Below are 44,197 nucleotides of genomic sequence, written 5' to 3' on the forward strand. Positions count from 1 at the left end.
TAGAATCACTATGGAAATATAAATCACTTCAGCATCCTCCTCTTATAAGATTCATTTCGTGGAAGTAACATTAATTCTAGATTATTTTGGATTAATAGATCTGGAGTTAGGTAATTTCAATTCCTTATCGTTTCGGCCATTTAGCTCAATATAAACAGGCTGCTCCCACGGTGGCCTGCCTGTTATCGTTTATTTAGCTCTCATTGCCCGTTCGCTGAACGAATAAGGCTGCCCATCGATGGCAGCCTTATGTCTTACATTCTACGCTTTTTTACAACTATGACAGCAGTAACGTTAATTAATAATATAACACCTAAACATATAGCATAAATAATGATTTGTATAACTTGACCCAATCCATCTGTTTCAGTTACCCACCACCAAACTGTACCTAAAAGCAAACAAACAATATTAATAACTGTTGCGATTGAGATTATTGTGGCAAGTTTATGATTCTTATTTAACTTGACACTATAGACCAGTGACAACAATAAAGAAATCACTACAGGAAAGACAAGCTTAACCATTTGTTTATAACTCCCTTTAAAGTAACCAACACAAATTTACTTTCAATCAAATTATAGGATGTTATAGCTTAATTAAATAGTGCTATCTTTATCTAGTACCTGATTTAATACCGATACTGCTCGTTAGCCGATCTAAAGTGATCGACTGCTTTTAATTTACTATGTTGAACTCTCGTTATCCGTTAGCTTAATGCGACCTTGAGTCTTCACAAGCATTATTAACAAGAAATAAAGGACACGCAGCAAGGCATACTCCTGTTTCCATAAATGTTGTAGAATAAAGAGTTAGCTAACATTGAATAATCGTAATTCTGTTCCCGTCTGGGTCACTTACTTGAAAACGGTCTCCACATGAATTTTCCTGAATATCTCCTATTACTAGCACACCTTCTTCTTTTAAAACCGCGAAAAACTCCTTTGCGTTTTCTGTTAACAATTCGAACATCGGTGCAGGATTGCCATTCCTGATAAAATGAATTTTGTATTCTTCCTTTTCTTGCTGCAGGAGAAGGACGGGTCCATTTCCAAGCTTTATAAAAGCGTTACCTCCACCATCATCTGTCTTTAAAATCCCCCGCACTAATGTACAACCTAGATGATTAATGTAGAAATCCACTGATTTCTGAATGTTTTTAACGGGGATATTGATGCAGGCTACTCCCGTTATACGCTTAATTATCTTTTGCTCAAAATCCTTATCAACTTTCTGTGTTGCCAGTGTCTCTTGAACCATCTCAAACAACTCCTTTTTTAATAGTTCCTTTGAGCGTCTTATGCGGCTTTCCACAGCACTCAAAGAAATACCTAAGAATTGGCTAATCTCCCTAGAATTAAATCCACTGATGAAATACATAACTGTTACCTGTCTATATTTCTCATCTAATGACTTTAACGCATCCCAAACCTTTTCCTTTGTTTCATTAATTTCAATTACTTCTTCTACTGAAACTGGGGTCGGAATATTGTAGGCTTCCGAAAGAGTGTTTAAAGGTGCACGCCTTTTCCTAAGCCAATCAATACTCAAACGTCTGGTGATAGTAAATAACCAACTTCCGAACTTATCGGAATCCTTAAGCATTCCTCGACTACTCCACGCACTAACAAAAGCCTCTTGAGCTATGTCTTGGGCATAATGGAAATCACCTATTACGCTAAATGCTGTTGCATAGGCTGCATTTGAGTATTTAGAAACTAATGCCGAGTACGCTTCTAAATCGCCCTGGTTCGCAGATTTAACCACCTCTTTATCTTCCATAACTCACCTCAACATCCCATACACTATATAGACGGAAAATCTTACTAAAACCAGTCAAACCATGAGTATTTTTTTAAATTCAATATGTAGAGAACTTATCCTTTATTTTTTGTCTCTTCAAACTAAACTGCCCGTTCGTATTATGAGATATTTGGATTCATTTTTCCCAATTCAACTTGAAGTAACCTGCCCGAAAGTGAAAAAAGGCTGCATTGTCAGCAGCCTCAAGCGAGCTATCGTTCCCTTTGACGAGAAACAAACTTCATCGGATACTAATTGTCGGGGTACATTGGCAGATGATACTATTCTAAGTCATTTCGGGGATGCGGATTAATCGGCGGATATAAGAATTGATTATCGAATTGATTATCTTTCTTCGGATCATGATCATCAGGATTTTCGCTTTCATCTGGCATCTTAGCAGCAGTCATAGCCGACATAGCTTCAAAGCTCACGAAGTCTTCGACTTCATCAAACTGGTTGTTTTCAGTCATTGTAAGCCTCCTTAAGGGGGATTTAATTACTAGGCAATTATTCGCCAAATATTTACTTTTTATTCAGGAATTCAAGGAAGCAAAGCCCCCCCGTCTGCACAATAATTTAGTTTATTATTATCACTTGATTCCTTTTTCACTAAACTGCTAACGAAACGAGGCTGCCGTTTGTGCCGGCAGCCTCGTTTCGTTCTGTTTGAGCTATCGTTCTGCGTTAGCTTAACAACGCATGAGCCAATTTAGGTACACAAAACGGAGGTAATTCACCTAAATCAGAAAGGTCATCGCATAGATCAGACCGAAAACGCCCAACGTCTGCAAGCCGGACATCATATTCGTTTTGATCGTATCCTTGATATTATGGAATGTAATGCGCATCATGATTTGCATTTGGACGCCCCGGATGAATGACAACCTTTATTTTTGTTTTGATCTCCATTATCGAGTACGTAGGAGTCATCGTCTCCATGCTGGCGCTCTTTCGTTTACCCGATATCGCACTACGGTCCACAAATCCTCTATACATCAGTCATCTGCTCATTTCTCTCTTACGCGCTTTTGATCATTGATTACATTATTTTTATTTTCGGATTATTTTCTAGCGAAAAATTTGAGTATATTTGAGTTATTAAAACAGCTGAGTATACTGTTAAATCTAATGCTCGAAATAAATTCATGAATAGACGGCAATGCTATACACGACTTCGACTACCAAAAATGTTATTGAAGGTGAATAAAATGAATCCATTCGATAATCACAAAGGTTACAATCGGATCTACAAAGAAGGCGAATTGACGTTGGGCCTGTTTGTCCCAATTGAGAATTTCCGTACCCAGACACCAACGATGGAAAATCAAGTGGAATTGGCGCAAAAGGCGGAAAACTACGGATTCTCCGCACTGTGGTTTCGCGATGTGCTGTTAGAGGATCCCAGATTCGGCGACCCTGCAGTTGGACAAATTTTCGACATGATGGTTTACTTGACATATATCGCTACTCAAACGAAAAAGATTGGATTAGGCACTGCCGCGGCCGTATTGCCGTTGAGACATCCTTTGCGTGTAGCGAAAGAAATCGCTTCTATCGATCGATTGTTTACCGATCGCCTTATTTTTGGCGTATCTTCTGGAGACCGTGGCTCAGATTTTATGGGCTTAAATATTTCTGATGTCGGACGAGGAGAAGCATTTGTCGAGGCGTTTCATTTTATAAAAAGGGTTTTATACGAGGAATATCCGCCGGATCTTTTATTCGGTTCGAATCTTGTACCTAAACCGACAAAACGAATTCCAACATTAATTACGGGCCAATCCCAGCAGAGTTTGGAATGGAACGCAGAACACGGCGATGGTTGGATCTATTATCCGCGAAGCCCTTTCGAACAAAAGAATTCGATTAATGTTTGGAGAGAGTTGGTGGAGATTCATCAGCCCGGCGTTTTTAAACCGTTTACTCAGCCAATGTATTTAGACTTGGCCGAAGACCCGAATGAACCTCCGAGACCCATAACAAAAGGCTATAGAATCGGAAGCAAACACCTCGTCGAATTGTTAAATCTTTATAAGACTGTGGGAGTCAACCATTTAATGTTTTTCTTATACTACGGTCAAAGACCTGCCAACGAAGTCGTTCAGGAATTGGGCGAAGAGGTGTTGCCTGACTTCCCTCCGCATGAATAGCTTTCTATTGAGGGCGTTGTCTAAATCCCCGCCCTGCGGTTTTCAGGAACGCGCGCTGTGGTAATTTTAGGGTTAACAGAATCAACTTCGCACCTCTTCCGGCTGCATCATTCGATCCTCATCACCGATTTTCCTGCATTCGATGCCAGCTCCGTGTTAACGGTTATAACGATATGATGATTCTGGTCAACAAAATGGATAGATCAATCCAATTTAATCAAGGCCGATTAATTTATTTTACCTAGAATCTTGTAAACAAAAAACTCTTGTCCGCGATATGGGCGGCAAGAGTTTTTGCTTCCGGCAGTTGCGGGTTACCAGGCGTAAACGCCCTTCTCATCCAAGAATTCGCCGTTATGACGTTTGCCATCTGTCGCATAACCCACTATAATCGCAGCGGCGGCTTCTTTCGATTTACCGCCTGCAGCATTGCCGTTAAGATCAGTTGAGGTGAATCCAGGCGTTACCGCAAATACTTGAGCGCTGCTGTTTTTGACTTCATAAGCCATTGAAAGTGTCATGGCATTGTTGGCCGTTTTAGATGAGTTATAATCGAATGCGTTTAAAGTATATTCAGCATTTTGCATATGGTCCAGAGAAGCCATGTCGGTCGATACATTGACGATTGTGCCTTCGTTATCTTTGATTAACGGGAACAAACGCTGGTTCAAACGGAAGGTTCCGAAAAAGTTAACTTCGAAGGCATTCCGCAGATCTTCCTCTTTGGTATCCGTAAAAGAACGGGAGAAAGCGCCAGGCATACCAGCGTTATTGATCAGAAGCTTCAAGTCCGGATAATTCTTGTTGATCGTATCGGATGCCTGTTCGATGGTTTTCAAGTCACCCATGTCGATTTGTACAAATTCTACGTCTAACCCCTTGGAAGTTAACTCGGAAACGGCTGCTTCACCCCGTTCGGCACTGCGTGCACCAAGGATGACTTTCCATCCAGCTTTACCTAACTGCTTAACGATTTCAATTCCGATTCCTTTATTTGCTCCGGTTACAAAGGCGGTCTTTTTCATGCGAATCCTTCTTTCCCTAATTTGATTTTTCTTTAACGATTTATAAGTTACTATGCTACACTAAGTGTAGGTCAACAATTAATTTTTTATAAAAGAGGGTTAGTATGTTAACGATTGGAGAAGTGGCGAAGGAAGTCGGGATCAATATTGGAGCGATCCGCTTTTACGAAAGAAAGGGACTGTTGAAACCTGCTGCCCGAAGCGAGCAGAATAACCGTCTTTATACGGATGATGATCTGAGCTGGCTGGTTTTTATCAAATGTCTTCGCGAAACCGGGATGAGTGTGGAGGACATCAAAAAGTATTATGATAAGGTGAACGAAGGAACCTCAACCCTGCCGGAGAGAATCAAACTGATTGAAGATCAAAAGAAAAAGCTGCTGAAAGATATTGAGGAGAAGGAAGCGCAGCTCGTTCATTTGGAAGAAAAACTAAAGCGCTATTATCGCGGGGAAAATTATTAATATAAGCTGGGTCATATAGACTGAATTTTGTATCTCAAGTAAGAACAAGTACCCTAATGATGTTATCCGCATAGGAATGCCGAAACGTTATCCTCCGAAACCCATCCGTTCGCCGCCGTCAGCATTGCATCGACTTCGTCCGTATACGCAGTGGTCAAGAACCAATGATAGGCGATTGAAAAGATGCTATCACTCAGTCGATTCACCGCGGCGTTCACGACTCGAATGGGATTTTCATGGATGCCTTCTTCATCCAAATCCATTGGTAAGTTATTGTTGTTTTAGTATGAAAAATATGCCAGTGATTGTAATCGAAATCAATATCTGATTATGGTTCATTGACGTATCTGCCCGTCCCTCGCATTGACGGCTGCCCCGCGGCAGCCGTTTTGTTATCTCCCTTAATCTGAATTACTTCACCATATATTGCCCTCCGAAAGTCTCCATTTTCTCCTTACGCCCATCTACCTTAGTGCAAGATAATGCATTCACATCATTTTTGGGGGAAACAAGAAAAATAAGACTGACTATAAGTAAAGACATCCAAATTTTAAACTTCAATCAACTCAACCCCTAAATGTGTGAAGTACTTTAAGTTTAAGTCGAAACCTCCTATCATTCTAAATTTACTTGATTGTATATTAATTCCAGAAGTATAAAGAGAAGAATTCGCTGTCACAGCAAATCCTTCTCTTTATTTATTTCGGACCCGATCCCGGTCTTATAGAATCCCAGACTTCAAGGCTGTCGAACAATGGAAGCAGCCTTGAACGTTGGTCGTGAAGAGCTATGCCATCTATATGCCTGCGGTCCATCATGATGCTGTCCGTTTTAAAAGCAAGGTATGGAACCGGACCCACGGAACACATTATGTGAAAGCCCTCCTCCACAAGGAATTGGTATTTGCTATCTTCAGACAGTACACTGCTACCGAATGGATAAATGTATATAGAGGTGCCGCCTATCAGCGGCTCCACTTCTTGCTTCCAGCGCAGCGTATCCTGCTTGAATCGATTCAAGGTTATTTTGGCTGTATTCAAATGCCCGTAACCATGCGAGGCGAACGACCATCCAGTCTCCTTCAAGCGCTTAATAACAGGAAGCACACCTTCCTTAGCGTTCATATAATTAGGTGAGTCTAGTTGATCTGTGCGGTACCCCAGAATGCCTTCATACCCAGTTAGGGCAATAATGCCCTTAGCTCCCTGCCAAGAAAAATCGGGATGATCATGAACAAAATCATCCAATATAGGGACAATTTCATTATTTCGAGCCGTAGTTGGTTTCCCTTGAGGTGTCATGAAATAAGCCGCAACATCTCCAAGTTCATCCAAGACTAGCCGAGAGGCATTGCCATTCTCGCGCATATAGGTGTAATAGTTGAGGTCGTCAATAGAGAGAACGAGGGGTTTTTTATCAACGGGCAGCCATAACTCTTTGGGCATGACAACGCCCTCTTTTTCCGTATATAACGAACCAATGTCAATGAGTACATACTGATTGCGGTATAACGAATCTAGGATTTTGTTGAATTCCTTCACCGTGACGAACCAGTCATTATAGCCTTGCGCCATAGAATCTCCGTCAAAGGCCAGCTCTGGAAATACGATCAAAGGGTGAAAAAAGATGTGTTCGATCTGTCCTTTGAAAAGGACTAATGGTTTCTCGACAGGTACCGGTTGAGGAGTAGTAGGTGAAGCCGCTGCTATTTCTAGTGTTGGCGTAGGAGAAGAAACAGGAAAAAGATCTATGGAGGCAGACGCTTGCGGTGATTCAGTAGAACTTAGATCTTGCAGCGGAGTGAGTACATAACGACTTCCAATCTCAAAAGATATAAATAAAACTATAAGAATCCCCACAAGCAACCCGCTTAACGTCAATACGTATTTCGTTTTCAAAAGAATCCCTCCTTATGCATCCACCTTCAAGAAGACGTAGCAAAGCAAGGTAATGTTCAACAATAGCACTCCTTATTGTGGAGTAAATCTGCCCGTTAACGTAATGGAGGCTGCCGTTTCATCAAGCCGGCAGCCTCCAAAAGTTGTTTAGCTATAATTCCTCGTTAGTTGAACAAATCCATATCATAGTTTGATGATTTCGATGCATTTAAAATACTGACTTTCATTTACTTTGACTGCAATAGCATCTTTATACTATCTTGATTGGCGCAAAAACTCGCGCGGAGTAACCCCTAAGATACGCTTGAAATGGCGGTGCAAATGGCTCTGATCGCTGAATCCGAGCGTTACGGCAACGTCGTGTATGGCATTTCCTCCGAGCAGTAGTTGTTGCGCTTTGCGAATTCGCTCCTGCAAGACATATTGATGCGGAGGGAACCCCATTGCTTCCCTAAAGAGCCGAACCAAATGCGAAGAACTGACATGAGCCGCTGCTGCAAGATCACTCAAGGAAATCTCCTGCTCAAGATGCGCATGAATATAATCCAAGGCGCCCTCCAACTGCTTTCGGACCAGTCGTTGAGGCGCGCTTGTCTTCCGTTCGGCAACTGTTCCGTAACAATGCAGCAAATGAACCGACAACATTCGAATAAGCGACTCGGTATAAAGTTTGCCTCCCGGTTCGCCCTCTTTCAAATCCGCCATCAGCCACTGCGCCAAGTGTACAACTCGGTCGTCGCGTAACCGAATATGCCTACCGAAATCGATAGCACTTCCGTTCGGGAGCTCCATCTCGATGGCAACATGGTCGATTAAGGCCGGAGGCAAATCCAGCCGAATAAACGAGAGGTCCTTTTCCCACCTGCAGAACGACATATCGCCGGCCGAGAACAAGTTGATGTCGCCCCGATTAGCAACACCTTCTCCAGAATACCCATCCGCTCGCTCGAACACGCGTACCGGCTGTGGAGTCAGATGGATCACAAGCAGATGGTCAGACAAAACCGGCTCGAAAGCTTCTTGCGGAGGAACACAGTCCACACCTGATAACTTCACATCGGACCACCCTGAAGTGTCACCTGTCACTACTGAAACGTTTGGCAAACAGTCTCACCTTCCACTATCCATATTTTTCAGAGACACCCGATAACTTCTAACGTTCTAACTCTATTTTATCCAGAATATGGATTAAGATCAATGCGATATGAGGTGAATAAGCATTTTGTACAAAAACGTGATAATTATGTTCAAGAAAGAATGGCCAGATGCACGATATACTTTAACCAAGATAAGAGAAACCAATATGCTTAGGAGGCAGAGTAAAAAATGAAATATGCGAAATTGGGCAATTCCGGTTTGATCGTATCCAGGTTAGCGTTCGGAGCAATGACTTTCGGCTCGGGGAACATTCCAAGCGTGTATAAAGTAGGTCAGGATCTAGGGCAAAATCTGGTGGACCATGCACTCGATGCCGGCATTAACTTCTTTGACACAGCGGATGCTTACGCAGGCGGACAAAGCGAAGAAATACTCGGGCAATTGCTGGGTGCGCGTAGGAAAGAAACGATTATCGCCACGAAAGCCGGCTTACGGGTGGGTCCTGCCCTTGTCCAAGCCGGGCTTTCCCGCAAACATTTGTTCACCGCGTGCGAAGCGAGCTTAGCGCGATTGAATACGGATTATATTGATCTGTATATCGTCCATAAGACCGACCCGTTCACACCGCTTGAAGAAACATTGGAAGCGCTGAACGATCTTGTCCGGCAAGGCAAAGTCCGGTATATCGGCTATTCCAACTGGCCGTCTTGGCTTGCTGCCCAAGCACTTCAAATGCAGCGCGAACGCGGATGGGCTCCCTTCATCAACGGACAAATGTACTACTCTTTGATCGGCCGGGATGTTGAGCACGACACGGTGCCGTTCATGACGAACAGCGGCGTCGGTTTGACGGTATGGAGCCCACTGGCCAGCGGTTTCTTAAGCGGCAAATATACGCGCGACAACTTGAACGATCCGAACAACCGGCTAAGCGGATTCGATTTTCTTCCGCATGACAAGGAAAAAGGCTTTATGATTCTGGATACTGTAAGGGAAATTGCGCGACACCACGGCGCAACTCCTGCACAAGTGTCGATCGCTTGGCTGCTGGCGCAGCCCCATGTAAGCAGCGTACTGCTGGGTTCGAGTAAAATAGCTCAACTTGACGAAAATTTGAGTGCCGGTGACCTGGAGTTAACATCAGAAGAAATCGCGACCTTGGATCAATTGACGCGCCCTGAGCCGCTGTATCCGAACTGGTTTACGGCCAATCTGCTTGACTCTCAAGTTACCGAGGCATTGAAGAAAAATCTATCTTGAAACAGTTGATGTTGAAATTTCCAGACTACCAGCAATTAAAACGCTATTGGAATTGAAATAGCCTAAAGAAATAGCTTTTCTTTTCTAGCAGTTTTTTGCCATACTGCCTTTTAGCATAACAAGGCTGCCGAACGTTTCCTCGGCAGCCTTGTCGTTTTCTTATTCAGCTCTCGTTCCTCGTTAATAATTTACTTTCAACTAAGTCGTAAAAATCTTGGTTTCATATGGATTTTAATAAAACTTACTTATTTGTAGTAACTTGTTGAACCTTTTTAGATATTAGCTCAGCTAGTTCATCTTTTGGAGGAGCTGTAATGCCTGGCTCCTTATTTTCTACTGCTTTTAGTTGTATTTCAACTTGAGCTTGTATAATTACATCGTTCACTTCTTTTTCTGATACATTCTTCGAAGCTGCAACTTCAATAACTGTCTTGCCTGTATCTAATTCTTTTTGTAGTTCCGCTGCATCCATTTGCAACAATTCAAATAGTTTAGCGTTATTTAACATACCAGCACCAAATCCTTTGAGGATACCCTCTTCGGCTTTCACATAGACCTTTTTTTCTTGGTGAGAAATTTCATTGACTTGTTCACTTTTTTGTACGCTTTGAATCGGTTTTACATTTTCTTTTTCAGCCGCTAGAGAGGTATGAGCTTGTTCGTTAACTAAATCCCATATATTTCTTTCATTAATCGCGGATTCCGTCCATTTAATCATTGCCTCTTTTTTACTAGGATCGGGTTCAATTCCTTGTGATGCATTAAACTCTTCCTGTGATTTTGCTGCAATTTCAGTAAAGAAATCAATTATCTTCTGTTTTGGAACATTTTTAGATTCTGCAATTTCAACGATGGATTTACCCGAAGCTAATTGTTCTTTCACAGTGGCGGCATCCATTTTAAGTAAACTAAATAATTTATCGTAATCTAAGTATTCTGCGCCCGGCCCTTTATATTCAAAATCTTGCGGTTGTCCTTTGGGTGCATCGAATACTTTTCCGCCTGCACTTATTACTTGCTTATCTTTTAATGATAACTTAGAACTAGCAAAGGCGCTTCCTGCTCCTACAACTAATACTGCTGCTGTCAAACCCATAATTAATAATTTCTTTTTCATATAATCACCTATTCCTTTGTTTTTTCTTACACTGAGCTATGCTACCTGTTCCTAAAAGTACAGCGGTAGCAATTCCATAAGTAGCTAGCTTTGTTTTCAAATTCTCATTTTTTTCACCAATCCTTTGACTTATAATGACTTGCAAGGTAAATGTAACACCGCCGTATAAAGATAAAATGTAGATAAAATGAAGATGATATAAAGATGATAAAAAAACAACTATACTGCCCGTTAGCGGAATAGACCACCGGATTTATCACCGGCAGCCTGCTAGATCTTGTTATGAAACTATCATTCTCCGTTAGGTTAATGAACTTGTCTTTTTTACCATGGATTTTAATTGTACACTCGGAGTGCATAATCTATTAGTCACTCTTTTTTTCCGCGGCTTATGTTGCAAGCTGTTCAAGGTTTAATTCGTTCATACTTCTTTTCCGGATCGCCCAGGCTTTGGATGTTGTTTGGCTTTGGCTTGCATAGGCTAACATTATAGCAAATGCCTTCTTCAATGTGAAAACCCGTTTTGAATATCGTATTATCTTGCCCTTTGAATTCAAGGCTTTGGCATCTGATGCAATAAACTTTTTCCACTTTTCAAGCCACTCCTTTCTTCGTTGGGAAGTTTATATATGATTGTTCTGATCCTAATCAACTAATTCTGAGTCTGTTTGACTTTTATTATAGAAATGATCATTAATAATGTATAATGCATATTAAGTTATTTAATATAGATTCGAGTCTATATATAAGGTAGGGTATCACATGGAGCTGCTTCAGCTGCAATACTTCCAAACGACTGCAAAACTAGAACAAATTACGAAAGCTGCGGAGGTATTAAACATTACCCAACCTTCGCTGAGCAAGACTATCGCCAGGTTGGAAGAGCATGTCGGCGTTCCGTTATTCGATCGGCAAGGTCGCAATATTCGATTGAATGCATACGGCAAAGTGTTTCTTAAACGTGTAGACCGAATCCTTCAAGAGCTCGAGGAAGCGCAGCGGGAAATCCGAGAAATGACCGGACTGGACCGTGGAAGCATAACGCTTGCGGTCTCGCTTACAAACCTGTTGCCGGAAATGCTGGGAGCTTTTTTGGAGCTTTATCCGAATGTGCATTTTCACCAAGTAGTTGAACCTATATCCGTGATGAAGCAGATGGTCGAGAACGGTGATATTGATATGTGCATCACTTTTGCGCAGATTGAAGGTCCTGATATCGAATGGAGGACGCTACGGACAGAGCAAATCCATTTGATCGTACCGGATCATCATCCTTTAGCGGGTCGGGAGTGTGTCTCCCTTAACGAACTAAAGGATGAATCATTCATTGGACTAAATTCCGGGTATTGGTTCCGTGAATTGACGGATAGCTTATGCATGAAAGCCGGCGGATTTATACCTAATACGACTATTGAAGTAGATGAGGTTGATGCAGCGTTATTGCTGTTGAAAAAAGGGCACGGTATCGCATTTGCCCCGGAATTGGCGTGGAGGTCAAGAATGGAATTGATGCAAAACAAACTGACAATTACCGATCTCGGCGGCAGCTTGACGCTCAGGTTGGTCTGGTCCAAGAGGCATTATTTGTCGTTGGCCGCACAGAAGTTTCACGAGTTCGTCCTCGACTATTTTGAGAACTTTTCAAAGTTAAGCAGATAAAGCGTGCTATGTGCACGCTTTTTTCGTTTAGCCAAGCTCAAACTTACGTTCTTTACGCACTGATACTTGGAATAGCTGGCTACAGTTAAATCGGCCTTTACATATTTTTGGAATTTATGGGTTAAAGTAAGGAGAACGGTGATGATGGGAGGAAAAACGTGTGAAGCCAAGTTCATCGATTGAAGCGACAGAGCAATATTTCAAACAGCTTTTCTCTGAACAAAGCGACTTTCAATCGAAACCGCTGTTCATTGGGGGAATGGAATATAGGCTGTTCTATTTCAATACGTTGATTGATTCCTCCCACGTTCAAGATTTTATTCTGAAGCCGCTGCTTCTCCGTCCGCAGGACGCGGTCCGCGACGTCGTGTCGATTCTCGACTATGCGGAAACCGAGCAATTGGAGGAAGCTGTTCAGGCAATCATGTATGGTAAAGTCGTGCTGCATCGCGGCGAAGAGAGCAAGCTTTACCTGCTCGGGGTGGATTTAAAGAAGGAGCGCTCCATCAATATCCCGACCAATGAGCGTGTTTTACGCGGAGCAAATGAAGCGTTCATTGAAAATTTAGATACAAATATCAACCTGATGCGCAAGCTAATCAACACTAGGGAGTTTGTCGTCAAAACGTATACGATAGGTCGGCTCTCGCAGACGAAGGTGGCTGTCATGTACATCAAGTCGATTGCGAATACGGCGATCATCGAGGAGCTGGAAAGAAGGCTCAGCAGTATTGACATTGACTATGTCGAGGCGCCGGGATTTATCGATGAGCTCATCCGGGAGAAGAAATTCAGCCTATTTCCACAACTGCTCGTTACGGAACGGCCGGACCGCGCACGTGCCTATTTAATGGAGGGAAAGGCCGTCATTGCAACTGCAGGATCACCGGACACGATCATCCTTCCGGTAACGTTCTGGTCTTTTTTCCAAAGCCCGGATGATTACCAAATCAGTTGGCTGATAGGCTCAATCTTTCGGCTTTTGCGTATCTGCTCCTTTTTTATTACGATTGGCCTGCCTGCCTTTTATGTGGGGGTCAGTGCTTTTAATCCGCAGCTGCTGCCGATCACTTTCGTCAATACCCTGCAGAACTCGCTGAAATATGTCACGTTTTCTCCGGTATTCGAGGCGCTTTCGATGATGCTCCTACTTGAGATTTTAAGAGAAGCAACGGTTCGGCTGGCGAGTCCCGTCGGCCAAACGATCGGCGTAGTTGGCGGTATTGTCATCGGAACGGTGGTCGTGCAGTCAAATTTGGTTTCCAATACAATGGTTATCGTAGCCGCTTTAACAGGCTTGGCCTCTTTTATCATACCTTCATACGAGATGAGCAGCGCCATTCGCCTTCTAAGCTATCCTGCGCTCCTTCTTTCCTCGTTGTTCGGTCTATTTGGCCTCGCCTTCTTCTTCATGATGATTTGCATAAATTTATGCCAAATGAATACGATGGGACTCCCTTACTATAAACCGCCCTTCTCCTTGAGCGAGATGAAGGATACGCTGTTTCGCGCACCGGTTTGGAGCTTGCGCAAGCGGCCGGGAGGAACGGCGCCGAGCAATCAAATAAGGATACGGCATCCAAGGAGATGGAAACGATGAGGAAAGAAGAAACCATCACTGGTAGACAACTGATCTCGCTCGTAATCATGGTGCAGCTTGGAACGGAAATAATATCCTTACCCCATGGAGAAGCCGAAGTTGCCGGCCATGATGCTTGGCTGGCTGTTTTGCTAAGCGGACTGGCCGCACAAGCAGGCATCGTGCTGATTTGGTGGCTTGGCAGCCGATATCCAGCGCGGAATTTTTATGCCTATCTCCCACTAATTGTAGGCAAACCGATTGGAGCTTGCATCAAATTATTGTATGGAAGCTATTACGCCCTTTCCGGACTCTTGTTAACATTGCTTTATACCGACATCATAAAAAGATGGGTATTTTTGCTGACGCCTAGGTGGGCAATCATTCTTATGCTTCTAATTGTGTGCGGCTATGCGGCAACGTCAACACTGAAGAAGCTTGCTTATGTATCGCAAACCTTTATTTTCTACTATTTCATTAGTTTTATGTTGGTCGTTTTTAGTGGGATCTACGGACTTGACGTGAGAAATTTACTGCCAGTCTTGCCTGATGGCTGGTATCCGGTTATGAAGGGAGCATATACCGCATTTAGCGCTTTTGTCGGGTATGATCTGCTCCTTTATGCCTACCCGTATGTAAAGACCCAGAGCAAAAAGAAGCTGCTTCTAACGATATCGCTTGCGAACGCCTGCACGGTCGTGTACGATGTCATGGTCTGCCTGATCTGCTCAATGAAGTTCAGTTTGGCACAGCTCAAGGTTATTCCCGAGCCAATCATTTTTATATTAAAGAGTTATCAACTTGAGACGCTGCAGAGCATTGACATATTGTTCCTCATCTTCTATGTAGGCATTATATCGACAACGATCTATGTGTATTTCTTTTTGGCCGCTAAAGCCTTCCTTCATCTACGCAGTCAGGGCTTGGGCAAGCAGCATGTTTGGGTATGGGCGATTGTATGCGTTTGTTTCATAGGGGGTTTTTTCCTGACCAAGCGTAGTGCCATTTTGCAGTTTTCCTCGATTCAGGACAAACTGTCGATCATCATGATCGCCATTCTGCCACTCATCCTGCTCTTGATTTCCAAGCTGCGAGGCACCAGGAGGAGCGGCATATGAAGAGAATGCTTGCAGCGCTAATCATCTGCCTGCTGCTGACAGGATGCTGGGATCAGGTTCAGTTGAAGAAGATGCTTTTTGTTGACGTTATCGGAATCGATTTCGAAGGTGACAGCAAGGAAATCAAGGTAGACTATGTGATTTCCTCTCTTCAACATGTTGCTCAGGGAGGAGGCAGGCCGAATAACTTACACATTGCGTCAAAGGGTGATAACCTCTATGACGCAGTAGCTAAAACAAACAAGGAAATGCCCGGCGTCCTTGCTGTACTGGGGACCAGGTTGTTTCTAATTAGCACTAGATTCGCTAAAGATCAGCCGCTGAGCTATCTAGATATGACCAGCCAATTTATAGCCAATCCGTTGTATGGCTATTTAGCCGTGTATGACGGCGATCTATCGAAGCTGCTGTCTAAGAAAAAGATTAAAGAACAGACCGCATCGGAATTTCTGGTAGGCTTATTGGATGAGGAAAAACGGAGAGGAAGAATTCCTTCAAACAAAGTAGTCCACTATATACTCGGGGGAGCGAAGTTCATTAACGACTTCGCGCTCAATCGGTTCGAGCCTTATGAGAACGGGGCTCGCCTTGCAGGTACTTCTTTGTTTAGCGACGGGAAGTATACCGGAGTCAATCTAAATGATGAGGATACCCAGCTAGCCTATCTAATGAATGGCGCTAGGGGTAAAAACCAGCCGATTATTAGTAAAACTGACGAAAAGGATTATACGGTTCTAATACAGAATGCCAAACGGAATTTCCATATTATCTCTAATGGTGACAACCTCCGCGAAATTGAAATCTCGTTAAAACTGGATCTTAAATTAGTCGAGGAAGGACATGAAGATTATAAGAAACACACGAAGAAAATGCTCACAAAGTTGGAAAACGAAATCGCAGCTGATATAACGACAAAGGCAACTAACGTGATTGCAACCTTGCAGAAGACCAATTGCGATTACTTGCAGCTTGGGCACGAGGTGGCTGCCTATCATCCGAAGCTGTTCGAAAGGATGAATTGGCGAGAGCAGTATCCGAAGATCAGCATTAAGCCAAAAGTTAAGATTAGGATTCTTAACACCGGCATTTTGGACTAACGAAAGCAAGCCTGCGGCTGATTATGCTGCAGGCTTGTTTGTATGAGTGACAAAGAATATAAACACATATGATAGTCTGACAGGTTACTTCGGCTACGGCACTTTAAAGGGTAAAGTTACCGAGTGGATTTGAACCACTTAGATTGTGCGACTGTGAGGCGTACAACAAAAATACCGCGATTTACGCGGTATCTAATGACATTCTATTTTAGTAAAATCACGTATTCATTGCAAAGCAAAGAGATTTAGTAACTCCGCTCTATTCAAGATTTAATCCTAATTTGAATAGTGCCATTGACCTCCGTCTTGTTTTCAATGACGCCATACAAAACGTTAAGTTTCACTGGAGCATCGCTTGAAACCGTAAGGAGATAGGACCCATCTGTCTGTTCAATTGCGATCAGATCAATGGTTTTACCGGCAAACCAGTATCGATTGCACCCAATTGTACCCATTCCCGATTGAAGTCGCCATGTCAACTCGTTCCTTGAAGCGTCCCCCTTGAGACCAATCGCATGCTCCAGCAGATAAAGCGTCGAAGCAATACCAGACCAGCCTACAAAATCTTTCTTGTCAGCATTCCCCGAGTCAATGGAATCAGGCGGATAATTCTCCCAGATCGAACCTGTATCCTTATAGACTTGCACAACATTATTCAGGTGGTTGAGTGCGATTTCTCTGGCTAAATCTAGATATCCGTATTTCTCCAAGCCGCGAATAACCATCGTATTCGTCGGAGCCCAGACGGAACCTCTCCAATATCCTCCTTGCGGATCATATCCAGGCTCGTCGGCAGCACATACCGGAACACGATGTACACGGTTGAAGGTGTTCGGATCATTCAACCATTCGGCTAGCTTGGCAGCCTGAGATTCATCTGCGACTTCAGCAAGCAGCGCCCAGTAGGCAGCAATTGTTTTGACGGGAGCGCGCTGCCCGTCATTCTTAACATCATAATAGAAGCCAGTTTCGGCATCCCACATGAATGTGTTAATCGCTGTCGTAAACGTCCCAGCATCTTTTTCCAATCGTGCGATTTGATTGGCAAGATCTTTGGCAGCCTCTTTAGACCCTTCTTCTAATTTTTTATCAATCAGGATGCCCCCGATCTCGATTAAGCTTCGGGCTACAAGCACCATTTCGCAGCTAATATCAACCCCACTGCCCAAATATTTGTTTCGCGGGGAATTATCCATGCTCGCCCAATCTGTCACAAATAAACCGTAGTGATTATAAAGGTGGTAACAAAGCGCATCGTAGTATCGCACAAGTGGTTCCCAAACCAGCTCCAGTCGCTCCCGATCTCCCGTATGCTTAAAGCTTTCCAACTCCGCCCAAGAAACGATAGGGTGATTTAAATTGTCCAGTCTAAAGTAAGGTGGGTTTTCAACAGTCCGACCCAAATCTGGCTTGTACATCACATCAAAGTCAAGATCATTAATTTGCGCGAGTCCCCGGTGCTTGTAATGATTATGGAAGAATGAATGCAGTGGTTTGCGCTCGGCATTTACCCATTTGTAGAACTCGATACCGGAATTCGTCACGTATTCACGAGCGATTTCCCCGTCGTCCAGCTGTTTGCAATAAAAATTATCTAATGAACGGATCCCCGGGATATAGGGATGAGCTAGATTACAAAACATCGTTATAAAAGCCGTATCCCATAAGAAAATTTTATCATTAAATGCTGCGTCAATGAAATTACTTACAAATCCACTTTCCTTGGTTGGCACGAAAGTGTTCCGATAGGCTATTTCCCATGTACGCCAGTAACATTCGATATAATCAGGACGGCTCTCGAATATTGGAGCAGGGAGAAAAGAGCGCGCCTCCTCGAACGTCAGAAGTTGCGTATCCGCATAGGCCTTTTTATTAAAAAACAAACCTCTTGTCCATTGTTCTGGTTGCGTATGATTAGTAGTTGGCATGAATTATTCTCCTACTCCGATGAACATGTTTATTTGATAAAGTCGTAACGAATTATCGCTTCTGTAATTTCTTCGGCAATGAGCTCATAAGCGTATCGACTAGGGTGAATATGGTCATTTTGGTCGATAAACCAACGGATAGGAACACCAGAGCTCACCTTTTCCCTAACAAGCTCAAACACATTGATATACGGCACATTTTCATTTTGCGCAAATTGGACTGCAGCTTGAAGGTACATCTCGCTGTATGCCGCCCATTCCTGCCTTAAATCTTTGGCAACGTTCCGATAAGTCGGTATATGATCCAAGAAATTTTCTTTATCAGGCGGTATCGTAATGAGAAACACCACCTGAGCTGGTGTTGTTGCTTTGATTTCGTCTAATAACTGGCGCAATACTTGATGATAGTTTTCAATGCGATGCTTCCCATCCAGGCGATGATTGTAGGCGAAAGATTCGACAACAACTAGGTCGGGGCTTACAGAAGAAAGGCACTTCTGTATGCCGGTTCCGGACGGACTAGGGAAGTCATGGGAGACACGATAAATCCCATATTCCGCCCGAGTTCCGCTTACACCATAATTGAAGAGTTCAAAAGGCTGCTCCGGAAATTTACTTTCTAGGGAAGCCTTAAGCTCGGGCATTTCTGTCCCCCAAAATGCCGTCATGGAATCGCCTAGACAAGCGATTTTATATTTGCGTTTCATCTCGGTATCTCCTTATTACCCTTTTACAGCCCCTGCCATCAATCCATTAACAAATTGCTTCTGAAGTATGAGAAACACGGCAAGCGCTGGGATTAATGACAAGACATTGGCCGCTAATATTTTGGACCAAGGAACGTTGTCAGAATTGCTTAGCATCATGGCCAGCTTTAACGGTAAAGTGAAATGAGATTCGCTTTGCAGAATGACGAGCGGCATCGTGAATGAGTTCCAATTCTGTACGAAATCAATAATGACTAGCGCAGTTATAGCGGGTCGGATCAATGGAATAATGATCTGTATGAATGTGCGGAAATCTCCTGCCCCGTCCATTTTGGCTGCTTCAAGCATTTCATCTGGAATGTCATCGATATATTGCTTTGTGAAAAATATAGCAAAAACAGTTACTGAGAAAGGCAAAATTAATCCTAGTAACGAATCAAACATGCCTAGCTTCGTAATAATGAAGTAAATAGGCAACATCAAAACTGTTGGTGGAATGATCATTGTCGCGATCAAACCAGAGAATAGGACATCCTTACCCAGAAAGCGTTTCTTGGAAAACGCAAAACCAGCCATACTCGAGAACAACACCGTAAGAATAACAGTAGGAACTGCCACGACTAGTGAGTTCGTAAAGGTCACGCCGAACTTGAGCTTACTCCAAATATCTGGGTAGTTATTCCAAACTAATGTTTCTGGGAAAAACGTTGGCGGAAATTTCGTAATGTCCGCATCGCTTTTCAAGCTGGATACCAATACCCAGTAAATAGGTATCAGAAATACGATGCCAATTGCCCAAAGAGTGACTGTGGGCAGTACGTTTTTGTTTTTCATTTTACGAACCCCCCTAGCCTAATCTTCGATCTACAAGCTTTCTTTGAATAATGGCCACGCCTACGACAAAGATGAACAACAAGTAAGACATCGCGGCAGCAGGACCGAACTCATAGTATTTAAACGCCCTGTTGTAAATAAGGAATGGAACCGTAATGGTTGAATCTCCCGGACCGCCACCTGTCATGATGAATATTTCTTGGAACACGTTCAACGAGTGAATTAACAGCAATATTATAACGACTAACGAGATACGCCCTAGCAAAGGCCAGGTAATATACCGGAATTTTTGAAATTTAGTTGCGCCTTCCACATCGGCTACTTCATAAAGATCTTTAGGTATATTTTGTAAGCCGGATAAGTAAATCAGCATATAGTAACCGATATTTCTCCAACATGACATCAACACGATGACTGGCATCGCCCATGCAGCATTAGCAAGCCAATCAGGCCCTGTTAAACCGAACTTCAATAGCAACGCATTGACTAAACCTTTGTCCCCATTAAACAAAAACATGAAAATTAAACTGCCGCTTACAATTGAAATAATATAAGGGATAAAGAAAATCGATCTGACAAAGTTAACACCTTTGAGTTTCTGATTCACAAGAATAGCTAGAAAAACAGCACCAAACATAGAAATCGGTATAAATAGAACACCGAAATAGGCTGTATTTACAATGGCTTTGAAAAATAACGGATTATGAATGGCCGCCGCATAATTATCAAAACCAACGAATGTCCCCGGAATTTCGAAAAGACCTGCATTTTTGAGTGCAATCGGTTTAACGTTCTTAAAGCTGACGATGACAGACCAAATGATTGGATATATCAAAAAGAGACCTAGAATGACGATAGAAGGTAATAAAAAAAGATATGCGTTGAGATCTCCGAGCTTGCTTCTTAAAACCTTCACTGCGAGTCCCCCTTAAGAAATGGGAGCCCCCAGACTACGAGGTGCTCCCCACTTGTTTACTTCGAATTCTTAATAATTGTGTTGCCTTTTTCTTGAACCAATTTCAGCGCATCTGCTGCCGATATTTTGCCGGATACGGCTTGATTTAAAGCGCTTGTGTACACTTCATCACTGATTTGTGCCCATTGCGGAATCGGGAATAGGGCAACTGGATATTCGACCCCCTTCATAAACGTATTAAATTCAGGGTGGTCCTTATAAAACTGAGTGTCGGCCATATCTTTACGAATTGGCATACGGAATGGATAGTATTTACCATCGTCGCCTTTTTCACCCTTCATGACCATCTCTTGGGCTGGTTTGGAGCTCAAGTATTTAATCAGCTTTTTGGAAGCAGCCAGCTTATCACCTTCTACCCCAGTAGGAACGGAGAGCAGGTAGGTCGTTACTTCAGTCGCTTTACCAGCAGGACCTGTTGGTACTTCAGCTACACCCGCTTCAAACTTACCATTCGTTTTCCAAGCTTCGGCAACGCCCCAAGGACCCGACAATTCCATCGCTACGACTTGGTTTCTGAAATCCGTTTGAATGGCTCCGCCATCTTTATTCAAAGAATCTGGAGGTGAAGTTTCGTTCAACAGCTTCGTATAAAATTCTAAGGCTTTAATACCTTCAGGGGAATTAATTGCAACTTCGCTTTTCCCGTCCTTTTGAGTGACAAGCTTAGCTCCCGCTTGACCCGCGAACAGACCGTACATCCAGCCCAAGTCGCCGCCTTGCTTACCTGACAACCCGATACCGAATTGATCCGGCTTTCCATCACCGTTCGTATCCACGGTTAACTTCTTGGCCACTGCATAGAATTCATCCCATGTTTTCGGTACTTCTTTAATGCCGGCCTTCTCAAACAGGTTCTTGTTATAAATGACCTGAATGGTGTGACCCAGCCACGGCATGCCCGTAAGTTGGCCATCATTCACAGCCAGTTCCCAAATTTGCGGCATGTAATTGCTTTTCTCAGCTCCAAAATCCTTCATCAAATCAACGAATGCCCCTTGGACTGCCAATGGTTTAGCATCGCCGTATGCAACCTGAAGTACCTCTGGTGATTTTCCACTTAAAATTTGTGTAAGAAGCTTCTGCCCAGCTTGCACGCCGCCCAGCAATTCGACTTTCACATCTTTATTTTCTTTCTCGAATTGATCAAGCATTTCTCGAATAGCTTTACCTCTGCCTGAATCGCTTGCCCATGCAATCTGCATGCTAATGTTTGTCACTTTGCCATTGCTATCTGCCTGTGTACTTGCAACTGGTGCCGCGGAAGATGTCTCGTTCTTGTTTGTGCTGCTGCAAGCTGTCATGATTCCCATTAGACATGTCATCGATATTAGACCTAACTTTTTGTTCATCTTTTGACCTCCTCAATTAATGGTTCCAAAAGTAAGTGAAGCGCTTCGTAGGACAAATTCATTTTACCAATCTTGAAATTATGCTGAACCATCTGTGTATACGCGTCTTCATCGGTTAGCAGCTGTGCCATCTTGGTCGCCGCTGCCTTCACATTCTTGCTATTCACGCTGGCTAACCCATTCGCTTTGATCTGATGCGTGTTACCCAGCGAAACTATGTCAAATCCGAATTTCTTAATATCTTTCTCATAGACCGGATATTCATAGATCAGGAGCGGTTTCTGCGCAAACACGGCTTCGAGTAGTTGGTTTCCCCAACCTTCAATCACGCTTGGAAAGGTGACGAAATCCGCGATGACATAGGCGTCCCAGAGTGAATACCGTTTCTGTCCGTTAAAATAAGAACGCGATTGATCGATCAATGGGTTGATAAACCGTATGTCGATTCCTAGGTTGTCCGCTTTAATTCTTAGCTTTTCCGTATACTCGTAACTGGATTCCGGCATGCCTGCAAGGATATAAACGAGTCGGTTGCGATCCGAAAGCGTTTTCCCATTATAGAGAGTGGCATTGCGATGCTTTAACGTTTCTAATTGAACTTGCAGCTCCGCCACCGTATCGATGCCTAGCTCAATCGTCTTACGCTCAGTTACCCGGGTAGCTTGCAAAATAATAATATCGTCTTCGGTGACGCCAATGTCTCGACGCAGCGATGCATTGCAATCGTCTTTTCCCCAAACCTTAGCATTAAAATCAAATGCGTTTGGAATGATGGCGGAACTCAATTTTCGATGCTGCATGAGTTCATCTTGATATAATCGATTCGTGACGACATGGGTAACATTCGGCAGGTCTGGTGGAAACAGGGTTTCCAACCATTCCGTCACCGTAGGACATGTCGGATTTAAGTATCGATCTCTTTGCCAGTAGAAATTGTGGTGAAGCGCCATACAAGGAATCCCGGTTGACTTTAACGCTTTAGCGAAGGCGATTCCAGCAGGTAAGCTCCAGCCTAACGATAACAAATTGTGGGTAATGAGCAAATCGATGGATTCCGATGCTATGAAATCGACGATCTTTTGCTCCATGATGTCAGCGAAGGCTACCACGTCGTCCACAAATTCTTTTTCCGAATCATAATCAATCATCTTGTCATAAGCGTTGTACACAAACTTCTCGTTCATTGGATGTTTATAATGAAGCTCAGCGATTACATGCGCACGAACTTGGCCTTCACTTCCTGCCAACAACAGCACCTCATGCCCCATTTGCTTCAGTACTTGCTTCCACTTCTCTATCTCCAAAGAAACACCATCTGTTTCACCGACCCTAAAGTGGGCTAGTGCAATTTTCAACTTTCCACCCCCTTAGCCTTAAAGTGTCCCGCTAGTCGAATCGTTTCAAAAAACCGAATGACGGCTTTTTTCAACAGCTTCTCTCCCTGTTTCATGGAGTCTTCTAGTGTCATAACACGATCAATAATCGGAATCACCATTTGAATGCCTTCTCGTCTCATCGTTTGCTCGTTCCCCTCTGATATGCCTGTGAAGACGACAACCGGAACGTTAAACGGTTTAGCTAAACGAGAAATGCCAATCGGTGCTTTACCATAAAGCGATTGGGTATCAAACTTACCTTCACCAGTGATGACTAAGTCAGCGTCCTTCAATTGCTCCTTGTATCGGCTTAATTGAGCAATCAAGTCAAAGCCGCTCATCATCGTTAAATTGGAGAAGAAGGAAAGTAAGGCAAATCCAAATCCTCCAGCAGCTCCTGCGCCAGGCTGAACCCGCATGTCACATCCTGCAGTCTGGGTCACGAGTTCCGCAATCCGGCTCATCCGTTGTTCGAAGACGGCTAGCTCATGCGGCTGCAACCCTTTCTGTGGACCGAAGACATGGACAGCTCCTTCTGATCCCAACAACGGATTTTTGACATCGGACGCAACGACAAGTTCAACTTCATGGAGACGTGCATCCAATTGGCTGGCATCCATGCGAACAATGGCATCTAAACGAAAATTCTCGCCGGTTATCTCGTTATCGTTCCCATCAAAGCATTGAAGCCCTAGCGCTTGTAGGCAACCGATTCCTGCATCGATGGTTGCGCTTCCCCCCAGCCCGACAATGATCTTCCTGGCTCCACGTTCCAAGGCGTAACGAATGAGCTGACCTGTTCCGTAGGTAGTGAGTCCTGCTGGCATACGTTCACTTTCCTTCAAAAGGGTTAACCCAGAAGCGGCTGCCGTCTCGATGACGGCCGTCCGATCCTTCTCAATCCAACAGTAGCATGCCTGAATGGTCCGATGACAGGGATCCATCACTTCGTGCCAGATCATTTCTCCTCCAGCTATGATCCGGTACGTTTCCGCCGTACCTTCCCCTCCATCAGCCATTGGAATTTTGATGGTTTGAGCGGAAGGAAACACAGTAAGTATGCCGGCTTCGATCTGATTAGCGGCAGCGACTGTGGACATCGACCCTTTAAAGGAGTCTGGAGAAATGATGATCTTCACTTGTCATCACCCCCTTCAAGACGTTTGATCCACATCACTTGGTAAGGCGCTAAAGTGAGTTGCAGCGAATCTTCGATGTGGATATTTTGCTCAGAAATCAAGTCAAAAACCATTTCCCCGTGCTTCCAGCCTGTCTGTAAAGCCGCGAAGTCTTGCTGTACTGTTTCATTTGTAATATTCACGATGGCGAGCAACTCTCCGTTTTGCGACGCTGTACGAAGCAAAGCGAAGAGCTGGCTGTCACTCGTCAGAATGCGTTGAGAAGCATTCGGATGAAAGCTTGGTTGCATTACCCGAATCTGAATAAGCTTTCTAAGTGCTTGGAAAACTTGCTCCCGCAGTGAACCTTCTGTATCCAACTCCAGCTGCAATTGATCATGTAGCAACTGCTCTCGGTTAATCGAACGGTAACGCCCTGTTGCCTTCACACCTTCTTGATCGTTTTGAGATCCCAACAAACTATGAACATAGATCGCTGGCATGCCCATGAAAGACAAGAGAATGGAGTGAGCCGCGACAACGCGTTTGACCTTTAGCGCAATAGCTTCATCCGGATGAGATAAGGCATTTAAGTAGTTGATATTTAACTCATAAGGACTCTTCGTTCCGTCACCATTGTTTTTGTAAGAGACAAATCCGCCATGTTCCTGCACCTTTAAAGCCATGGTGTTTACTTCTTCCTTGCTCAAGATTCCTTCCACTGGACGTACGCCAATGCCATCATGCGAAGCTAGGAAGTTGAAAAACGATGTCTCTTGTGTGGTCGATCCGAGTGAATCAGCCCATGCCTGAAGCTTACTGCTGTTCCCTGTATGCAGTGTATGCAATGTGAGCGGCGGCAATGGGAATTGATACACCATGTGCGCTTCATTCGAGCCATTGCCGAAGTAACTGATATTGTCATGATGCGGCACGTTCGTCTCCGTAATGATCACGATGTCAGGTACCGCTGTTTCCAACACCTCACGAATCACCTGTACAATCGCATGCGTTTCTTCTAGATGCATACATGTTGTCCCAAGCTTCTTCCACATAAACCCGATCGCATCCAACCGAAGGTAACGAGCCCCGCGTGCTGCATACATAAGCAGAATTTCTACGATTTCAAGCAGTACTTTCTCGCTGGCAAAATTCAAATCGATTTGATCATCGCTGAAGGTTGTCCATATGTGCTTCTCTCCCGCAGGTGTTTGGAACTTGGTCAGCAATGGCAAAGCACGCGGGCGTGTAACACTGCTGTAATCCGCATCTGGATCCGCTTCAACGAAATAATTCGCATAGTCTGGATTACCCAACAGATATTGTTGGAACCAGTCACTGTGCTGTGAGATATGGTTGATGACTCCGTCGAACATTAAATCAAAGTCATGTGACAATGCCGTAACATCATCCCAATTGCCCAGCTGTGGGTTAACTTCACGATAATCGATAACTGAAAAGCCATCGTCAGAAGAATAGGGATAGAACGGAAGAATATGAACAGATGACAACATGCCTTGGCAATTTCGAAGCAAAAACTTGCGCAGTGACTGCAGCGGTGTCTCATCTTCGCTTCGGATGGAATCACCGTAAGTGATGAGCATGACATCCTTTTCCGATACCCAACGCTTATCCTTCGTCTTCTGTAAAGCGTATCTGTCTAGCATCTGTTTGATTTGTTCAAGAATAGCAGGAGCCTTCTCATTGCCATATATGATGTTAAGTTTCTCTAGTAGTGCATGGGATTGGTCAATTGCCATTCGCTGTAAAACCACCTTTACTCTCTGGTATACCTAAATCGTAACAGGTTCTGTAAGCGCATAACATATTACACGTACCAATCATTCACTCCGTATTCGCTCTAATTATTGTTACCTGTACCAAGACCTGTACCAGGAGAAGAGGCTTTATTGGCTGGATGAAAATAGATGGCTAAATAAAGCAACACCGCTTCCTCGAATACACGGGGATCGTACCCGGTTATTTCCTTTATCTTGATCAACCTATATTGAAGAGTGTTCTTATGAATAAACAGCCTATCGGCCGTCTTATTGATCGATTGATTGCAAGCAAAAAATATACTCAGCGTTTCAATGATTTCTTTGGGATCCGAAAAAGCCGCTGCATTCAACGTTTTCCGCACAAAATCATGGCTGCTTTCCACGGGTACACTATCTAACAGCATTTCCAGCCGGAGATCGTCATAAAATAAGAGGCTCCATTCATCCGATGATCCCGCGTAAGATTCGGCTTTTTCTGATTCCAAATAGGAAAGCGGTATCCCTCGAATGAAATCATAATATCCCCCGACACCCACTTTAATCGTGTAATTCTCAGATTTAGGAAACTGTCTAAGAATATATTGGATTTTATGTGAGACGACATCTTTTCTTGTTTCTTCACTGGAACCTTGACATGTCAGGAGCAGGGCAAATTTCATGAACCCAACTGGAATGATGACATCTTGGTCATTAAATTTTACGGCTTCTTGCAGATATCCTTTATAGCGATTTTGCTCTTTTTGCAGATTGTAAGACGTCCCCTCTTTTTGAATATCGATGTTGTAATGAATATGGACAGTGATGACGACACGCGGCAAATTAACGTTAAGTCCAATCATCCACCCCCTTGAGGAGAGGACTTTATCTTCTTTCCATCTCCCCTCCAACCAATCACGAATAAAGACCTCTTTCGACTGATTAATGATTTCGTTTTGCTCATCGATGAGTTGTTCCTTGATCAAAATCTCTGTCATCTTGCGGATAATCTCTGCCATCTTCAATACTTCCGGCTCAGTAGCCGTAATGCCAATTACACCGATAACGCGATTCTCAAAATAAACAGGCAAATTGATGCCGGCTTTGGATCCCGCAAATTGATTATCTTTGACTAATAGCTTTTTTTTCGTTTTTAAAACGACCAGAGCTCCCTCATGGACTAAACCGATACGAGATTGATCCGTACTCGCGATAATAATCCCTTCATCATTCATAAAGTTAATATTTCGGTCAATAATTTTGGAAAGCTCTTTCACGATATATTGCGATTTTTCACTCGAGATCATTGGAATCAGCTCCTAATGCTCTTGCAACAGATGATAAATGCCCATGAGCGTACTCCGTAAGGTATCATGACTAACGACCACAGAGGCATGTATCTCTTTATGAATTAATTGACGTCGAAAACTTGGGATAAAAAGCTCACCACTTTTGGAAATTTGACCACCTAGCACAATAACGTCGGGGTTAAAAGTCTTCAACACGGTTGCTAATGCCTCTTCAATTCGCTCGCCAAACGTGTCGAACAGTTGCTGAATTGAGGGTTCTCCGGCACGTGCGGATTCGGCTAACTCCTTGACATCCCGGCCATCCAGGTTAATTCCTTGTTCTGATGCAAGCGCAAGCAACCCGCGCCGCGAGATATAATCATCAGCGATACTGGAACGGTATGGGATCGCATATACCCAACCGCCCGCTGGAACATCATCTCGCTGTATAATTAACTTACCTGACTCCACAAACCCCGATCCGATTCCAGTTCCAAGGGTAAGACAAACGGCCTTCCTAAAGGTTGCGGCTTGCCCAAAATGGGCTTCTCCAATCGCAAAAAGTGAAGCATCATTCTCAAAACGAAGCAAGAATTCGGGCATTATTCTATCTTTTAATCGCGTGTCCAACAGCATCATCTTCTGCAGCTGTTCGCCAACCTGCATCCCGTATAAGGCATCGAATTTATTCAAGCCTTGAATATAGCTAATTCCCTGCTCATAATCGAATGGGCCGGGAAAGGCATAACCTATCCCAGCAATCCATTTTTGGCCTTCAGGATCTGCTAATCCCAGCAGGTCTACAGCCATTTGTACAAAATGATCAAAGATGTTCACTGCAGACTCGTTCGCTTTGGACGGATACTCCGAAATCGTGTGTTCAATAATCCGTCCCGAGCTATCAATTACTCCTGCTTTAATGGAAGTGCCGCCAACATCGAAAGCTAAATAAATCCCTTCCTGCATACTATTTCCCTCCATCTGAACCTGTATGTCATCCTTTGACAAAAGCCTTAATCGTTGCGATCGTCTTACCGATACTTGGGCCAGCAGGTTTAATGACGTATTGCCCAACCGATGCCGGTATAATAAACGTCTCCGCATAATGAATAATGAAAGGTTCAAACAAGCCTTCAGGACTTTCCACGACAGCCTTATCGCCCTCAACAAGATTAAGTACATGAACACTGCCATTGCCTTCATGCAGCACTGGCTCTGAGAACCAGTGTCGGCGTGTTTCGATAAATTCGAACTCATGAAGACCTGTGCGCTCTTCTCGCCAGCCTTCTCCCTCGGCTACCGGTTCTACTCTACCTACTAATTCTTTCTCGGTCCAAGCTGTCGTACGATCCCATTGAATAACTTTCTCCCCATGTTCAATATGAACAGGACGCGGCTTGCCATCTAGACCTACGCGATCCCAGTCCCACAGTTTAAACGTGAAAATGTAAGGCGTCGCACTAATTTCGAGCACCATACAATCACTGCCTGAGCAATGCACCGTACCGGCAGGAATCAAGAAATGATCATGCTTCACAGCTGGAAATATATTGACATATTGTTCGGCTGGGAAGGGTACGCCTTGCTCCGCTTTCCGTAAGTCATCGATCATCTGCTCGGGCACTACATCATCTTTGAGGCCTAAATAAACTTCAGCTCCAGGCTTGGCATCCAAAATATAATAACTCTCGTCCTGTGTATAAGACATTCCGAATTGATTGCGAATATAATCGGTTGTTGGATGTACTTGTAAGCTTAAATGCTGACCACCAACAGTATCGAGGAAGTCGAATCGGATCGGAAACTCCGCGCCGAATCTGGCATAAACCCGCTCCCCAAGTAGCGACTTTGGTTGTAAGAATACGAGGTTAATCGCTGGCACATCCAATTGAATCGAACCGAAGTCCAGACATAAACTGTTTTCTTCTGGCACGCCATCGAAGCCCCACGCATACGGATGCTCTTTGGGTTCCAAAGACATCTTCTCCTCAAGCCAAGTGCCGCCCCAAACACCAGGATCAAAATAAGGGACAAGTCTGAAGGGTCTGCGAGCTATTTGCTCCATACCATCTAGCAGGGATTCCCATGAAACAAGCTTCGGATCGTCCTTCACGTTCGTGTCGAGATAATAGTCGATGTGTTGAAACAGCGACCGCTTCAGTCGATCCGCCATGCGCCATTCGTAGAAATATCCCCGCTTGTATTTACGCAGCATATCTTCATTTTCGTTATGAGCAAGCCAATTACCAAATTCCTTTGAACGGTAGCGAAGCTGTATTTCCCATCGTGTTATATCTGCATATACAATTAAATCGCCTTTGGAGACAAGTGAGGCACCGAAACCAATCAGAATGACAGTCCCTTCTGACACCGCATCCACTTGCTCTTTAAGTTTTGCCAATTTCAATGGGTCATACAAATCTTCGATATGAAAAGGAGACATGTATCCGAATACCCGGTCATCCGTTAGATAACGTTCCAACATGCTCTCCATCTCAGCTGCGTCCATAGTAGCTGCTTCCACGTCGATTACGACTGAGGGCTGAAGGTAAGGTTGAAGCCCTTCTAGAATCTCTTGCTTTCGGACACCTGGATAACATTCAATAACAATTACTTCTTTCTGCTTTTTGTGCAAACGAGCATTCAGAACCTCACCAATATCCATGTAACCTCGTCGTGCCTCTTGCTCGTTCCCTTGAATTAGAATCGATGGTTTCTTGTTGTATGTAATCGTCATGAATGGTTACCTCCATTTAATTTATCATAATATAACATAAGATAACATAAACTAACATGTTCGACCACAAAAAAATCTCCTTGTAACTGATTAGCTACAAAGAGATCGATGCTTAACCTGTTAGACCACGTGTAATTCAACGTCTGCTAACTCACACGCTTCACGTACTTGTTCATTCACTCCGGCATCGGTAATCAGCACCGACACTTCATTTAACTGAGCTACCGTGGCGAACGATCGGCTGCCGATTTTGGAGGAATCCAGCAACATGATCGTTCTTGTCGCCGATTGAATCATGGTTTTCTTGACTTGTGTATCCATCATATTCGGATCTGTAAATCCTGCTTCTATTGTAAAACTAAGTGACGACAGAAACGCTGTGCGCGCGTGATACTGTGAGAAAAAAGCTTCTGCCACTGGACCCACAAATGTGCCTGAAGGTTCTCGCAATACACCCCCACAACATAAGACCGTATGCGTTCCTGCCACATCCCTTAACTGCTGGAGGGCATCCATTCCGTTGGTCATCAGTGTCAAATGAGCGTGCTTGAGATACGCGGCCATTCTGGACACCGTCGTCCCTCCCTCCACAATAAGGACATCCCCATCGGATACAAACCGCTCTGCGGCATAGGCTGCGAGCCTTTCCTTCACTTCAGGATTCCGCGATTGCTTCTCCGGCAGCGCGGGCTCTCCAATAAGCTTATCTATGTATATTGCTCCACCATGAGACCGCGCGACCAACCCTTGTTGCTCTAGAAGCTCAAGGTCACGTCGAATCGTCATCTCCGATACGCCAAATTGTATACTAAAATCCTTAATCGAAGCGCCTCCATGGTGAGCCAAATATTCGCTGATAACTTGCCTTCTTTGGATAGGTAACACAATCGAACACCTCATTGAATAAATTGTATGCAATTATCACATAACATAACACAACAAGAGGTTTTCGTAAAATGAAAATTATAAATGAGCCTGACGTTAATGTAGCATTATCGGATACCTTTAAATGCTGAAGTCCTGCTTGTAAATTAATCTTGATTGGGATCCCAGCATTCTTTAATTGACTGACAAACTGAATTCCAACTCACATTTCTTCTGTATAATTATTTGACGCTTAGCATTAATTCCTTATGATGTTTTGTCGTTATAATGCATCAGTTTATAAAAGTCAACTATTCTTCTTTTATCCAGCCTTCATTAAGCCATTCGTACAGTCTTGGAGAGGTTGCACCCGGCAAACCACCAACAACTTTTAACGATTCAACATTTTCGCTAGTTATCAATTTTGATACGGATTGAACAGTCAGATCCTGTCGGCTTTTCTTCCTGGAATCGTAATAACACCCACCCAAAGCAATAATTTCCTTTATTGCAGCCCTCTAGCGTAAGAAACAGAGCAGCTCCCATAGCAAGCTGCTTTTTTGTTCAGTTCTACTAACGTTCCTCGTTTTACCTATTACGCAAATATATATACTTTTTGCTGCTAAAGTCCGTTTCTTAAATAAGCTCAAAATGATTATTAATTACATTATCTATCGTTCATTGTAGTAATCAAAGTAATCTTATCGTTAATTTCTGAACGTAAGAATGATTTTGCATCTTCCGTTCCGGTTAATTGAAGGGAAACCGGCTTATCTTCGCTACTTGCTATCACCGTAAAAGTTAAAAACGGACAGCATTTTCTCTCTAGACTAATCCAATCATACAGAAGGCGAAGCGTATCCGAGTCGCCCGGAAATTGATATTGAAAACCAGTTTCAATCTCCATTACAGCTATCCTTCTTTTTTCTAATTCGCCAAAAGCGTCCTTGTAATCTATACGCTCTTCTTTCGTAAAAACGGTATGGCAGCAAGCAACCGGCACTTCATTTTTCATACGCTTAGCTCCTTCCACTTGCACAAGACTTGCAGCTGCAACCTGGCTTCATGCAAGATGTTCCATTTGCCTTTCGGCGCTGATAAACAACAACTGCCACCGTAATAAGAACAAGAGCTAATATCACAATCACCACTGGATTTAAAAAGAAAGAAGATATGCCAAGAACAGCCACACCGCCAAGCAAAGGCAATGCACAACAAAGCGCATGCTCCAAGAATGCTAAGCCCCGCTAACCATTCACTTTTTTTCATTTACGCCACCACCTCATTAATATTATAATTACATCATAATACTTAAAGCTAACTTTAAGTCAAGTGAGGTGCATACAAATGTCTGAACTTAGTATTGGTCAACTAGCAGCTAAAGCAGATGTGAATCCATCGACCCTTCGATATTATGAATCCATTGGACTGCTGCCAAATACAGACCGTAAAAATGGTCAACGTCGCTATTCCGAGAGCCTTCTGGAGCGAATTACATTTATTAAAATAGCACAGCATACCGGGTTTACGATTCCAGAAATTGCGGTTTTACTTGAAGGATTCGAAACAATCCCTACATCGGATAGATGGGAAGAAATGGCGAGAGAAAAACGCGCTCAGCTTGAAGAGAAAAAGAAACAAATCAATTCGATGATTCAAATTTTAGACGATGGCTTAAAATGCAAATGCCTCACCTGGTCTGAATGCTTTGATAAAATAAAAACCACCGGAACTTGTTCATAGCGAGAGGAGTAAATGATTTTGTTGTTAACAATCTTAATTTTCATTATCGCAGGACTTGCCGAAATTGGCGGCGGATACATGGTATGGCTATGGCTGCGCGAATCAAAGCCCCTCTGGTATGGTATTATCGGAAGCCTCATCCTTGTTGCTTATGGCATCATTCCAACGTTGCAGAGTTTCCCATCATTTGGTCGCGTCTACGCCGCATACGGCGGCGTGTTTGTTGTTCTTGCTGTACTTTGGGGGATGTTCGTCGATAAAAAAACATCCGACATGTACGATTGGATAGGCGCTGCTGTTTGCGTTGTAGGCGTGTCTATAATGCTATGGGCTCCAAGAATTAATAGATTCTTAAATATTCAAATGCGAGTACTAATGGCAACCGAGAAACAGTCGTCAAACGACTTGTAAGTGCCGTTAACCAGATCCACCGCTGGGTCGACTTTCTCTTAACCCTTCGGCTTTTTCCGCTCCCGGCTGATCTATGTAAACTAAGTCCTGACGATGTAATTAGAGAATGGCAGAAATCAATGAAGCGGCATTCTGGTGTGCGTAGAGCCAATTACTGGAATAAGTGCAATTGCTCTAGCTGGTGTTTTAGGAGAGTCTGAAGATCTAAGAGGTTATGCGCACGGGAACGCTCTACTCCGTCACGCAGGCCTCAATTTGACCGAAGCAAGCTCTGGTAAATGGAAGGGACAAATGACGCTCAGTAAACGAGGCCGTCCACGCCTGCGTAACTTTCTCTATTTAATTACGAGGTGCATGGTCATGAGCAACCAAGAATTTAAGGTCTTGCATCACCATAACATCTAGGTTAAAAAGCTTAAAAAGATGAAATCTAAAAGGGAGAAATCCTGCGAATAGACGAGCTTGCGTGAGGAATTCAAATTTTACCGAGGGAGGTTAACGCTGTCCGACGGAAAAAACTTATGGCGCTCTAGCAATCCTTAAGCGGAATGGAAAATTCAACATAAAAAGGATGAAGTTCTTCATTCAAGCAAAGCTCAATTCTTTGCTTAAAATTCCCCCAATTTACCATCTCTAATGCTGTTTCGATTGGAAAAAATCCTACTTCTAAAGACTCAGGGTTAGTTGTTAATTCTCCTCCGACTGGTCTGCCTAAAAATAAAGTGTTACAAATACTTGCACTTACATTTTGAAAAACACCACAAAACTTTGTCACTTCTATATCTATACCGCTCTCTTCCTTTGTTTCCCTTATCGCTGCATCTTTCAATGATTCACCTTCTTCAACCTGCCCTCCTGGCATTTCCCATCCCCGTTTAGGTCCTTTTATCAATAATATTTCGTTACGCTCATTAACTACAATTGTTGCCGCAGAAACTATATGTTTTGGAGCCACTTCATCGTCCTCCCCTTTTTAAATTTACAAAACTAGATTACCACTAATTTCCTATTGCTGTATACTGCCCGTCCCTTGGAGCGGTTTATTTTAACTTATCGGCAATCGGACAAAGTTCTTATCATCCGACATTTAAAATTTATTACGCTCATTTTTCTCTTATTCAGATTTATCTCGACTCGATATGTTTATCAAACCTATTAATACAAAAAAGCCCCCCTAAAAAGGCGGAAAGCGGAAACAGCGGGCATTGTTACGCGATAGGGGTGCATAAGCCCCTGTATAGCGCAAGTTTCCACTATCGTTTTGAGAGGGATAAAGGCTTTACTGCGTGACACACCCATAGTAAAAATGGGGTACGATTGGTCTATGAATGACCGTCGCGCCCCGTTCTTTATATTATTATACTGTTTTCTCTTTCTGACTAATTGCGTGTATATGTATAATAGTAAGCTTCCATAAGACTCTCCCAAGCCAAAACATTAACACACCAATCACAATAGAAATTGGCAAGAACTGCATTAGGCTTGGTGTAAATGCTCCCATTTCGATTGTTATTCCGGCAATATCATATCCCATAAGATACCCGACAAATTTAACAATTCCGCCTATCGATGTAATAACTCCACCAATCATTAAAGCAATGGAAAGAGTACTGATGAACGGCAAAAGTAACATACCGTTGATGCCTGCAAAGTTGCTACAAAATGCAAATATTGCGCCGAATTTACGCCAACTAAATTTACTGTTCTTTGAAATGGCTTCACCTAAGTATGCTTTCGCTAATTCTTTTGGGTTTCCTAACTGTTCGATAATTTTCTCAGAAGATACACCATTATTTTGCAATTCAAGCATTATACTTTTGATTTCATTTACAATGTCAATACGCTCGGAATCGGACATAGATTTCAAATACTTTTCAATTTTTATAAGATAGTCATTTATAATTTTATCCATAATTTAACTCTCCTTTAATTTCTGATATAGCTGTTAATAAATTATCCCATTCTAAGGACATCGCGTTTAAGTATTCATTTCCTTTTTCTGTAAGGGTATACTATTTTCTCGGGGCTACATTCATGTACTGAACCTCCTGCATATATATCGTACAACACACTACTTCATGTAAATTCAGTACCAACAACCGCTGAACGCAAGCAGAAACAGCGGGCAATGTTACGCAATAGGGGCACAAAACCCCTTGTATTGCTCGGGTTTTCCGGGCGCGTTTTGAGTGGGCAAGGTTTAAAAAGTTTCCGCCATAATTCCATAAAAGCCCCAAATTTATTTTTTAGAAGTAAGTTGGGGCTATGACAAAATTTAACCATATATTCCGTTTTTCCTTTTCTCCTACTTGCTAAATTCAGCAAGTAAAATATTTTTAAAAGGATTAGGACTGTTATCTCTACCCAAACTGTTCAAACTGACGACCAACGTATGATTGCCTCCAAGCGTACCTCCTGCAATCGTAGAAAACCCTAGAATGCCACCTGTGTGCCCCCAAATCGAGACACCGTTTGGAAGCTTAGTTTCAAAGATTCCAAGACCATATCCATCGATTCCTGCTCTTCCTACAGGAACTGTAGTAAGCATTTGTTTAAGTTGCTGTTCCTTCAGTAATTTGCCACCGAGCAAGGAAGAGAAGAATTTATTTAAGTCGTCAGCATCAGAAATCATATCTCCAGCCGAGCTACCTGCACTTGGATTATAATAAGTAACGTCTTTTATCTCACTTACTTCGTCTGGTTGGGAATATCCCCGAGCATGCTTGGTGCCTGGAATAACGCTTGAATTGCCAGGTAGGAATGTATCCGACAATTCAAGCGGTTCAATAATCCGATTTTCAATCTCTTCCGCGTAGCTGTTTCCGGTTACTTTTTCAATAAGAATACCCAGTAATACGTATCCTGTGTTTGAATAAGACCAGCCCTTTCCTGGAACAAAGTCTGGGGGCAGAGAAATCCCCAACTTCACTATTTCTTCAGCCGTATACGATTTTTTTGTATCCATAAAATTTACGTCTTTGGATCTTGAGTATTCAGCGATACCACTTGTATGGTTCAATATCTGCCGGATAGTAATCTGTTTACCATTATATCCGTTTCCTTGAATGACACCAGGCAGCCATTTTTCGATGGAATCGTCTAGATTCAAGCGGTTCTCTCCAGCTAATTGAAGTACAACCGTTGCGGTGAACGTCTTCGTCACGCTGCCAATGCGAAAGCGATAATCTGTTTCCATTGGTTTCTTGGTGCTCAAATTCGCTAGCCCAGTGGCATAACCCCACCTTTTTCCACCCTCGGAAGTTTTAGCAAGTATCCCCGGGAATCCAAGTTGCAATGTATCCCGCATAGCTTGCTTGACTGAATTATAATCTTGTTGAGTGCTTGTTTGTAAAGAATTAGATTCATTTTGAGTGGGCTCTGCTTTTACAATTGAGCTTGGCGGTATTGCAATAAGTATAGCTGTCATTACTACGGAAACCATCTTCTTCATTATTAATTCCTCCTCGTATTCCTTCTAGATGTGACTTACTGAATTCATCATACAAGGAAGAACGCTGTTAGAATGAAAAGCGCCCTGAAACGCAAAAAATAATCCCTAAACAACAGGTTGTCTAAGGATTGTTAGTATAAAATGGTATTAGTACCATATTATTGAATATTTTTTGTTTCGTTTCAATGGTCATATGACCACCGTACTTGTCGCAGATTCTAGCTATGTTCGTTAATCCAATACCATGAAATTCCGGGTTTGATTTTTGGCTGTTTAAGCGGGCAACTTCATTCTCCATATGATTCATGATATGAATGAGAAGAGTAGACTCGGTAGAATGTATTTTTATAAGAATGTACCTATCTTCTGCTATTTTTAACTTTTTAGAAGCCTCTATTGCGTTATCTAGCATATTTCCAATGACAACACATAAATCATAACGGTCAATTTGGACTACTTGTGAACATAAGCTAATCTTTGTATCTATTCTTATGCCATTGGCTTGTCCAATAGTAAGAATGTTTGTGACAAGGGCATCAATAACCAGATTCCCTGTGTTAACCCGTTGATAGGCTCCTTCGACTTTATTTAATGTCGTCTTAATATGTTCCAGTGCAGTTGTTAACTCATTTCGTTTAATACATTCTTCAATATACAAAAACTGCTGATTCGTATCATGAATGATTCTTTTAATGGATTTGAAGCTATGAACGACTTTTTCGTAATTCGCATCCTGATAGTCCATCTGATGTTGCAACTGAGTATACTCATGCATGAATTGAAATTTATCAATGATCGTATCAAAAATATAGAAAATCATGACGTTTAAAAATAGTAATACAATGACGGATATGAAAGAATAGGCGTCCTTATAAGTTAGAATATTCAGTTGGTTTATACTTACGATAGGAATAACCGAAAAAAATATGTAATAACGGTAATGCAAAGAGTAACTTCTACGTTTTGCAAGTAGTCGTATGATCTGAATGATAGCAAACATGATCATGCAACTGAGTAAAATAGCTTTTGTGTAGGCTATTTGATCATGTTCATTTACAGGGTCAAAGCTAAACTCAACTGAATATAGGGTATAAAAAATATAAAGGGATATAAAATTAACGAGAGATATTAAAACACCGTAAAACATAGAAAAAATGATCTTGTCTTTAATTTCTACTTGATAAGATTGTGCAAAACTAAATATCATGAGCAAGGGTAGAATTAAGGATAAAATAGGAGAGATGGGAATAACCAGATACAGGTAATCAAGCAACCCAAACATAATGAAATAAATGAACCGGTTATGTTTTTTAGCTGATTTACCAAACACTGAGTTGAAGAAAAAATTAATTTGAACGCCCATCACAAGTATAATGCTAAAGACAATAGGAAAATTATTTTGAATCATATCAATCGACCTTCATAATCATAAATTTGGTGTAAGTATCTTTAACCTCTTTAATTTTAGAACGACCTATGGGTAATTCAAACCCATTGGACATTAGAACAACTCCGCTAGCAAATTTCTTCACATGAAGCAGATTAATAATAATAGAACGATGGATTTGCAAGAAGTTACAGTCTTTTAAGGCCAAAGCATAATCTGAAATGATGCCTTTGCTTTCATAGGTTTGATTAGTGGTCGTAAAATGTAGTTTGCTTTTTATAGTTAAGCTTTTGGCAGCTTCAATACTAATGAGGTCATCATATTTTAAAACGATTTCTTCATAGGTTGACTTGATAACCATAAACTTTTTATCAAGTGCTTGAAAGTATTGGCATATCTTGATCATTTTCTCCTCCAAGATCGAAGGAGCAATTGGTTTTATCAAATACTGGAATGTCATGACATCAAAACTTTCAACCATATATTCAGGATAGCTTGTCAGAAAAATAATTTGTTCATCCAGGTTATTTAACCCTCTTATTTTTCGGGCTGTTTGAATCCCGTTCATCCCCCCCATTTCAATATCCAAAATTAAAATATGGAATGGAGTTTCATGGTGCTCATAATCGGATACCAATTGCTCTCCCGAGCCGAATAATTCAATTTCAAAATCTATATTTGTCTTTATCGACAAAGTAATTAGGATGCTTTTAACAAGCTCTCTTTGTTTTTCCTCATCATCGCAAATAGCCACTCTATACAAAAATGATACACCTCTCATTTCCAGTACCTTTATTCTAAAACTTTATATAAGCATGATACAACCATTTGACCTTGTATAGATAGCTTTTGGATGAAATGCAAATTAAAATCCCTCAACACCAAATGAACGAGTAAGGGTAAATCGAAAATGTACGGATCCAATGGCGCGCACGAACCGCTTTTTGGTTTGGCTGCATGCGATATGAAGCCCATCGCGGTTTCCCGTAAATTGAACAGGCTGCCGATTAGCCAGGATAAACCAGTAGTGTCCGGTTGGTTCCATACCGATGATTAGGGTATTCAATCGGTGCTTCTGTTGCAATTCATCCATCCAACGTTGTAATCTTTCGAATCCTTCTAAGTCGTTTGTAAATGATAGATGCCGCTTGGCAAGAATGATACCCCGAAAGTTAGTAGCCTGCGCGGCATGAATTTCTGCCATGTCGATACCTACAACAAGATGAGAGGTGGAAATTCGTTCAATACGTTGATTTTGTTCATCGTTTTGTTTAAAAATCTACCTAAACTCAATTTCTCATCAATCATTCAGAAAAACTCATCCAACAGTTGGTAGAATTCGATTTTTTCACGGTCCGGTCGTTCCAGTCCGTATTCATGCAAGAAAAGTTCAGCCCATGTCATACCGAAGTTATGAATCAAACTACGATGTGCAAGCGCTAGATCTTGGTACCGATCGGCAATGCCGGCATTACCCCAGTCGATATATCCACTTAGCCTGCCGTCTTCATACAATAGGATGTTCGGCAAGCAATAATCTCCATGAGTAAATACCAGGTCTTCGTTCGGTGGTCGCGTAATGAGCAGCTCATGAAATAATGAGTCGGAGCTTCTACCTGAACGCTTATGGTCGAAGTCCTCAACATCCACTAAGCCGAGCTCAATATTCTGCTTTGCCTCATTAATATGAACTGCCAAGCTTTTATCGAATGGGCAATCATCGATTGGTAGATCGTGGATACGTCTTAGCGCCAGTGCTAGCTCCCGTACTATTCCTGGTAGGCGGTCCGAGTTTGATTGGTCCGCGGCATGGGTACCCGGAAGTTCGACGGTAAGCAGGTATTCCCGATTGTCTTCAGTTATGTAATCAATAATGTTCGGAACCGGCAATTTTCCTTGCAACCATAACAGCCGCTCAAATTCCTGCTTTAGCGACCTACGAGTGTCCTTATCTACCATCTTTAGGTACATCCCCATTCCATGGTCCGGCATCTGCAAACGGAAAGTCTGAGCAACCGAGCAACCGATCGTAATTGGTGTCCACTCAGCGTCGCCAAGATGAGCGGCAAGCTTTAATGGTATTGGAATCATATCTTCTCCTCCATTTATGTGATTTTCACGACCGATACGTGACTGTATACTGATATTGAAAACTAATTGCCGGGTAGTTGGATGCCGCGCCAGCAGCTTACATCGCATTGGCCATATTCATTATCACCCACAGCAACCACCGTGCCGTCCGATTTAAGACCGACGGTATGGGCACAACCCGCCGCAATCGCCACAATATCGCGCCAATCACTTACATTACTTTGGCCATACTCATTCCAACCCACAGCCGTGACAGTACCGTCCGATTTAAGGCCAATGGTATGATTACTACCCACCGCTATCGCCACAATATCGCGCCAGCCGCTTACATCGCATTGGTTATGTTTATTCAAACCCATAGCCGTCACCGTACCGTCCGATTTAAGACCGATTGTATGAAGATAACCAGCTGCGACCGCCACAATATCGCACCAGCCGCTTACATTGCATTGGCGATACCGATTATTACCTACAGCCGTCACCGTGCCGTCCAATTTAAGACCGATGGTATGCCAGTCACCCGCCGCGACCGCCACAATATCATACCAACCGTTTACATTGCATTCACCTTCATTATTTCGACCTACTGCTATCACCGTGCCATCCGATTTAAGCCCAATGGTACGACGCCAACCCGCCGCAACCGCTACAATATCGCGCCAGTCGTTTACATCGCATTGGTCATGCTTATTCCAACCCACAGCCGCCACAGTACTATAAGATTTAAGACCGATTGTATGAGCATTACCCGTGTTCGTCGCCATATGAACATTACCAGCCGCGACCGCCACAATATCGCGCCAGCCGCTTACATCACATTGGCCATATTTATTATCACCCACAGCCGTCACCGTTCCGTCAGATTTAAGCCCAATGGTATGACGATGACCCGCCGCTATGGTATCTTTAGGCCAGCGTTTCACCTTTAACGCCGCCTGTCCGAGCCAATCACCTTCAATGTTCACTTGCTTATCTCCTTCTATTTTTTAAAATTGGTTAATTGCTTATCGTGGTATGCCTTCTTTACCCTTTCAATTTGAGCAAGGTGGTTGCGGACATGTTCGATGCGGTATTCCATCAATTGCTTAAATGTGAACCGCCCCTGATCGACATACACTCCCACTCGCTCGCTTTGTTCAGTAGTTAGATTGTCTAGAATTGTCTGCATACTGGAACGCAGCAATTTGAACAGAAGTAGATACTGCTCGCGGTCCAGTAAATCATACCCCAAGTTATTCGTCCATGCGTCTTGATCAAATGAAATCAGAGTCGGCTCATCTTCCGCCAAGACTTTTTTTAGCCTAGATGTGGACGAAATCTCTGAATCTGTCACATGTATGAGGATTTGATGAATGCTCCATTTGTCCGGGGCAGGCTTGAAACGAAACTCCTCCTCTGTCAATCCTTCGATAGCATCCCGAAGCATTGCGTATCCTAAGGCATACTCCTTAATTAACTCCTCCAATTCAATCCCCCTCCTTTTTTAATGTAAACCCCAGACTAAAAAACCAACTAATAAGTTATTCTTGTTTTTAGATAATTGTCCTTTTATTTCTTCTTCAACCATCCTGCCCGTTCGCGGGGAATAGCAGCCGATGGATCCTGCCCGTTACTTGAATGAAAAAAAGGAGTTGCCACGAGGCAAGCTCCCTTCATTATCGTTTCCGTTAGCGGAATGACTTAATGAGAGGTAATTCATGGTGTTGGAATTTATTTAATTTTCTCGAAGCATCCAAATGTTGAAGCATAGATTCAATAAACCCTGCTATTTACTTAGGGTCTCTTGACCCGCTAGAGTGAATGCATTTTAGTATTTCATAACTTTCGATACCATAGATCTTTAAATCAAATGGATCCCATTCGGCAATGATTTTATGTATATTGTCTCTTTGAGAATTAATAACAATTCCTCCCCAAATCCCTACATTACAATATATTACACGTATCACTTTGCTATCCTGCCCGTTAACGTAGCGATAATAAACGATGGATAGGTTCCATTACCGCACTAAGATCAGTTTGCGAACGTGCAATTAAGTTGGTGATAACCTTTATCCGCTAACTTAAATGTGGATGAAGTTCAATCAATTCGCCATAAAAAACGGCGCCTGCTCTAGGCTAGCGCCGGTCAACTTACTCATCTCCGATAGGCTCACATTGGACCTCTGTAAACAAATTCAGCGGAAACAACGTGGACACAATTCCGCGTGACTGTATTAACTCTACGAAGTTGCGGCCGACTTGCACAAGCTGACCTCCAATTTCGCCCAGATCCTCAGCCCTCGCATTCACATTGAACGGTAGGAGTGGCCTCCCCCGTAAAGGCAGCAAGATATAGAACGATGTTGCAAACGGCACCCGCAAGGCCCCCACTGTGAAACCGCTCGCTGAGTTGTTTGATAACACCCCTGTAGTCCGGATTAAACCAGGCGTAACGACTGTAACGATCTTGCCAACAAACGGGGCGAGTCGAGCCGTCAGAGTGATCGGCTTTGGCAGTGGGCAGCCGGAAATGTTTCTGCTCATAGTCATATCATCCTTTCGTTATTTTTCCTAAAGGATATGCGGCCGCTCCCCTTCCCGATTGGACGTTTCTGTTGCTGAATCTGCCTATTACTTCAACAGGCTGCCATCAGTGACGGCAGCCTGTTGAAGTAATCGTCTCCAAGTTAGAGTTTAATAAAGTCATTGACAAGAGTGGTCTTGTTTAGGTAAGCGTTGGGGAACCGTTATGAAATAGCGGCAATGCAAATCACTTCTTAGTTGGAGAAAGATGCTCCACCCTTCGATAACCGCTACCATTTGTTAGATGTCTCCAACAATATTGACGATATTCCCTTCTGTGTCCGCAAACGAAGCATACACCATGCCGATCTCGGCAATTTCGGTTCGTTGCGTCACGATTTTACCGACGCACTTCAAGATTCGTTCAATCATACCATCTACATCGTCACCCCTAACACAACGGTATTACGAAGAGCCAATAAATAATTAAACAAAGGCCACAGACCGTAACATACACAAGGCTACCGTAAGCAACATTCAATCGGCAGCCTTGCTGTGTTCAAAACCGCGAACAGTGGCCGATTTTTTTGCTTGAAATCTGGAATAGGAAATCACGGCTCAAAATCAAAATTGAACAAATAAAAGGATTAAAAGGATTGAATTCTATTGTGCGGTCAATATAATCGGGCCATCCGTAGTAATGGCGACCGTATGCTCGTACTGTGCGGAAAGCGAGCCGTCAACGGTTCTGGCGGTCCATCCGTCGGCATCAATCGTCATTAACGCTTTTCCGGCATTTAGCATCGGCTCGATCGTAAAAACCATCCCTTCCTTCAAGCGGAACCCTTTGCCCGGATTCCCGACGTGGTTATAATTAGGTTCCTAGTGCATCTCCCTTCCTACGCCATGACCGAGCAGATCGCGCACCACCGAGAATCCGTTTCGCTCGGCATGGGTTTGAACCGCGTGCATCACATCGCCGATCCAGCCATCCGCATCCGCGACGATGTCGATTTTGACGATGTCACCTTCCTTGAGCGGATTTCGGCTCGGAAAACCATGCGCAATGACGTCGTTGACAGACGCAAGGAAAAAAGTCGGGAAAAATGGCGAGTCATGACGGATATCCGCAAATCAGAAAGAGGCCTTCAACGGTGTAGCAGGCTTCGGAAGTTGAAACCAAGTAATATCTTCTTTGCTATTGTTCATCAACAAGGATGTTCTTATCTTAAAATTATTACTATCAGACCATAACTATTTTTCCTAAATCAAAAAAAAAAGACCTCACTTATTAAGTGAGGTCTTTTGCTTGGCAACGTTCTACTCTCCCAGAACCCTGCGGTTCAAGTACCATCGACGCTGGAGGGCTTAACGGTCGTGTTCGAGATGGGAACGCGTGGGTC

Annotated in this window: 40 protein-coding genes, 1 rRNA gene and 5 pseudogenes; 11 read left to right on the forward strand and 35 right to left on the reverse strand. The window is 43.0% G+C overall.

From position 1 onward, the window contains the following. Window positions 1–254 precede the first annotated feature (254 nt). The 4 genes from ASG85_RS23865 to ASG85_RS39630 all read right to left on the reverse strand — a co-directional run bounded on the left by ASG85_RS23865 (window position 255) and on the right by ASG85_RS39630 (window position 2,666). Complete coding sequence (locus ASG85_RS23865; protein ID WP_060647929.1) at window positions 255–527, reverse strand: hypothetical protein; 273 nt, start codon at window positions 525–527, stop codon at window positions 255–257. Window positions 528–816: 289 nt separating this feature from the next. Next, window positions 817–1,782: a sigma-70 family RNA polymerase sigma factor gene (locus tag ASG85_RS23870; protein WP_060647930.1), complete on the reverse strand. Its 966-nt coding sequence runs from the start codon at window positions 1,780–1,782 to the stop codon at window positions 817–819. Window positions 1,783–2,084: 302 nt separating this feature from the next. After that, window positions 2,085–2,276 (reverse strand): hypothetical protein, encoded by a 192-nt coding sequence (locus tag ASG85_RS23875; RefSeq protein ID WP_060647931.1) that lies wholly within the window; start codon window positions 2,274–2,276, stop codon window positions 2,085–2,087. A 267-nt stretch (window positions 2,277–2,543) separates the two neighbouring features. Continuing rightward, window positions 2,544–2,666, reverse strand: coding sequence for a hypothetical protein (locus ASG85_RS39630; RefSeq protein ID WP_268795900.1), 123 nt, complete (start codon window positions 2,664–2,666; stop codon window positions 2,544–2,546). A gap of 348 nt (window positions 2,667–3,014) precedes the next feature. Here ASG85_RS39630 and ASG85_RS23880 point away from each other — a divergent pair, with 348 nt between their 5' ends. Then, window positions 3,015–3,956, forward strand: coding sequence for an LLM class oxidoreductase (locus ASG85_RS23880; protein WP_060647932.1), 942 nt, complete (start codon window positions 3,015–3,017; stop codon window positions 3,954–3,956). Window positions 3,957–4,270: 314 nt separating this feature from the next. Here the strand turns inward: ASG85_RS23880 and ASG85_RS23885 are convergent, their stop codons facing one another. After that, window positions 4,271–4,981, reverse strand: coding sequence for an SDR family NAD(P)-dependent oxidoreductase (locus ASG85_RS23885; protein WP_057304343.1), 711 nt, complete (start codon window positions 4,979–4,981; stop codon window positions 4,271–4,273). Between the two features lie 104 nt (window positions 4,982–5,085). On the opposite strand from ASG85_RS23885, the gene ASG85_RS23890 reads away from it, so the two are divergent. Further along, window positions 5,086–5,445, forward strand: a complete 360-nt coding sequence (locus ASG85_RS23890) for a MerR family transcriptional regulator (RefSeq protein ID WP_057304344.1) — start codon at window positions 5,086–5,088, stop codon at window positions 5,443–5,445. 62 nt (window positions 5,446–5,507) lie between these two features. Here ASG85_RS23890 and ASG85_RS23895 read toward each other — a convergent pair whose 3' ends face one another. The 3 genes from ASG85_RS23895 to ASG85_RS23905 all read right to left on the reverse strand — a co-directional run bounded on the left by ASG85_RS23895 (window position 5,508) and on the right by ASG85_RS23905 (window position 8,447). Further along, on the reverse strand, window positions 5,508–5,708 hold the full coding sequence (locus tag ASG85_RS23895) for a hypothetical protein (protein WP_060647933.1): 201 nt from the start codon (window positions 5,706–5,708) through the stop codon (window positions 5,508–5,510). 435 nt (window positions 5,709–6,143) lie between these two features. Then, window positions 6,144–7,343: a hypothetical protein gene (locus ASG85_RS23900; RefSeq protein ID WP_060647934.1), complete on the reverse strand. Its 1,200-nt coding sequence runs from the start codon at window positions 7,341–7,343 to the stop codon at window positions 6,144–6,146. A 255-nt stretch (window positions 7,344–7,598) separates the two neighbouring features. Next, window positions 7,599–8,447, reverse strand: a complete 849-nt coding sequence (locus ASG85_RS23905) for a helix-turn-helix domain-containing protein (protein WP_060647935.1) — start codon at window positions 8,445–8,447, stop codon at window positions 7,599–7,601. A gap of 222 nt (window positions 8,448–8,669) precedes the next feature. Here ASG85_RS23905 and ASG85_RS23910 point away from each other — a divergent pair, with 222 nt between their 5' ends. Continuing rightward, a complete protein-coding gene (locus ASG85_RS23910) occupies window positions 8,670–9,701 on the forward strand; it encodes an aldo/keto reductase (RefSeq protein WP_060647936.1) in 1,032 nt (343 codons plus the stop codon). Window positions 9,702–9,942: 241 nt separating this feature from the next. Here ASG85_RS23910 and ASG85_RS23915 read toward each other — a convergent pair whose 3' ends face one another. Next, window positions 9,943–10,818 (reverse strand): hypothetical protein, encoded by an 876-nt coding sequence (locus ASG85_RS23915; RefSeq protein ID WP_060647937.1) that lies wholly within the window; start codon window positions 10,816–10,818, stop codon window positions 9,943–9,945. A gap of 762 nt (window positions 10,819–11,580) precedes the next feature. On the opposite strand from ASG85_RS23915, the gene ASG85_RS23925 reads away from it, so the two are divergent. From ASG85_RS23925 to ASG85_RS23940, 4 genes are all read left to right on the forward strand, one after another. After that, window positions 11,581–12,477, forward strand: a complete 897-nt coding sequence (locus ASG85_RS23925) for a LysR family transcriptional regulator (protein WP_057304351.1) — start codon at window positions 11,581–11,583, stop codon at window positions 12,475–12,477. Between the two features lie 160 nt (window positions 12,478–12,637). After that, the gene (locus ASG85_RS23930) at window positions 12,638–14,077 is read left to right on the forward strand and encodes a spore germination protein (RefSeq protein ID WP_060647938.1); all 1,440 of its coding nucleotides are present in this window, start codon (window positions 12,638–12,640) and stop codon (window positions 14,075–14,077) included. Further along, window positions 14,074–15,174: a GerAB/ArcD/ProY family transporter gene (locus tag ASG85_RS23935; RefSeq protein ID WP_060647939.1), complete on the forward strand. Its 1,101-nt coding sequence runs from the start codon at window positions 14,074–14,076 to the stop codon at window positions 15,172–15,174. Before ASG85_RS23930 ends, ASG85_RS23935 begins: the two co-directional genes overlap by 4 nt. Further along, window positions 15,171–16,271: a Ger(x)C family spore germination protein gene (locus tag ASG85_RS23940; protein WP_060647940.1), complete on the forward strand. Its 1,101-nt coding sequence runs from the start codon at window positions 15,171–15,173 to the stop codon at window positions 16,269–16,271. The genes ASG85_RS23935 and ASG85_RS23940 overlap by 4 nt, the downstream gene beginning before the upstream one ends. 263 nt (window positions 16,272–16,534) lie before the next feature. Here ASG85_RS23940 and ASG85_RS23945 read toward each other — a convergent pair whose 3' ends face one another. The 13 genes from ASG85_RS23945 to ASG85_RS24010 all read right to left on the reverse strand — a co-directional run bounded on the left by ASG85_RS23945 (window position 16,535) and on the right by ASG85_RS24010 (window position 32,221). Then, on the reverse strand, window positions 16,535–18,199 hold the full coding sequence (locus tag ASG85_RS23945; protein WP_060647941.1) for an MGH1-like glycoside hydrolase domain-containing protein: 1,665 nt from the start codon (window positions 18,197–18,199) through the stop codon (window positions 16,535–16,537). 29 nt (window positions 18,200–18,228) lie between these two features. Further along, window positions 18,229–18,906 carry an SGNH/GDSL hydrolase family protein gene (locus tag ASG85_RS23950; protein ID WP_060647942.1) on the reverse strand — a complete coding sequence of 226 codons (678 nt, stop codon included), beginning with the start codon at window positions 18,904–18,906 and terminating at the stop codon, window positions 18,229–18,231. Between the two features lie 15 nt (window positions 18,907–18,921). Beyond that, the gene (locus ASG85_RS23955) at window positions 18,922–19,740 is read right to left on the reverse strand and encodes a carbohydrate ABC transporter permease (RefSeq protein ID WP_057304357.1); all 819 of its coding nucleotides are present in this window, start codon (window positions 19,738–19,740) and stop codon (window positions 18,922–18,924) included. Between the two features lie 13 nt (window positions 19,741–19,753). Then, a complete protein-coding gene (locus ASG85_RS23960; RefSeq protein WP_060647943.1) occupies window positions 19,754–20,656 on the reverse strand; it encodes a carbohydrate ABC transporter permease in 903 nt (300 codons plus the stop codon). A gap of 56 nt (window positions 20,657–20,712) precedes the next feature. Continuing rightward, window positions 20,713–22,065 carry an ABC transporter substrate-binding protein gene (locus ASG85_RS23965; RefSeq protein ID WP_060647944.1) on the reverse strand — a complete coding sequence of 451 codons (1,353 nt, stop codon included), beginning with the start codon at window positions 22,063–22,065 and terminating at the stop codon, window positions 20,713–20,715. Beyond that, complete coding sequence (locus ASG85_RS23970; RefSeq protein ID WP_060647945.1) at window positions 22,062–23,420, reverse strand: glycosyltransferase family 4 protein; 1,359 nt, start codon at window positions 23,418–23,420, stop codon at window positions 22,062–22,064. The genes ASG85_RS23965 and ASG85_RS23970 overlap by 4 nt, the downstream gene beginning before the upstream one ends. Beyond that, on the reverse strand, window positions 23,417–24,580 hold the full coding sequence (locus ASG85_RS23975) for a glycerate kinase (protein ID WP_063860362.1): 1,164 nt from the start codon (window positions 24,578–24,580) through the stop codon (window positions 23,417–23,419). The genes ASG85_RS23970 and ASG85_RS23975 overlap by 4 nt, the downstream gene beginning before the upstream one ends. Continuing rightward, window positions 24,577–26,319 carry a sugar phosphorylase gene (locus ASG85_RS23980; RefSeq protein ID WP_057304361.1) on the reverse strand — a complete coding sequence of 581 codons (1,743 nt, stop codon included), beginning with the start codon at window positions 26,317–26,319 and terminating at the stop codon, window positions 24,577–24,579. The genes ASG85_RS23975 and ASG85_RS23980 overlap by 4 nt, the downstream gene beginning before the upstream one ends. A 101-nt stretch (window positions 26,320–26,420) precedes the next feature. Continuing rightward, a complete protein-coding gene (locus ASG85_RS23985) occupies window positions 26,421–27,623 on the reverse strand; it encodes a CdaR family transcriptional regulator (protein WP_057304362.1) in 1,203 nt (400 codons plus the stop codon). A 12-nt stretch (window positions 27,624–27,635) separates the two neighbouring features. After that, window positions 27,636–28,571: an ROK family protein gene (locus ASG85_RS23990; protein WP_060647946.1), complete on the reverse strand. Its 936-nt coding sequence runs from the start codon at window positions 28,569–28,571 to the stop codon at window positions 27,636–27,638. Between the two features lie 28 nt (window positions 28,572–28,599). Further along, entirely contained in the window at window positions 28,600–30,342 is a 1,743-nt protein-coding gene (locus ASG85_RS23995; protein ID WP_060647947.1) for a class I mannose-6-phosphate isomerase, read from the reverse strand. Window positions 30,343–30,462: 120 nt separating this feature from the next. Further along, entirely contained in the window at window positions 30,463–31,227 is a 765-nt protein-coding gene (locus ASG85_RS24000; RefSeq protein ID WP_057304365.1) for a DeoR/GlpR family DNA-binding transcription regulator, read from the reverse strand. 646 nt (window positions 31,228–31,873) lie between these two features. Beyond that, entirely contained in the window at window positions 31,874–32,221 is a 348-nt protein-coding gene (locus ASG85_RS24010) for a hypothetical protein (RefSeq protein ID WP_235549285.1), read from the reverse strand. Window positions 32,222–32,553: 332 nt separating this feature from the next. On the opposite strand from ASG85_RS24010, the gene ASG85_RS24020 reads away from it, so the two are divergent. The 3 genes and pseudogenes from ASG85_RS24020 to ASG85_RS39985 form a co-directional block, all read left to right on the forward strand. Beyond that, window positions 32,554–32,949, forward strand: a complete 396-nt coding sequence (locus ASG85_RS24020; protein ID WP_057304368.1) for a MerR family transcriptional regulator — start codon at window positions 32,554–32,556, stop codon at window positions 32,947–32,949. Between the two features lie 12 nt (window positions 32,950–32,961). Next, window positions 32,962–33,288: pseudogene (locus ASG85_RS24025) on the forward strand (YnfA family protein); the annotation flags it as partial. A 41-nt stretch (window positions 33,289–33,329) separates the two neighbouring features. Further along, window positions 33,330–33,762: pseudogene (locus ASG85_RS39985) on the forward strand (IS110 family transposase); the annotation flags it as partial. A 127-nt stretch (window positions 33,763–33,889) separates the two neighbouring features. Here ASG85_RS39985 and ASG85_RS24030 read toward each other — a convergent pair. From ASG85_RS24030 to ASG85_RS24050, 5 genes are all read right to left on the reverse strand, one after another. Then, complete coding sequence (locus ASG85_RS24030; protein WP_060647948.1) at window positions 33,890–34,315, reverse strand: NUDIX hydrolase; 426 nt, start codon at window positions 34,313–34,315, stop codon at window positions 33,890–33,892. 402 nt (window positions 34,316–34,717) lie between these two features. Then, complete coding sequence (locus ASG85_RS24035; RefSeq protein WP_060647949.1) at window positions 34,718–35,272, reverse strand: DUF1700 domain-containing protein; 555 nt, start codon at window positions 35,270–35,272, stop codon at window positions 34,718–34,720. 393 nt (window positions 35,273–35,665) lie between these two features. Further along, window positions 35,666–36,811 (reverse strand): serine hydrolase domain-containing protein, encoded by a 1,146-nt coding sequence (locus tag ASG85_RS24040; RefSeq protein WP_057304371.1) that lies wholly within the window; start codon window positions 36,809–36,811, stop codon window positions 35,666–35,668. A gap of 121 nt (window positions 36,812–36,932) precedes the next feature. Continuing rightward, on the reverse strand, window positions 36,933–38,219 hold the full coding sequence (locus tag ASG85_RS24045) for an ATP-binding protein (protein WP_060647950.1): 1,287 nt from the start codon (window positions 38,217–38,219) through the stop codon (window positions 36,933–36,935). A gap of 1 nt (window position 38,220) precedes the next feature. Continuing rightward, on the reverse strand, window positions 38,221–38,961 hold the full coding sequence (locus ASG85_RS24050) for a LytR/AlgR family response regulator transcription factor (RefSeq protein WP_057304373.1): 741 nt from the start codon (window positions 38,959–38,961) through the stop codon (window positions 38,221–38,223). Window positions 38,962–39,108: 147 nt separating this feature from the next. Between ASG85_RS24050 and ASG85_RS39370 the strand changes: the two are divergent. Continuing rightward, a pseudogene (locus ASG85_RS39370) lies at window positions 39,109–39,198 on the forward strand (DNA alkylation repair protein); the annotation flags it as partial. Window positions 39,199–39,204: 6 nt separating this feature from the next. Here ASG85_RS39370 and ASG85_RS39375 read toward each other — a convergent pair. The 8 genes and pseudogenes from ASG85_RS39375 to rrf form a co-directional block, all read right to left on the reverse strand. Further along, window positions 39,205–39,477 (reverse strand): annotated as a pseudogene (locus ASG85_RS39375) (IS110 family transposase); the annotation flags it as partial. 29 nt (window positions 39,478–39,506) lie between these two features. Further along, entirely contained in the window at window positions 39,507–40,289 is a 783-nt protein-coding gene (locus ASG85_RS24060; protein ID WP_057304375.1) for an APH(3') family aminoglycoside O-phosphotransferase, read from the reverse strand. 62 nt (window positions 40,290–40,351) lie between these two features. Further along, window positions 40,352–41,248 (reverse strand): RCC1 domain-containing protein, encoded by an 897-nt coding sequence (locus ASG85_RS24065; RefSeq protein WP_057304381.1) that lies wholly within the window; start codon window positions 41,246–41,248, stop codon window positions 40,352–40,354. A 20-nt stretch (window positions 41,249–41,268) separates the two neighbouring features. After that, entirely contained in the window at window positions 41,269–41,754 is a 486-nt protein-coding gene (locus tag ASG85_RS24070) for a DinB family protein (RefSeq protein WP_057304376.1), read from the reverse strand. A gap of 668 nt (window positions 41,755–42,422) precedes the next feature. Continuing rightward, entirely contained in the window at window positions 42,423–42,815 is a 393-nt protein-coding gene (locus ASG85_RS24075) for a hypothetical protein (protein WP_057304377.1), read from the reverse strand. A gap of 279 nt (window positions 42,816–43,094) precedes the next feature. After that, on the reverse strand, window positions 43,095–43,226 hold the full coding sequence (locus tag ASG85_RS39635) for a hypothetical protein (protein WP_268795902.1): 132 nt from the start codon (window positions 43,224–43,226) through the stop codon (window positions 43,095–43,097). A 231-nt stretch (window positions 43,227–43,457) separates the two neighbouring features. Continuing rightward, window positions 43,458–43,898 (reverse strand): annotated as a pseudogene (locus ASG85_RS37195) (M24 family metallopeptidase); the annotation flags it as partial. A 203-nt stretch (window positions 43,899–44,101) separates the two neighbouring features. Next, window positions 44,102–44,197: ribosomal RNA gene (rrf, locus tag ASG85_RS24085) — 5S ribosomal RNA — on the reverse strand; the annotation flags it as partial.

This window comes from Paenibacillus sp. Soil724D2, from assembly GCF_001427935.1.
GTDB lineage: Bacteria > Bacillota > Bacilli > Paenibacillales > NBRC-103111 > Paenibacillus_E.

Excerpts from the sequence above, each read along its gene's own strand:
- ASG85_RS24060 (WP_057304375.1), bottom strand. The coding sequence starts at position 40,289 with ATGATTCCAATACCATTAAAGCTTGCCGCTCATCTTGGCGACGCTGAG.
- ASG85_RS24040 (WP_057304371.1), bottom strand. The coding sequence starts at position 36,811 with ATGAAGAAGATGGTTTCCGTAGTAATGACAGCTATACTTATTGCAATA.
- ASG85_RS23965 (WP_060647944.1), bottom strand. The coding sequence starts at position 22,065 with ATGAACAAAAAGTTAGGTCTAATATCGATGACATGTCTAATGGGAATC.
- ASG85_RS23925 (WP_057304351.1), top strand. The coding sequence starts at position 11,581 with ATGGAGCTGCTTCAGCTGCAATACTTCCAAACGACTGCAAAACTAGAA.
- ASG85_RS24035 (WP_060647949.1), bottom strand. The coding sequence starts at position 35,272 with ATGGATAAAATTATAAATGACTATCTTATAAAAATTGAAAAGTATTTG.
- ASG85_RS39635 (WP_268795902.1), bottom strand. The coding sequence starts at position 43,226 with ATGATTGAACGAATCTTGAAGTGCGTCGGTAAAATCGTGACGCAACGA.
- ASG85_RS39630 (WP_268795900.1), bottom strand. The coding sequence starts at position 2,666 with ATGCAAATCATGATGCGCATTACATTCCATAATATCAAGGATACGATC.
- ASG85_RS24020 (WP_057304368.1), top strand. The coding sequence starts at position 32,554 with ATGTCTGAACTTAGTATTGGTCAACTAGCAGCTAAAGCAGATGTGAAT.
- ASG85_RS23870 (WP_060647930.1), bottom strand. The coding sequence starts at position 1,782 with ATGGAAGATAAAGAGGTGGTTAAATCTGCGAACCAGGGCGATTTAGAA.
- ASG85_RS23880 (WP_060647932.1), top strand. The coding sequence starts at position 3,015 with ATGAATCCATTCGATAATCACAAAGGTTACAATCGGATCTACAAAGAA.
- ASG85_RS23875 (WP_060647931.1), bottom strand. The coding sequence starts at position 2,276 with ATGACTGAAAACAACCAGTTTGATGAAGTCGAAGACTTCGTGAGCTTT.
- ASG85_RS23955 (WP_057304357.1), bottom strand. The coding sequence starts at position 19,740 with ATGAAAAACAAAAACGTACTGCCCACAGTCACTCTTTGGGCAATTGGC.
- ASG85_RS23890 (WP_057304344.1), top strand. The coding sequence starts at position 5,086 with ATGTTAACGATTGGAGAAGTGGCGAAGGAAGTCGGGATCAATATTGGA.
- ASG85_RS24010 (WP_235549285.1), bottom strand. The coding sequence starts at position 32,221 with ATGAAAAATGAAGTGCCGGTTGCTTGCTGCCATACCGTTTTTACGAAA.
- ASG85_RS23885 (WP_057304343.1), bottom strand. The coding sequence starts at position 4,981 with ATGAAAAAGACCGCCTTTGTAACCGGAGCAAATAAAGGAATCGGAATT.
- ASG85_RS23990 (WP_060647946.1), bottom strand. The coding sequence starts at position 28,571 with ATGCAGGAAGGGATTTATTTAGCTTTCGATGTTGGCGGCACTTCCATT.
- ASG85_RS23985 (WP_057304362.1), bottom strand. The coding sequence starts at position 27,623 with ATGATCTCGAGTGAAAAATCGCAATATATCGTGAAAGAGCTTTCCAAA.
- ASG85_RS23995 (WP_060647947.1), bottom strand. The coding sequence starts at position 30,342 with ATGACGATTACATACAACAAGAAACCATCGATTCTAATTCAAGGGAAC.
- ASG85_RS23915 (WP_060647937.1), bottom strand. The coding sequence starts at position 10,818 with ATGAAAAAGAAATTATTAATTATGGGTTTGACAGCAGCAGTATTAGTT.
- ASG85_RS23865 (WP_060647929.1), bottom strand. The coding sequence starts at position 527 with ATGGTTAAGCTTGTCTTTCCTGTAGTGATTTCTTTATTGTTGTCACTG.
- ASG85_RS23895 (WP_060647933.1), bottom strand. The coding sequence starts at position 5,708 with ATGGATTTGGATGAAGAAGGCATCCATGAAAATCCCATTCGAGTCGTG.
- ASG85_RS23980 (WP_057304361.1), bottom strand. The coding sequence starts at position 26,319 with ATGGCAATTGACCAATCCCATGCACTACTAGAGAAACTTAACATCATA.
- ASG85_RS24045 (WP_060647950.1), bottom strand. The coding sequence starts at position 38,219 with ATGATTCAAAATAATTTTCCTATTGTCTTTAGCATTATACTTGTGATG.
- ASG85_RS23945 (WP_060647941.1), bottom strand. The coding sequence starts at position 18,199 with ATGCCAACTACTAATCATACGCAACCAGAACAATGGACAAGAGGTTTG.
- ASG85_RS23935 (WP_060647939.1), top strand. The coding sequence starts at position 14,074 with ATGAGGAAAGAAGAAACCATCACTGGTAGACAACTGATCTCGCTCGTA.
- ASG85_RS23940 (WP_060647940.1), top strand. The coding sequence starts at position 15,171 with ATGAAGAGAATGCTTGCAGCGCTAATCATCTGCCTGCTGCTGACAGGA.
- ASG85_RS23910 (WP_060647936.1), top strand. The coding sequence starts at position 8,670 with ATGAAATATGCGAAATTGGGCAATTCCGGTTTGATCGTATCCAGGTTA.
- ASG85_RS23950 (WP_060647942.1), bottom strand. The coding sequence starts at position 18,906 with ATGAAACGCAAATATAAAATCGCTTGTCTAGGCGATTCCATGACGGCA.
- ASG85_RS24075 (WP_057304377.1), bottom strand. The coding sequence starts at position 42,815 with ATGAGCAGAAACATTTCCGGCTGCCCACTGCCAAAGCCGATCACTCTG.